Origin of the sequence: Domibacillus sp. 8LH (genome assembly GCF_038806185.1) — a bacterium.
Lineage (GTDB): Bacteria > Bacillota > Bacilli > Bacillales > Domibacillaceae > Domibacillus > Domibacillus indicus_A.
The window spans coordinates 1-57,671 of sequence record NZ_JAVJNG010000023.1 but is presented as its reverse complement, the minus strand read 5'-3'; the positions used below and the strand labels follow the sequence as shown (position 1 = coordinate 57,671).

Here is a 57,671-nt window from a genome sequence, read left to right as displayed (position 1 = left end):
CGACAAAAGGAAGTTTAAAAAGCTAAATTTATTCTGTTAGGAAGTGCAGTTTATGATAAATGAAATAGAAGACATCAGCGGGTCAAAACAGCAGCCTGCCTGGCTGCAAGGTTATATTGATTCACCAGAAAAACAAAAACAGCTCTATAAAAAAACATTAAGAATTGTCATTCTTTCACAAATCTTTGGAGGAGCAGGGCTTGCAGCTGGCATAACGGTAGGCGCCCTTCTCGCGTAAGATATGCTGAGGACAGAGAGTGCAGCAGGGATTCCGGTTGCTTTACTTACACTAGGATCTGCAGGAGCCGCACTGCTCGCAGGCCGGCTTTCACAGCGTTTAGGACGCAGAACAGGGCTTGCAGCCGGTTTTCTTGCTGGCGGACTGGGTGCGATTGGCGTTATTATCGCTGCCTTAATCAACAGTATCGTGCTTTTATTCGCTTCCCTGCTGATTTATGGAGCCGGTACCGCCGCCAATCTGCAAGCACGATACGCGGGTGCAGATCTGGCGACACCTAAACAGCGGGCAACAGCTGTAAGCATGGCCATGGTTTCCACTACCTTTGGTGCAGTTGCGGGTCCTAACTTGGTTAATGTGATGGGAGAATTTGCGAGGTCTATCGGGATTCCAACTTTGGCTGGTCCCTTCATCTTAGCGGCCGCTGCTTTTATCCTTGCCGGACTGGTTCTCTTACTTTTTCTTCGTCCAGACCCTCTAATTGTATCTACAGCGATAGCGAATGCTCAGGAGAAAGGTGGGACAGTGCAGGAAAAACCACATTCGGAAAGTGCTGTAGTAAATAAAAGAGGAATTGCTATAGGCGCTGTCGTTATGGTTTTAGCTCAATTTGTGATGACGGCCATTATGACCATGACACCGGTTCATATGGAACACCACGGCCACGGTTTGAGTGAAGTTGGGCTGGTCATAGGTTTTCATATAGGCGCTATGTACTTTCTTTCGCCTTTGACAGGCCTGCTGGTAGATAAAATCGGCCGTACGGCGATGTCTATTGCCTCTGGTGCCACACTTCTGGTCTCCGGTATGCTGGCTGCTTTTGCGCCGGCCGATTCAATGGAACTGCTTATCTGCGCACTAGTCCTGCTTGGTGTTGGCTGGAACTTTGGCTTAATAAGTGGAACGGAGCTCATTGTAGATGCAGCACACCCATCTGTTCGGGCAAAAACACAAGGATTGGTTGATGTCCTGCTTGCATTACCAGGTGCCTCCGGCGGTGTGCTATCAGGCATGGTAGCCGCTCATTCTAGTTACGCGGTACTATCCCTTTCCGGAGCTATTCTGTCACTGTTGCTTATTCCTGTAGTGATTTGGTCTCGAAAGACTCAAAGCAAAGACTCGATATAAGAATTCTCTACTCTTTTAATGAGTTAGTCTGGCGTCAGTGCAGCGTTTTATCTAGGAAGGGACGATTAGGTTCTAGTGGATAAAGGCAGCTTTCAGCAAGTAACTGAAAGCTGCCTTTTTCTTATTTCCCCGCCCCATGTTTAATCATGAGAAACAATGTTTAGTTAATTTCTTCACACATGCAGCTGGTTGCCCTAACGCTGGGCAGCATTGTCATCCCTTCTTTGATCAATATACAAAGAACCATCCTGCTGCACCTCTGCATAGAAAATATCTGAGCAGGATTGAATATTTGCTTTCTGTAACTCTTGGTGCAGCCATTGTTGATCAAGTTTTAGCTTTTCGAGGTTCCGGCTATTCACTACCCCATCTGTTATAACAGATGCTGGCATTGGAAAAGCATACTGGGCTTCCGGTATATTGAGATCTTTTTTAGTCGCAGGCTGTTTTGTTTCTTTCTTCATCACAGAAAGGCTGCCGTCTGTTTCAAAAATTGCATAGTCTACATCCGATACGGCAAAAACATCTTTTTTCCGCAGCAAAGAACTTAATGTTTCCATATCTACCCGGACTTTGCGCAGGGCACTTTCCATGATCTTTCCGTTCTTGATCAAAATAACTGGCTGCCCCGTCATGATCTTGCGAATCTTTTTAGACTTGATATCCAAATACCCAAGCAAAACGGTAAATGCACTCCAGCTCGCTAAAGCGATCAGTCCATCAATCACCCTAATTGCAGGATCTGTTGCCAGAGAAGCACCAAGCGTTCCAAGGACAATGGCTGAAATAAAGTTCACAAAGGTCATTTGGGCAATTTCTTTTCTTCCCATGATTCTTGTTAATACTAGTAAAACAATAAAGGATAATGTAAGCCTCAGCAGCAATTCTGGGATTGGCATTGTTAAAGGATACTCCTTTCTCTAAAAAAGTTTCTTATTGGGTTGTATCTATTTAGATTCATAAGTGTTATACGGGAGTTTGAAATGTACGTTATGTATCAGGCTTTTTCTCTTGGCCAATTTCTGCTTATGATTATCATCGCCATACTTTTTGATATATAAACGAAAGCCGGGATGAAGTTGTTACTCTCCATCCCGGTTTCTTTTTTTGCGCTCCCTGTTTTGCTCGTGCCGCTTATTTAACATTTACAAACTTCCAAACTAGAAAAATCTGCTAACAACAACCGTGGTTCCTAAAAAGAGACTATTCGTTAGCAGCTTTTTATAGAAAATGACTGGACTGGATACCGCACTTTTTCTTACTGTTCTCTCGGTAAACTGGGGCGCATGCTCAAATGCATCCGGCAGGATGATTCTCCCAAAACAATATCAAAAAGAGTGTTGATTCCATGCTCATATGCCAAGTCGCTTTCTAGAGATAGGTCCGGTAAACCCAATGACGTTCACCTTATATTTTTCGTCGCTTTGGCCACGCCGATTGTCTTTTTTTCACAAATTGTATGTCTATCAATTCGACTTTCATCGGGGATGACAAGGTCAGCATCTTTGACTGCTTTCTCAACATCCGCCGCTTTCCGTACACTATTAACTCTTCTTATTGTTTTCTACAAATAATAAATGCGGTTTTTATTTTGTCATCCTATTGATATTGTTCTAACTTTATCCCCGCATCCTTCCGCTTCTGTTCAATTATGCTTCCCTACCCTGAAAATCCTAACCTAATCCCTTTTCTCTTTTATTTGTTTTTAAAGTATAATAATTGATTCTTTCGTATCAATCTTCTGGGAAATAGTTTTATAAAGTAACAGGCGGGTAACATACATACTGTACACCACAAATCTTGCATTTACTGAGGAGGAATTTTTAATGGCTAACAACAACGATAAAATGAGTCGTGAAGAAGCAGGACGCAAAGGCGGAGAAGCTACTGCAAAAAACCATGATAAAGAATTCTACCAGGAAATCGGAAAAAAGGGTGGAGAAGCCACTGCTGAAAATCATGATAAAGAATTCTATCAGGAGATCGGTGAAAAAGGCGGGGAAGCTCGCGGCAAACAACGCAGTGATGATTAATTAATTGGATTAGTATGAACATATGAAGGCGGAACAAGAACCGTCGTTAATTATTTAAAAAGGGAATGCTTTAGCATTCCCTTTTTACTTTTTCATTTGGCATATTTGCAAAAACTTATTTAGGTATAAGCATCCTTTCTATTCTCCATAATAATTGAGAAAGATAAGTCATTATTGAAAATCCGGGTTTTTATTTTCAAAACCATATTTATCAGCCGCCGCAGCAATCTTCAGCTGTATTTTCTTTAGATAACTTTGGTCTCATTATTTTGTGCCTGCGCTCACGCCCTGACTTTTCTTAAACACGTTGACTAAAAAGAAAAAGGAATTTAATTCATGCATTTTCCTTGACAAGAAAACAAGTCCTATATAATAATTAATGTCGAATTAGAATTATTATAGTTACTTGCAACAGTCACGGTTTTGATTGCGCAGGCTGGCTATAATACCTACAACCACTACATAGGAGGAATTTTATTATGTCTCTAATCGGAAAAGAAGTACTACCATTCTCAGCAAAAGCATTTCACAACGGTGAGTTCATTGATGTTTCAGAACAAAACTTTAAAGGCCAATGGAGTGTTGTCTGCTTCTACCCTGCAGATTTCACATTCGTATGCCCTACTGAGTTGGAAGATCTTCAAAACGAATATGCCACACTTAAAGATCTTGGCGTAGAAGTATACTCTGTTTCAACAGATACACACTTCACACACAAAGCATGGCACGATCATTCAGAAGCGATTGGCAAAATCGAATACATTATGATCGGTGACCCTTCACAAAAAATCTCTCGCAACTTCGACGTATTAAACGAAGAAGAAGGTCTTGCTGACCGCGGTACGTTCATCATCGATCCAGATGGCGTTATCCAAACAGTTGAAATCAACGCTGGCGGTATCGGCCGTGATGCAAGCACAATTGTAAACAAAATCAAAGCAGCACAATACGTTCGCAACAATCCAGGTGAAGTTTGCCCGGCTAAATGGCAAGAAGGTGCTGCAACACTTAAGCCAAGCCTTGACCTTGTAGGCAAAATTTAAGGAGTATAACTAATGATATTAGATGCAGATATCAAAGCACAATTAGCCCAATATCTTGAAATGATGGAGGGCGATGTGCTTCTTAAAGTGAGCGCAGGATCCGATGAGGTATCAAAGGATATGCTGGCACTTGTGGATGAATTGGCTACTATGTCTTCTCGCATTAAAGTAGAGAAAACAGAATTGCCAAAAACGCCAAGTTTTAGTGTCAACCGTATCGGCGAAGATACTGGTGTCACTTTTGCTGGTATCCCGCTGGGCCACGAATTTACGTCGCTGGTACTGGCTCTCCTGCAAGTGAGCGGAAGAGCGCCAAAAGTTGACCAAAGTGTCATTGACCAAGTGAAAAACATCAAAGGTGAATATCATTTTGAATCTTACATCAGCTTAACTTGCCACAACTGCCCTGATGTTGTACAAGCCCTGAACCTGATGAGCATTTTAAACCCTGGTATTTCACATACGATGATTGACGGAGCAGCATTTAAGGATGAAGTGGAAAGCAAGGGCATCATGGCAGTACCGACTGTGTTCCTAAACGGGGAATCTTTCGGCAGCGGCCGTATGACTCTTGAAGAAATTCTTGCTAAAATGGGAAGCGCTCCGGATGCATCAGAATTTGCGGACAAAGAGCCATTCGATGTGCTTGTTGTCGGCGGCGGACCAGCTGGTGCAAGTGCAGCTGTTTACGCAGCACGTAAAGGCATTCGTACAGGTCTTGTTGCTGAACGCTTTGGCGGCCAGATTATGGACACAATGGGTATTGAAAACTTTATCAGTGTGAAATACACAGAAGGTCCTAAGCTTGCTGCAAGCCTGGAAGAACACGTAAAAGAATACGACATTGATGTCATGAACTTACAGCGTGCCAAGCGCTTGGAAAAGAAAGACCTAGTCGAGCTTGAACTCGAAAACGGTGCGATTCTAAAAAGTAAAACGGTTATCCTTTCAACGGGTGCCCGCTGGCGCAATGTTGGCGTACCAGGCGAAGCGGAGTTCAAGAACAAGGGTGTAGCATACTGCCCTCACTGTGATGGTCCATTATTTGTTGGAAAACACGTAGCTGTTATTGGCGGCGGTAACTCCGGTATTGAGGCAGCCATTGACCTGGCAGGTATTGTGAAGCATGTAACGGTTCTTGAATTTATGCCAGAGCTGAAGGCTGATACTGTACTTCAAGATCGTCTGTACAGCCTGCCTAACGTCACTGTTCTCAAGAACGTGCAAACAAAAGAAATTACCGGTACTGACAAAGTGAACGGTATTTCTTATATCGACCGTGAAACGGAAGAAGTTCACCACATTGACCTGGAAGGTGTATTCGTTCAGATTGGTCTTGTACCAAACACCGACTGGTTAGGTGATACGATTGAACGTACTCGTATGGGTGAGATCGTAGTCGATAAACACGGCGCAACAAACACCCCTGGTGTATTTGCTGCAGGCGACTGCACAGACAGCGCCTATAAGCAGATCATCATTTCAATGGGATCAGGTGCAACTGCTGCCCTGGGCGCATTCGATTATCTTATCCGAAATTAAGGAACAGAAGATTAAGCAGTATCAATTATCTTTCTTTCCCAAAACCAAAGCCGCTGTACTGCCTGATGGCCGTACAGCGGCTTTTTACTATTCTGGGAGTTTATCTTATTGCTATCTCCCATTCATGTTTAATTGATTAAAAGGCGGTTTTTAAAAAATTAGTTCATATGGTTTTTAATTGTAAATTTGGATTTCACTATATCAAACCCAGATAATAATCTGTTCATTCGCATTCACTAATAAGAAAAAATGATTTACTCCATTTATTGTTATATATCCTGCATTTGTTTAACAACCATCAACGCCGCACGCCATTCCTTCGGGAAAATCCGGTTTCTGCCTGCCGATCTCATCCTTGATCAGCTGTTCTAATGTTTCTTTTGATTGAACGCCGGCCGCTTTCGCATCACCAATCACAAAAGTCGGTACCGCTGTGATATCCGCTTCGTTATAAGCTTGCTTAAGTGCTTTCTGATGGACTGCTTTATATTTTCCTGTTTCCAATACTTCGCGGTATTCTGTTTGATCTAAACCAATCTCACCCGCTAGTTTCGTTAATACATCAATGCTGCCAATGTCCTGCTCTTCCTGGAAAAAAGCCCGCAGCATGCGGTCATTGTATTCATTGCCTTTCCCTTTTTCCTTAGCGTATTGGTAGCCCTCAAACGCCAAGTACGTATATGGCTGAGGTGACACTTTTGGCAGGACAATCTGAATGCCCATCTGTTCAGCCATCGGATACACGGACTGTTTCCACGTGTTTTGCAAATAATCGCCTTCCGGCTTTAATGTTTCATTTGGATATGGACGAAGCTCATAGGGCATCCATTCCACTTCAACATCTTTTCCTTTTATCGCTTCTTCCAGCGGTTTTTCTGCCAGGAAACAAAAAGGACAGACGTAATCTGAATACACTTTTATCTTTAAGGTCATATTGATTGCCTCCTATTTTCTTTATAGTGGTGTAGAGATATTATGGGCCTTTACCCTCTCTTTCATAAATCATTCTTCAAATGAAGATAAAAATATATTGGTGACTATTTCCATAGAGTAAGACAAACGAAAAACACCTCTAAGTGAATAATTAAAAGTGTTTTTCTATGTATATCACTTATTGCACATTCTTTTTTCCTTGTACCTTAACTCTTTAATGAAGACAATCATAGACATTTTTGCAATCAACAAAAAGGTTACGGTATAAAAAGTGAACGAACGTAGCTGCTTCTTTTTCTAATCGCAAATTTTGATCCCCAAATAGCTCCTGCAATTCCTGCCAGACCTACCGGTAAACTGTAAAGAAAATGGGCCTGCCCTAAATACATGAACATCAATAACCCTGCAACATTACTTCCAAAACTTAAAAATTTATTTTAAAACAATATTCCCTCATTTTGATTTTCCACCCTTATGTTTTTGATTTGGCAGTCAATAATTCCAATTGACTCATTCTTCTTTTAGTAAGTTCTGAAGCCTTTTTAAATGACCTGCCCGGTTATTTTACTAAGCAAATGAACATTGTCCTTTGACAGAGTGTCTCTATTAAAAACCAGCCTCGTCTCCACGGAATCGATCGGTTTAACTGTTCCTGACCATTAGATACAACAAAAAAAGAAGGAAAGCTGCAAATGTGCTTTCCTTCCTGGTAGAACTTATTGTTTTTCTCCATTTGTTGCAATTACTTCTTTATACCAATCAAAGCTCTTTTTCTTTGAACGATTGAGTGTGCCATTGCCTTCGTTGTCTTTATCCACGTAGATGTAGCCGTAACGCTTTTTCATTTCACCTGTTGATGCACTGACAATATCGATCGGTCCCCAGCTTGTATAGCCGATCATTTCAACGCCGTCTTCAATCGCTTCAGACATTTCCGCCACGTGCTTTCGTAAGTACTCGATACGATAATCATCATTCACTTCTCCATCTTCTGATGGAACATCCACGGCACCTAAACCATTTTCTACAACAAATAAAGGTTTCTGATAGCGGTCGTACAATTGGTTAGCTGTTATACGGAAACCTTTCGGGTCAATGGTCCAGCCCCACTCGGATTTTTCCAAGTAAGGATTTTCAATAGATCCAAACACATTTCCAGAGGTGGTCTTGTTGATTTCCGGGTCTGTGCTTGTTGTACGGCTGGCGTAATAGCTAAAGCCAATGTAATCTACTGTGTGATTTTTGAGCAGCTCTTCATCCTGCTCTTCCATTTCGATCTTTAAATTGTTGTCCCTAAAAAATCTCTTTGCATAGCCAGGGTATTTGCCCCGGGACTGAACATCAATAAAGAAAAAGGAATCGCGGTCTTTTTCCATCGCATCAAATACATCCTCAGGGTCACATGAATAAGGGTACGTCTGCCCGGCAGCCAGCATGCAGCCGATTTTGGCATCAGGAATCATTTCATGTCCGGCTTTCACAGCTAGTGCACTGGCAACCAATTGGTGGTGGGCCGCCTGGTACTTCACCTGCTTCTGGTCTTCACCCTCTTCAAATACAAGGCCTGCTCCGACAAACGGCAGATGCAAAAGCATATTGATTTCATTAAAGGTCATCCAGTACTTTACCTTGTCTTTATATCGCTTGAATAGCGTTGTCGCATATGTTTCAAAAAAAGTAACAAGCTTGCGGTTTCTCCAGCTGCCGTAATTCTTTACCAGGTTCACTGGCACATCAAAGTGCGCAATCGTTACGACCGGTTCGATCCCGTGCTTTAACAGTTCATCAAACACATCGTCATAAAACTGCAGCCCTGCTTCGTTCGGTTCAGCGTCATCTCCGTTTGGAAAAATTCTCGCCCATGAAATCGATAAACGCAATGCTTTAAAGCCCATTTCTGCAAACAGGGCAATATCTTCTTTGTAACGATGGTAGAAATCAATTGCTTCATGCGATGGATAGAACTCTCCTTCAAGTGGTTCATACGTAGGCAAGTTGCCAAACATGATATCGAAGCGCTTCTTCCCTGTTGGCAGCAAATCGACTGTCGTTAATCCCTTCCCATCTGCTAAATACGCACCTTCTGCCTGATTAGCGGCAATCGCGCCGCCCCATAAAAATCCTTTTGGAAAAGCCATTATATTCTTCCTTTCTTGAATACCAGTGAGAAAGGAATTCGTTTCTTTCCTTTCTCTTGGACATGTAATGGTTTAGTGTACAAGTTTAAACAATGAATCGCCTGTTTTTATTTGTTTCTGGTCAGTCAGCTCTAAACCATCTTCATTATGGTTTGTTACCACAATAGGAGTAGTGAGCGACTTACCCGCTTTTTTAATTTGCTCGATATCAAATTCGATAAGTAACTGACCTTTTTCCACGTATTCACCCGAAGCTGTATGGGCTGTGAAGTACTTCCCTTCAAGCTGAACGGTATCCATTCCGATGTGAATCAAAACGTCTGTACCTGAGTCCGTTGTAATGCCGATTGCATGATTTGTTGGAAACAATGCCGAAATGGTTCCTGATACAGGGGCACGTAACTTTCCTTCACTTGGTTCAATGGCTAGACCAAAACCTAATGCACCTGATGAAAACGCCGCATCTTTTATTTGTGATAATTTTAGTACTTCTCCGTTTAATGGACTTACCACTTCTTCCGTCTGAAGCTTTGTTGCTGCTATTTCATGAGAAGCCGCAGGGCTTCCTGCCGCCGGCGTAGTTACAGATTGCTCCTTCTTAATTCCGCCAAATAACATGGTTAAAATGAATGCTGTGACAAAACCAACGGCGATTGAGATAAGCGCACCCCATAGGTCCATCCCCAGCCCATCAGGACTAATATAAGAAGGAATTCCAAAGATACCAAGACCGCCTATAATGAAACCCTTTACATTTGTAAAGCCGGCAATAGCTCCACCAATGGCTGCACCGATACAGCTGATAATAAATGGCTTCTTTAACGGCAGGGTAATTCCGTAAATAGCCGGCTCTGTAACACCGAAGATGCCCGAGATAAAGGCTGGAATACTTAGTGATTTTAACTTTTGGTTCTTTGTTTTGATCATAATAGCGAGAACTGCCCCGATCTGTGCAAAGGATGCCGCAAACACAGGAGCTAGGATTGTATCATACCCCATTGTGGCCACGTTGTTGATCGCAATCGGCACCAATCCCCAGTGAAGACCAAAAATAACGATGACCTGCCATAGTCCGCCAAGCAAGATTCCTGCAATTACTGGACTTAAGTTATAAAGGAATAATGACCCCTGGCCTAACAAACTGCTTGCCCATGTAGCTACTGGGCCGATCACCATAAACGTAACGGGAACCACGATCAGTAAAGTGAACAACGGTACAACAAAAGCTTTTACTACATCCGGAATGAAGGTTCTCAACCATTTTTCTACTTTAGCCGCAAAAAAAGTGGCAAGGATAATCGGAATAACAGATGATGAGTAAGACATTAAAATAACTGGAATACCCAAGAAGGTTACAAAAATCGGTGACGCAAACATCGTTCCTTCAAATAGCGTATAAAGCGGCTTGCCAGCTGTTAATGTAGAAAGTGCCGGATACACTAACGCAGCCCCTATAGCCATCCCGATAAACGGTGTGCCGCCAAATTTCTTAATTGCTGTATAACCTAAGAAGATTGGCAGGAAGTAAAACAAAGCGTCTCCAGTGGCATTTAAAATTTGATATGTTCCGGAAGTATTCTCGATCCAGCCAAGTGCTACAAATAAGGCATTAAAACCTTTGATCATCCCGGAAGCTGCCAGCACTCCTAGAACAGGGGTAAAGATGCTGGAGATCATATCAATAAAGCGATTGAAAAGTGATCCTTTTGGACCTTCTTCCTCCTCGACAGGTGACTGGCCTTGGAATCCGCCTTCCGCCACTACTGCTTTATATACATCTGGTACGTGATTGCCGATCACGACTTGATACTGCCCTCCGCTTTTCATCACAGTTACAACATCATCCATGTTTTTAAGAACTTCGGTATTGGCTTTGCTTTCATCTTTTAACTTAAAACGCAGACGTGTAATACAGTGAACCACACTGGAAACGTTTTCTTTTCCGCCTACATTTGCAATAATCTCTCTTGCCAACTGCTCGTACTTCATTTTCAACCCTTCCTTCTTTATTTGATTTTTTCAAATAAAAAACCTGAACTGCCTAAAACACACATACGGATTGCATGTTTTAGTCAGTTCAGGTTATGCCCACTTAAGGTAACATTCCTTGAGGAATTTATTGAGTTTTATTTGATACATGTAATTTATCATGGGTATTCCGTTTATGTCAACGCTTTCATTTTAATTTTTCAAATAAAATATTGTATTTCCGAGAACCATCTTATGTATATTAATTGTTAAGAATAGCGTTTATAATTTCCTAATTACGGAAGGCACACCCGAGTGAAAAAAGCAGAATTAAGATCGCTTGATCCCTGCTTTTTTATGAGAACGACAGATGAGATGAGTAATGGCCAGCATGATGACTCCATGCATATTGACAACCCTCATTAAATGTGGTAAAAAAGTAGTAACCGTTTACAAAATGAACGTCAATCAGGATTGTTACTGGTAAGCAGGCAAAACCTGAATTTGTGCCGAAAAGGCTTATTGCCTATGGTCAAATTCAGGTTTTTTTGTTTCCAATAAGATAAAGGTATGGTGCAGATGGAGATTAAAAAGGTATTCAACAATAATGTAGTGCTGACGCAAAATCGCGAAGGACAGGAAATGGTAGTCATGGGACGCGGCCTTGCTTTTCAAAAAAAAGTAGGTGACACGATCGAAGAGGATAAAATAGAAAAAACCTTTGTTCTGGACAATCACGGAGTTTCTGACAAAATTGGCGAGCTGCTGCGTGAGGTACCGGAGGAATACTTAACCATCGCAGACCGGATTATCTCTCTAGCCAAAGCGCGGCTCGGTGCTGGGCTTGATGATTATGCTTATGTGGCGCTCATGGATCATATCAGCTTTGCTGTCACCCGCCACAAGCAAGGCATGGTTCTTCGTAATGCGCTTATTTGGGAAATTAAAAAGTACTATAAAGAAGAGTTTGCTATTGGCTTGCAGGGACTTGACATCATTGAGGAAGAAACAGGGATCCGTATGGAAGAAGATGAAGCAGCTTCTATTGCCCTCCACCTTGTAAACAGCCGTGTATCAGGGGAAGGTCTGGATGCCGCTGTGCAAATTGTTAAAGTCGTTAACGATACGCTGAATATCGTCAAATATCATTACAAAATGGAAATTGATGAAAGCTCTATTAATTACGAGCGCTTTTTAACGCATCTCCGCTTTTTTGCCATCCGGCTTGTCCGGCAGGAAAAAGCTGATGCGCCTCCCGGGGATGATTTTATGTTTACGCAGGTGCAAAGACGCTATCCTGAAGCGTTTGCCTGCAGCGAAAAGGTCGCCTCTTACGTAGAAAAGACGTTTAACTGGTCTATCTCAAACGATGAAAAAGTTTATTTAACGATTCATATTCATCGTGTAACGTCACGGCAGGAATTGAATCGGCAGGGATAATTCATATTTTATTAGCTGAAAAAGACAGAGCGGCCTCACACTAAGAAGGTGAAAGCCGCTCTGTTCTTATCTCTTTATTCAAAAAATAAATCTAACCGCAGACAAATAAAAATAGTTGTTATTGCCGCTTTCTGCTGTTATCAGACTTATCGAAACGTTTCCTTACACCAGCTTGCAGCGCAATAACCACTCCACCAAGAGTATCAGCAATTAAATCTTCCATCGTGTCTTTATTTCCGCCGCCCTGTAAAGTCATTCCGAAAAATTGATCCATGCTAAATTCATAAAACTCCCATACGACGCCGCCCAGTACAGCAAAGGAAAGGACAAACAGAGCAACAAACCAAGATGAGACCTCTTTACCTGCTTCTCTATGAACAAATCGCTCGTACAAAGCAATGCCCGTGAATGCAAGTAAAACACCGCTCACAGCGTGCATAAAGAAATCCCACCAGCCAAGCCCGTACCAGCCTAAAATTGACCCGAAATATTGTGAACCCAAGAGGAAAATAAAATAAAAAACGATAAGGGGCAAATTAAATTGGAGCCTGGTGAAAAGAGCCAAAATAAGAGGAATTAATCCGCATGCAACACCACCTGCTGCAACAAGCGCCTTTTTGTCATCACCTTCCGTGTAGTGAACAAAAGCCAGCACAGCCATGAAAAGAACATATGCAACACTAAGGAAACTAACTATTCGTTTTTTCATCTTTTCCTCTTCCCCTCTTGCTTCTCATGCCTTTGTTTTATTTTGTTTGTGTAAATCCCTTCCAAAAATCCCTGTTATCCCAAAAAGCAGGTTATACATAGTATGCGTATGCAGCCTTTTTGTATAGTTTGAATAGCCGTCTGGCCTCTTATAAACTCATCTATTTTTCAAAAAGCGCTCGCAAATGTTTTAACCATAAGAACAAAAAGAAAAAGGACTTAGTATAACACATCATCGATACCTTTTATGGGATAAAAGTTTATAAAGCGCAACCTAATCAATCCCGCAAAGATTCCTCAAAAGTCTCTGCCCCCTATGACAACACAACGGTCAGAGTCGATATCAAATATGAGGAGAATGATCAACGTAACGGTCATGAATTAAAACAACCACGATACTTAAAAGATGATTCGCTTACGCTTCACCTTATCGTTTGAAACCCCCTACTCATTATGTCCCTTATAAAGGAGACGCAATCATAAGAAAAGATATCAGGAGATGGTGAAACATGAAACAGGCTCTTGAGAAATAGCATGAATGCAAACAGTACATTCTTTTTGACACGCTTACAGCTAAAATAAAGAGGATTCTAAACCCTATGAACGTTAATTTTCTAGAGAAACAATCTTCTTCATTAACGTGATGTGCGCTTTTACTGTTACACCGGACAATCATTTCGTTTATTTTCAATTACTCAGCACATATGGTGGAGACATGCTTCTCTTTACCGTTCTATTTGGAGGCGGTTTATTACTTTCCTTTTGTTCCTTCTTTCACCCGGACAAATGGAACTTTTAGTAGTGATGTCATTCGAAAAAATAGGTAAAAAAAGAGCCAGGGGCAAAGTTTTTCCCCTGGCTCTTCCGCTTACTTTGAGAATCCTTTTTAACTCCCCAATACATTCATTTTAATAAGCTAATCCATTTGGGCTGTGTCCCCAATCACTGTAAGAATTTCGTTACGCGCACGATTTCGATGTGACCGCATTAAAACACTGGCGGCATGACCGTCCTTTGCTCTCATACATGAAACAATGGCTTTATGTTCCACTATAGAATGAAAAGGAAGCGGCCGCTGATTGATTGTAAATAATCGGGCTCGATATAATTGGTCTGAATGGCTGTCTATTACCGCTCTAAGACGTTTATTTTCTGCGTAATCAATAATGAGGTGGTGAAACTCGTCATCTAGAATGGCCCATTTTTTCAAATCATTTTGCTCAAGTGCTTCTTCCTGCTGCTCAATCAATGATTCAAGTTTGCTTATCTCTTCTTCCCCTACCTTTTCAGTTGCAAGGCCAACAGCAAGGCCATCGAGTGTTTCTACAATTTCATAAACTTGTTTTAGGTCTTCTCTCTCGATCGGCTCCACAATAAATCCTCGTCTCGGGATAAGACGAACCATGCCTTCTGTTTCCAAACGCACGAGCGCTTCTCTTACAGGAGTACGGCTCATTTGCAGCACTTCAGCCATTTCCCTCTCTAATATTGTTTTTCCTGGAGAAAGAATCAAGTCACGGATCGCAAGGCGGATAATGTGGTATGCCCGCTGTGGCAGACGGTATTCATCCAGACCTTCCAGGTTATCAATAAAGAACAGAATTTCCTTCTCCATGCCTGTTTCGTTTAAGGAAAAATTTTTTTCATTACCTTTTTCAACCATATCATTTTTCATTTTTGCCACCTGCTTCATTCTTTATTTCTCAAATCATTCTCTAACCAATAAGCGAGGCTTCCAGGTGCCTGACATATAGGATTTTACGTTCCGGCAGAGAAAAAAGTATACCCTTTCAGTTTGCAAACCAAATGAGGCAATGTCAACTAAACAGTCCAGATCCTATATACGCCAGCTTCCTCTTACTAAACATTTTTAAGATCATAAAAAATAAAAAGGCTGGGGAGTTTTTAGAAAACCTCCCAGCCTGCTTTTTATACTTCTGTTTTAACTTTAGACAGATTTTCGATAATAGCGTCCGTTATTTCGCTTGTGTTATATGTTCCTCCCAGGTCACGAGTAAGAATGCCCTGGCGTGTCGTTTCGGCAATAGCTTTGTTGATAAGCTCTGCTTCTTCTTTTAGTCCTAAATGATCCAGCATTAACGCGGCACTTCCAATGGCTCCAATGGGATTGGAAATTCCCTGTCCTGCAATATCAGGTGCTGATCCATGAACGGATTCAAACATACTTGGCGCAGTTCCTTCAGGATTAATATTTGCGCTGGCAGCCAGCCCTAAACTTCCTGCAAGAGCACTGCCTAGATCAGAGAGGATATCTGCAAACAAATTAGAAGCAACCACAACTTCTAGTTCCTCAGGTTTCAATACAAATTGTGCAGCCGCTGCATCAACAAGCCATTGATCCGTCTCTACATCCGGATAATCCTTGCTTACGCGGGCAAATACTTCATCCCAGAGTACCATCCCATACTGCTGGGCATTGCTTTTCGTAATACTCGTTACTTTCTTTCTTTTGCGTGTCCGTGCAAGATCAAAGGCATAACGGATAATACGTTCGCAGCCATGTTCTGTAAACAAAGCGGATTGCACAGCTACCTCTTTTCCAGGTCCACGCCCGGAGAAATTCCGGCCCCCGATTCCTGAATATTCTCCTTCAGAGTTTTCACGAATCAATACCCAATTTAGAGAATCCACGTCTGGGTGATTAAGTCGTCTTGGAACACCAGGTAGAAATTCGATAGGGCGGATATTCGCCCATTGATCAAATCCCTGGCAGATTGCCAGACGCAAGCCCCATAAGCTAACATGGTCTGGTACTCCAGGAAATCCAACCGCTCCAAAATAAATCGCATCATAATCTCTTAATTTTTCTACTCCATCTTCATCCATCATTTTTCCATGTTCTAAATAGTATTCGCAGCCCCAAGGGAAGAAATCGCTTTCAAATTCGAACTTACCGTTAGAATTTTTTGCTAAGTGGTTCATTACACGAAGACCAGCTTCAACGACTTCTGTACCAATTCCATCTCCCGGAATAACAGCTAAACGGATTTTTTTTGTTTCGCTCATTAAAATATCCTCCTCTACTAATTCTGCCAATTTAATTGGCTTAGCTTAATGTGAATCTTATAGTCATTATATTAAATAACGTATACGTTAATGTCAATGTTTTTTCTGACAATTTTGAATTACTCTTTATTGTTTCTATATACACGCAAAACAAAAATTGAAAATCCAGAAAAACCAATATATTTTCAATAAATGAAGGGATTATCTTTATTTAATTCAATTATATCTTTTGAAATAAAATAAAATATTCAGAAACTTATTGACTTAACGTATACATTAACATACAATTTGATCAGTGAAATTCTATTGGTTTGTTTCCTTGCATCATTTGATTTAGAAATAAAGGGGTGATACTATTGGATGCGCTTCCAAAAGATTAATTTTTCATTTATGATCATTCTTAAGCTGGATAACCTGGAAATTAGAGAAAAGACCCATCAGACAATACAGTGGTGCAGGTGAAGAGAAATCATTTAAGCAGCATTGCCCTTTCAGTTTATTCTCCTGCATGATACAATTTTTCTTCGTATTATCATAAGGGATGAACATTTTTGTATGCGCTACCATTTCTTTTTTTGCAGACTATTCTATATAAAGCAGCAGTTTAGAAATAAAAATGGCAGATAATTTGGTTTCATTACTTTTACAGGAGGTGGTTTGTATGTTAACAGTCTTAGCATTATTAATGATCACTGTATTCATTGTACTTCTCTCAAAAAATAAATTAACTGTATTCGGGGCATTAACCATTGTTCCATTTGTTTTTGGAGCCATCGCTACCTTTGCAACGGGTGCTTCCTTTTGGGATCTCTTCGAATGGATTAAAGAAGGTATTTTATTTAGTGTAGATGAAGAAACAGGAGAAGTTTCTACCGGGGTTATTTCACCCGCTATTGTGATCTTATTTGCGGTGTTGTATTTCGGTGTCATGCTTAATGTCGGTTTGTTTGACCCTTTATGTGAATTCTTTATTAAAAAAGCAAAAGGGGACCCATTGAAAGTGACAATAGCAACCGTTTTAACGGCGACAGTCGTCACGATGAATGGTGATACGACTACAACGATTATTATTTGTGTCGCTGCTTTCCTTCATCTTTATAAACAAATGAATATTAAGCTGATTTATTTAGCTGTCATTATTGTGACCCCTATTGGCATTTTTAATCAGCTGCCATGGGGAGGCCCGACCATTGCTGCAGCCACAGCCATGAATGTAAGTATCAGCGAATTGTTTGCAGACTTATTGCCAGGAATGCTGGTTGCTGAAGTATTCGCCATCTTTATGGCTTATTTTATCGGTATAAAAGAAAGAAAACGCTTAAACTTTGATCCTAAGACCGCTAAAGATATTTCCCCAGAGCAAATGGAAAGCATGTTAAACGCAATTCGTTTAAAAGATCCTGAACTAAAGAGACCTAAACTATATGCGTTTAATTTGATTTTAACGCTGGTTATTTTAGTGATGCTTGTGATGGATCTTGCACATGGCGGTGTTTTATTTGGTATAGGTGCCGCAATTGCCCTTACGGTAAACTATAAATCTGCAAAGCTTATTAACGAACGGCTTGATGACTTGGCAGCAGATTCTTTAGCACCCGCTTTGGCTACTTTGGCCGCCGGGGTTTTCTCTGGCGTTTTAACAGGCAGTGGAATGTCAACTGCTTTAGCAGCATCTATTACCGCTATGATCCCAGAATCATTAGGCTCAAATATGGCACCTATCTACGCGTTAATTGCAGCACCCGCCATTACATTTTTACCGCAGGATGCTTTCTACTTTGGAATTGCAGGCGTTATGGCAGATGTTATGGGGCAGTACGGAATTTCCGCTGGCGAAGCGGCTGTAGCTTCCATGGTGGGACAGGCATTCCGTTTAATTTCACCCGTTATTCCAGCTCTATATATGTTAGTTGCTTCTACGGAGACAAACTTTATAAACTTTCAAAAAACGTATATATTGTATGCCTGGCCAATTGTATTTATATACCTGGGTGTTTATACATTAACCGGGGCATTGCCGGTTTAGAAAAAAGTCTTTTTAAGCATTCTTTGTAGTTTGCTATATCATGGCTCAAATCAATACGGCAATGCACCAGGCTGGTCGAGTAAATCTTTTTGCAACATGATTCATTATCTACCTTTAGAGACATTAATTTTTGCGTCATTAACATTTTAACTACGCTCCGATTAAATTTTGTATTCTCTCATTGTACTATATTTCGATCTCTCTCTTTTCATTGTTTAGGTTATACAGGATTAAGCCAAACCGTCCCGTTCGATTAACAAGAAAGCCAAGAATATTGTATAACAAAGCTTAATAAAAAAGCCTCAACGAATATTTTCATATTCGTTGAGGCTTTTTTCCCTTGAGAGTTTTCTGTTAATAGCGCTTCTTTTCACCTCAGTAAGGAAGCAGTGCGTCGCTTACCATTTCCCATTCGTGAATGTCAAACCCTCTTGCTCCTTGAATCACATACGGGTCTTGTTTCACGATTTGTTCCACTTCTTCCAGCGAGCCGGCTCGATAAATGACCAATCCCCCGGCACCGTCAGCAAATCGGCCATTGGCAAATATTTTTCCCTCCCGACGTCTTTCTTCTAAATAGTTAAGGTGCTGCACACGATACTCCTGACTCTTTTCCTCATTCAACATAGGCAAAAAAACCGCAAAATATCTCATTTTATGATCATCCTTTCCAGAACTTTAACCGGTTACATTTTTACACCTGTTCGAACTGCTTGAAGCAGCCTGAATAATTGATTGGTCGTTGATTTTAAGTTGTTGAACGCTACTTTTGGATCCATTGCTTCCTCCAGCGTCATCGGTGCATTCACAATGGAAAAATAAGAAGTGACGCCAAGTTTATTTAATACTGCTGTTTCTTCATTTACACCGCCTGCAAGTGCAAGAACCGGGATCTTATGCTTTTGGGCAAGCTGCGCTACGCCAAGGGGAGCTTTTCCCATCGATGTTTGTCCGTCCAACTTTCCCTCACCTGTAATCACGAAATCAGCACCCTGCATGTTCTTTTCCATATTGACTATGTCTAATACTAATTGGATTCCGGATTGGAGATGTGCGTTTAAGAAGCCTGAAAATGCAGCGCCTAATCCCCCGGCAGCTCCTGCACCCGGAGTGTTATGAATGTCGGTGCCCAGCGCATGAAGAACAATTTCTGCAAAATGTTTAAGTCCTTTATCAAGCTGTTCAATCATGTCGGGTGCAGCGCCTTTTTGCGGCCCAAAAATATAGGCAGCGCCATTCGGCCCGTAAAGTGGATTATTTACATCACACGCGACTTTGAAGGTGCATTCTCTTAATTTCGCGTGTACCTGGCTCAAATCCATTTTCCAAATGTCATGCAGTGCCTGTGCACCCAATCCAACCTCTTCATTTTGTTGATTCAAGAAGCGAAAACCTAAGGCTTGAAGCATGCCAATTCCTGCATCGTTTGTAGCGCTTCCACCAAGCCCAATGACAAACTCACGACATCCTTTTTCGATGGCATCGGAAATAAGTTCCCCAACGCCATACGTTGTGGTAAGGAGTGGATTACGCTGGCTGTCAGGAACAAGAGGCAAACCGCAAGCTGCAGCCACTTCAATAATAGCTGTTTTCCCGTCACCCAAAATCCCATAGGCTGCATGTACTTTTTCTTTTAGAGGCCCTGCTACTTCTTTTTCGACTCGTTTCCCATCTGTTGCTTGCACTAACGCCTCAACGGTACCTTCTCCTCCATCCGCTAATGGAAGTGTTACAATCTCTGCTTCAGGATAGATCTCTTTTATGCCTAAAGAAATGGCTTCGCTGCCTTCAATAGAAGAAATGCTTCCTTTAAATGAATCAATGGCAATTAACACTTTCATCATTAGAACCCCCTTTACTTATCATTAAGTATAGGGAAAGAAACACAAGGATGTAATAGTCCAGATAACAAAGGATTCAGAATCATTTTGTTATCTGTAACAAAAGCTTCAACCTAAAGAGTTTGAAGCAGAAGAGCAATATACAATTTCACAGAATCATGGTAGTCTCTTGGATTTACCCCGGTTTTTTCAGCAATTTTCTCAAGACGATACTGCAGCGTGTTTTTATGGATAAATAGTTCTTCAGCTGCTCTCTTCAACGAGAGGTTATGGCGATAATAAGTATGTAAAAGGTTTATTTCCTCTTCTGAAAGGTTACCGATAAGTTTTACCGTATAGTCATTTCTTATATGGGAATCAATATTTTCCATGATCATTTCTAAATCCAGCTTTTCGTATTCGCATACCGTTTCCTTTTTTGAAAGGGCGTATTTTAAGGCAAGCTTTGCATGGGCATAGGATTCTGTGAGCTCCGCTATAACGCCAAGGCTGCCTATCCCTACCGAACAGCTTACATCCATAGAACGGAAACGGGTATGAAGAATTTGTAGCGCTGCTTTATACTGTGACTCATTCATAATCAAGACGTACTGGCTGGGGAATAAGTAAGTAAAAAGCTGAATGCCTTGTTCGATTAACATCCCCTTCATTTTAACAGAGAGTGACGAGGCGTTATTTAAACCTTGCAGGTGAATAACAGCGACAAACGCTCTCTCTTCTAATTCGTATTGCAATGGCTGCAGGTGTTCATTCATGAAAGTATCTTCTTTTTCATTTTCAAAAATAAGCATGCGAACAATGGAAGAGCGTAATTCATCTAAAGATTGAACAGCCGTTTTGATCATTTGTTCCTTGATTAACACCTCTGTGATTTTGGTCAGCAAAAATCCCAATGACCTGCATTCTTCCGGATCTCCAGATATGCCGATCACACCAAGCAATTTCTGATTGATCATGACGGGATAATTAATGCCTTTTCTTGCGCCCTTAAACATCTCGTTCTCTGAAACCTCTATCACACTTTCTGTTTCCCGCACTTGAAGGGCCGCAGCATGAAAAGAGCCGATTCGGCTTGAATCCGTACTGGCAATCACTTTTCCATCCAGATGAATAAAGTTTATATCCTTTCCAATCACTTCTTTTGCCGCATCTACAATCATTTGAGCTAAAGAAGGACTAATCTGAAAATGTTCTTTCATCTTTATCTATTCCTTCTATAATGAATTGGGTTTCTTTTTTCATTTTATCATTCGGAGAAAGAGAATGTCTCAAGTGTATTTATTTCGTGTCATGCACCTTTCTTGCTTCATCTTTTAAACCTGCTCACCGCTTTACCAAACTGCTTTAAAACTTGTTCAGAGACAGGTCTTCATTATGTACGAAAAGACGGCTTTAAAGACAGGCAGCACACTTTCTAGTTCGGTAGAAATCTATATCACCATGCCATTTTCAGCCTCTCGATTAGCCTATGCATAAAAAAGGAATGGTTTTTCCATGCTACAGGAGTACGATTATTTAATACGAGAAAGGAGGACTTGCTATGGCAGAACATACAGGAATGAGCTGGAAAAATAAAAACGTGATTACACAATTGAACAATTCTGTAGATAACGTAACGCTGGCTTTACAACAAGCTCAATCGCACCCTACTCAGCAAACGATTCAACAAGTCCAAAATGCGCTTGAACATGCAAACAATGCGCTTGACGATGCGCTTCAAAACAGTGAGCATCAGGAGCCTATTGACCGGCTTCAAGAACAGCTCAACCAAAATAAAGAGCAGCTGCAGCAGCTTCGTCCTTCAGAAGATTGATAAAAGACCTGTATTTATTGTGCTCGGTACAACGTTTAAATGCCCGAAATAAGTAACAGAGCGCTCTTTTTCTATTTCGATGCTTCATTCTGCTTCATGAAAAGAATCCACATTTGTTTTTGCTGCAAAAGAAAGAGGCAAACCTTGAAATCAAGGTTTGCCTCTTTGCGAAGCTGTTAGCTCAATCTGTATGAGACTGAAGGCAATTTTCTTCCGGAATATACTAAACACATACTCCATATCCGCATAGACCGCCTATAACAGCCGGAAGAAGCCTGCCAAGTCTTTTCTTTTTCATTAAAAAACCAATTGAACCAAAAACATGTAAACAATTGTTCCTCCCGCCATGGATAAAAGCATCTTTTTTTTCCAGAAATGAAGCAAGGCCACTACTGCCACCCCAATCAGTTCAGGAATGCCATGACTGCCGGATAGAAAACGCACATCCTTGAAACAATAAATGACCAAAAGCCCTAAAACAGCTGACGGCAGCACTTTGCCGAGGTATTGAACATACGCCGGTGTAGGTTTACCTGCTGGAAAAAGAATGAACGGAAGGAACCTTGTCAGCATGGTTCCTAATACAACCATCGCAATCATTATAATCTGCTGTGCTAAGCTCATCGTCATGCTGCTACCTCCACTTTTCCCAAAGGTTTTCTAAAAACAGTCAGTATACTTAAAATCGCAATCATAGCCGGGATAATAAAGTCGCTTCCGCCAAAAACCATGAGACTGAGAGCTGAAAGTCCAAGTCCTGCAAGGGCACTATGATGCTTTTTCTCTTTCATCCACTGTTCAATAAAGATCACAACAAAGAGAGCCGTCATGACAAATTCAAGACCTTCTGTATTGAATTGAACAAGAGAGCCAAACATACCGCCAATCGCTGCTCCCACGACCCAATATAAATGGTTCAGCATTGTGACGAAGAACATAAACCATCCCTTGTCTACTTCTTTTGGAGCATTCACTGTGTAATTGATCGAGAAAGATTCATCACACAGGCCATAAATCAAATAAAACTTCTTTTTTCCAGTTCCCTTGTACCGATCCAACATGGAAAGACCATAAAATAAATGCCGCGCGTTGACCATCAAAGTGAGAAACAGTGCATTCATCGGGTTAAACCCTGCAAGCAAAAGATTGGCTGCCACAAACTCAATGGAACCTGCAAATATAAATAGACTCATTAGGATCGGGTAAATGGCACTGAAGCCTAGTGAATTCATGTAAATGCCATAAGCAATTCCTAAAAATAAAAAGCCGGCAAAAATGGGAACTGTATAGGGAAAAGCCGCAAGAAGTGCTTTCCATATCGTTTTTTTTCTATTCATATCATTCACTTCCTAATAGCTGAATTTCTTTTAATGTAACATAGTAAATCCATACAAAAAACAAGATAATTGTATGGATTACAATTATCTTTAAACAAGTAAAAACCGTTATTTTTAGTGAAATAACGGTTTTTAGCATGGTGTTTTTCTTTTTATCGCGTGATATTTCAATAGGCTCCCTTTTTTAAATCACGCTCTTCCCTGTTAGAATTCCATACAATTCATGATATGATTGTATGGAACAAAAAGACAAGAGGTGCTGTATGCCCGTAAACTCATTTGAACATTACCCAATGTCCTGGAAACCGGATAAAAAAGCATTAAAACGTCCTTTTTATCAGTCAATCGCATCCCTGCTTGAGCAGGATATTGTAAACGGCTTTTTAGCCCCAGGTACCAAGCTGCCTCCCCAGCGGGAATTAGCCGACTTTCTGGACTTAAACTTTACCACGATTACCCGCGCTTACACATTATGTGAGCGAAAAGGATTGATTTACGCGGTCACGGGAAGCGGAACCTTTGTCGCGCCAAATGCTGCCCGTTCTATTGCCATTTCAGCGAATGAAACGACAAATTGGATAGACCTTGGCTTTGTCGCTTCTTTTGAACAGACCAATGAGATCGTAACAGAAGCCATTCAAAAAGTGACCGAGAAAAAGTATTTGAATCAGCTGCTGAATTATAACGACCCAACGGGGATTCTACATCAAAAAACGGCTGGGCTGAACTGGATGGAATCGTTCGGCATTCGTGCAGACCAGGAACATACTGCAATTGTATCAGGTGCACAGAATGCACTCGCCATCGCATTAACAGCACTATTTGAGCCGGGTAATCGTATTGCAACCGATTTATACACGTACTCCAATTTTATTGAGCTGGCCAAAATGCTTCATATTCAACTAATCCCTATTCCAGGTGATCAGTTTGGAATGCTGCCAGATGAATTGGAAAAACAGTGCCGCCAAGTTGATATACACGGTATTTTTCTTATGCCTTCCTGCAGCAATCCGACTACGGTAATGATGTCCGACTTCCGAAAGCACGAGTTGGCGGACGTGATCCGCAAGCATCGGTTAATTTTAATTGAAGACGATATTCATGCTTTTATGACAGCGGGAATTGTTTCTGATTATCAGCAGCCTTTGTTCAATTTACTCCCGGAACAAAGTGTTTATATTTGTGGAACCTCTAAAAGCATATGCTCCGGCCTACGAGTCGCCTATATAGTATTTGGTGATCCATTTCGCCAGAAAATACTGCAGGCCATTTTTAACGTTAACGTAAAAACCTCTTCCTTAGATGCAGAAGTTGTGACAGAGCTTATTTTATCCGGCAAGGCTCACGACATTATTTCTCAAAAGAAACGGCTCGCGCAGGCCGCAAATGATTTGTACTTGGAGTATTTCCCATTACAAAAGAATGTTGGACATCGACTTAGTTTTTATCGCTGGCTCCCTCTTCAAGGACATCACGATGCCCTGCAGCTGGAAACAGATTTGAAGAGGAATGGAGTACGAGCTTTTCATTCTGATCGTTTTCTTAGCGGGCAGACTACACCTGATAAGTATTTGCGTATTGCGCTTTCTTCTACGAACTCGTTAGATGAGTTAAAAACAGGATTAGACATCTTAACCCAGTATCTAAACTAAGTGATACATTCTTTAACATAAGCCCCCAAAATAAAAAGCAAAGCTTGGTACTTCAAGCTTTGCTTTTTATTTTGGAGACTGTCCTTTTTGGACACTCGTTTGATGTGGCTGGGTAAGTATTTTTTAACAGGCCTTGCCGCTATTTGATAAAATTTTTTTGATATCAGTTTGATCATCTGGATTTATAAGCCTCGCTTGCAAAGGACCGCCCTATCTTCTTAAAGTGTTAATTAAACACTTTGTAAATCACATATTAACGTTTTAATAATTTCTAAAGATTGGGTAAATTTATCAGTTTCTTCCCTTTCATACATTATGATAGACATGTCAGTTGAAAAATGAGAGGAGAATCACAAATGTCAATCGAATCCAGAAAACCAGGCATGGCACAAAAATTCATGTTTATGGGTGCTTCTGCCGCATTAGGATTATCTTTATTTGCTTCAACGTCTGTATCTGCCGAAAGAAACGAACAGACAGACAAAAAGCCTTCTTTTGAATTCGGGCTGATTGCGGACGTCCAGTATTGTGACTGTGATACAGCAGGCGTACGTTATTACCGGAATTCAATCAGCAAGCTGCAGGAAGCAACGGCTGAACTCAATCAGCATAATCTCGCGTTCACTGTCCAGACAGGTGATATCATCGACCGGAACGTGGAGAGCTTTGATACGATTCTTCCTTATTTCAACAAAATTGAAGGTCCTAAATACAGTGTGCTCGGCAACCATGACTTCGCAGTACCAACAGATGAAGTGATTGACATTTTAGGTATGGAAAATCAATATTATGACTTTGCCGAAAAAGGCTGGCGTTTTATCGTGTTAGACACCAATGACCTGAGCTTTTATGCAAATGAAGCAGGTTCCGAGAAATATCAGCAAGCCGAGCAAATGTATAATGGGCTAAAAGCGACGGGCGCAGCAAATGCCCAGACCTGGAATGGCGGCGTAGGCTCCGAACAAATGACATGGTTACATAACGTTCTTCAAAAATCCGCTCAAAAGCATGAAAAAGTCGTGGTGATCGGTCACCATCCAGTGTACCCTGCCAACGAGCATAACGCATGGAATGACGCTGAAATCATACAGGAGCTGGAGTCTGCAGGCAATGTAGTGGCTTACTTTAACGGTCACAATCATGCGGGCAACTACAGCGAGAAAAACGGAATTTCCTATGTGAACTTCCAGGGCATGCTTGACACCCCTGATACTAACGCGTACTCTGTCATCCAAGTATTCAAGGACCGCTTGGAGATTGATGGCTTTGGCCGGGAACAGGACCGCACAATCGAAGTGAATACGGGCCGCAAACAAGTTCAAGAAACAAAATAAAAACAAACACTTTTACTAAACATCATTATTTTCTACAACAAAAAGAACCTAAAGAGGCGGATGAAAAACCATTTGCCTCTTTGGGTTCTGTACTTTAGCAGCATCAAAGTATTTTTTTCTGCTTCTTTTTTGTAAAATATTGAAACGATTTTACTTCTTAAATTAATGTCTAAGAAGCCGCATCAGTAATTAGGTTCTACGTGCACATGTACTTCAATCACATCGTGTGCCTTCGTCAGTGCATCTTCTACATCCACTGAAATATCATGAGCTGCCCCGATCCCTAAAGTAGAGCTAACCAAAATCACAACATCAACTACAGAGCTGCTACCGTATTTTCTTGCTCTTATCGTTTTAATTCCTTTTACCCCAGGAATTTCAAAAATCGACTTCTTGTAGACCTCGAGCTGATTTTCGTCATAGCCGTCCGTTAAATCATGAGACGCTTCTCGAAAGGTTCCCCATCCTGTTTTGCAAATAAGCAGGCCGACAACAACGGCTGCGACAGGGTCCAGCCAGGGAAGACCAAATTGAGAACCCAAAATACCGACTGCTGTTCCGATGCTGACCCAGGCATCGGATAAATTGTCTTTCGCTGCAGCCATCACAGACTGGCTTCTGATTTTTTGTGCCAATCTCCGGTTATACTGGTATACCCCATACATGACAGCCGCACAAAAAAGGCCTGTCCAGGCCGCAATAGGATCAGGTGCTTCAGTTGTACGTTCAAAAACAGATAAAGCGGCTGTATACAAAACCTGAAGGCCTACGGCAACCATAATAAATGCAGCCACCAGTGAAGCGACAGGTTCCGCTTTCCAGTGACCGTAAGGATGGTCTTGATCTGCCGGTCTTTGAGAAATTTTCAATCCCATTAACACAGCAATAGAAGCAATAATATCAGTTGTATTGTTTAAACCATCTGCCTGTAATGCTTCGGAGTTCGCTATGTAACCAACTGTTAATTTAAAAGCAGATAAGCATATATATACAAAGATGCTGAGGATGGCTCCCCGTTCCCCCATCTTTAAATCAAGATATTTCTGATCCATACTCTTTCCTCCGGCCTTTTCTTCTTTAACATCGTACCAGAGCCAATTTGAGTGGGTCTACAGCAATCTTTTTGCCCCTTTTAACAAAAATAAGCCTGTACAAATAATGTTTCACTCAGCAAACAATCTGAAAAATGTAATAAAAAGAACACATTTACAGTTCTGTGTTTTTGTTTCTGTTCATTGTCTCTTGATTAAAACACTGACTAATCACTTCTTTTTCTTCTTAACATTAAGAAAGCAAGCCGTTTTAGCATCTCCGAAAAGCTGCTTCTCACACAAGCAGGAATGATGTATTCAGTTTATAATTAGCCAGGATAGTGGATGGCATGGGATGTTTCAGCCGCTTTAAATATTTTCCCTGCTGGCAGGCTGAATAATTCAGGCCCCAAAAAACAAATACTTTGTCGTGAGATGAATACCCTTTTTATAAGCAACCGAAGGAGAGATTCTCGTGAAAAAGCAGCTTATCTTCGCCCTTTGCGTAATGACTATTTTCCTTTTGCCGTTTTCCTTTCATGGACAAGAAAAATCAGATGAAGAACTGACTAAAAGGTCGAGAATACAAAAACTTTTAAGTTCAAAAGACGGGATTACTCTAACGATGAAAGAAGAACAATATACAACGTTCAGCAACAGTATTGTTCTTCAGATTCAAAACAGCACCAATAAGGAATTCAGCTATCGAGAACACTTTCTTCTTGAAAAAAATATTGATGGGACGTGGTATGAAGTGCCCTGTAAATCGTATTACCTGACTAAACGGAGTAAAGTGCTTCATCCACACGCATCATCGAGGATCATTCTGTTCACCGATGAATTGGAATATGATCTTACTCCTGGAAAATATCGAGCCACTGACAGCTTTAGTCCTAACGGGCATGAAAAAGAGGGTTTCACCCTTGCTGTCCCCTTTAAAGTCATAAAGCAGGAAAACTCCTAATAGTTACACGTTTTTATTCCAGTTGGCCGTAGGAGCCTGTCTTGAGGTGATGAGGTCTGCGGTTTGTTATTAGAAAGAATCATCACCCAACCCCCTTTAAGCTAAAAATAAAACAGCGTCAAGCCTTGATAAATCAAGGTTTTACGCTGTTTCCATAAGCAGATTCTTGTTTGCCAGCAACGGGCGCTCCCGGTATTGGAAAAAGAAGTTCTAAGAAGTTGCTCCCCCTCCCTTAAAGGCAGGGGAGCTTTCAAGGTGTAGATCGTTTATTTTTTTATCACCTTTAAATGAGCACTGTTTGACTTATAGATAATCTTTACCTTGTACTGGCTAGGCAGTCCCTCGGTCTCAATGGAAGAAAATACTTCGTTACGATGGCGCTTATCATAAGTGATGATCGTGGTGCCGTCGGCAGGTACATAATTCTCGGAAAAATGAAGGCGCAGTTTCCCTTTAAGGATGGCTGCTCCGTCGATGTTAAGTACATCATTTTCGCTGCGAAGGTCAAGCTCAAGTGAGCCATTGGAAGACTGTGTGTAATCTCCGCCGATAGTCAGCTCTCCAGAAACATGTTCCTTGAGGGTACCCCCGTTGTTCGTGATATCACCTGTTCCGAAAGCCGTCTTTGATTCACCTTCAAGTGTGCCTTCGTCGATCTGTGTACCGCCGGAATACGTATTGTTTCCTTGCAGCACTAAAGTACCTGTTCCCTTTTTGGTCAGCTTTCCAGTACCGGAGATATCGTTTCGCCATTGATCCAATGCATGGAACCCGCCTTTAGAAGCATCCATGGCTACTGTCACGTTATGAATAAAAGCCCCATAACCATCCGCAGCCGCAAAGAGGTTCAGACGCCCCCACCCTTCAGCATCATCCAGCACTGGGTAGCCGGAAGGAAGACCTGTAGTGGCTAAAACCCAGCGGCGCTGTTCGCTGTCAAGGTAAGGCAGGCGTGTTTCCAGCAGGACTTCAGCTCCCTTAGGAACGATCATTGGCTTAGCAGTTGAATGAATCTGATCGAATCCATATGTTAATCGCTCGGTATATTCTGCTTTGTTCTTGTCATAATTGCTGAACCGGTCTTCCGCTGTACCGGTTTGGGTTAATAGTTTAGTGTGTGCTTCCTCATAAGCAGCTTTTTTCAAACTCTCGTTGTCTGGATCGGACAGAATCGCGGCCGCCAGCGCCGTTGCCATTGTACGCCCTCCTATTACATCAAGCGGTGAGTGCATACCGGCGACAATACGGTTGTTGCCAAGTTCTGAAGCGCGCGTAAGCAGTTCCTGGTAACGCTCCGGTACGGCATAAGCCATCGCGTATGCAGTCAAATAAGCAGCATTGGTATGACCGCTAGGAAAACCGCCGTCCTTGCTCGGATCAGGATTTATGGCAGGAACAAGGGCCGGCACAACAATGGACGTGCTGCTCCAGCGAAACGGGCGGGGATAATTAAAGTGTTCCTTAGCCGGGTTCGTGGAAGAATAGCTGCCGCGTAATGTATTAACCAAACTCACCATGTTGCCTAGATTAGAACTTGTGCTGCCTGCATTGGTTCCTTCATCATTGTATTTTTTTATCACAGCATCTGCAGGGATATTGTTGATAGTAGTCGTCGCTCCTGCATTTGTTCGATAGATATCGGTAAGTGGGCCAAGGCCATCGATGACGCTATAGCTCTGCTTCCGGCGGTCATCCAAATAAGCCGCATCTGCCTCACTAGGAGTGCGCCGCGCAGCCATATCCACTACTTTTTGAATGTTGGCGTCAAGCACACTGCTGTTCAGTTTGGTGCCTGAATCCCAGGTGGCACCGGGTGTCCAGAGCTGATTATATCCAGACAGCACCCCAATAGCTGGATTTGTACTTTCCGTTTTATTGGCGGCATTATTGTTTTTGTAGTGATCAATAAAATATCCTGCAGACGGCGGTGCTGGCGGTGTTACGGTTGATGGCATGCTTGCTGGTGCTGTTTCTGCACTCGCATAATTTCCACCCAGAGAACTTTGAAGTAATGGCAGGGTTAATAAAGCAGCTGATACATGTTTCTTTAGTAATTTCATTCTCCAATCAAATCCTTTTTATCATTTTGTAATTTATGTAAAAATACTACTTAACCAATTCGTTGTTTGCATAAAAATACTATCTGAATTTTGTTAAGTTAATAACCTTGTTTCATTAAAGTTTTATGGATGTTTTATGAATGTTTACTGCCCGCAAGCCGCATAAAGAAGCCACCCGCCAGTCACAATAGTGACTGATGAGTGGCTTTTTCTTTACACTATGCTATCTATAAACAAGCCTGTTTGAAAGTAAAAAACGTTACTCTCCTCGGCTTGGAGGTTGATTTAACAAATTTTGCTGCCGTTATTTACTATAACCTTGCATGCCTTGATTTGGGAGGTTTCCGTTCATGCCATACTGTGCGTTTCTGTTACCTTGTAATCCCCCGTAAAAATTGCCTTGCTGGGAAGCCTGGTTGAAATTTTGGTTCATTCCCCCGCCTGCACCCGGCGTATGGCCGCTAAAGCCTGCCTGCCCGGAATATTGGTTTTGAAAAGCCTGTCCGGCAGGCTGATACGTATGAAGGTATGTTTTCGCCGTATGGCTGCTCATTTTAGGAACTTGATAAGTCCCCTGCTTGTTCATAAACAAAAATACTTCGTACGCCTGGTTTGCACAGTTTGTCGCACTGTTAAGGAGCATACGGCGCAGATTAGGATCTGCGGTTTCAAGGGCGGCCCACATTCCATTTTTTGCAGCATTTTTATGCGCGCAAAGCATAGCAGAAGCAATTTCTGTGTCGCCTAGTACAGCTCCGGTACGCGGCCCAACCTGCGGAGGATTATTCAACCCATATTGAATGTTTTGTGGAGATACGCCTTTCACATGTGTCATCGCAGGCACAGGCGCTGCCGCATTGTAATCATGTGTATAAGCTACGATTTCATCATAAGACCGGATTTCCTCCTGCCGGTGGCGCATAATAAGATCCCTTAATTCAGGATCCTGTGCTTCCTGCAGGTACAGGTTAAAATGGGTAATCATATTGACTTTTTCCAATAGGATTTCATGTACTTCCAATGTTTCGTGAGCACCGAATGGCATATTTACATCCCCTTTATTGTGTGTAATGTCAAAGCTCTCGATACATCATTATTTCTTTTGTTTTTTTTCTTCTTTCACGATGTTTTCCGTAGAAAACTCCGTGTCCGATTTACCCATTTTACCAGTATGGCCGCCGCCAATGCCGCCTGTATTGCCTCCAGTCGGCACGCCGCCTTTTCCACTTCTGTTCTTTAGCATTCAACTCACCTCCGCTTATTAGACTGCATCAATCAATAAAATCCATCCATGAAAGGATTTCAAAATATGGATTGACCGTACTCATGTGGAAAGCATGCCGGCCGCCAATAAACGGAGCAAACCTGCAGGAATACTTCGAGAATCACCAAGAAATGAACGCTTACTGATCAGTGGCAAGAATGAGAAAAACGACAATAAAAGCTGTTTCCTTCACACCGATAAGATCAGATGCTGGAGGAAAATATATGTTTGGACAAGCTATGTATGGGTTATCCATTTCTGATAGGAGATGAACGTATTAAACAGCGCACTTAGGGGAAAAAGTATGATGCAGGAGTACACAGATGTCACTGGGAAAATGAACAAAGAATGCCTCTGAAAAAGCAGGAAATTCTTTTTGAAGCACTCTGGGGCTTGGAGAGATCGCAAAAAATATACGCGAAACAAAAAAAGCGTTTATATTAAAATGTTGGATATTCAGGCACTGGTTAAACGTTGACATTTTTCAAAAGAAAAAGCTGCCTTTAATGAAAGCAGCTTTTCACGTTTTATTATAATTCTACACTTTCCCCAAGCTGAAGCACTTTTCCTTTTAGGCCGCGCTCTTCCAAAGCCCTCACAAACGCATCTCCGTCCTGTTCAATAACAGGGAAAGTATTGTAGTGTATGGGAATAATCAATTTAGCTTTATACCATTCAGCAGCCTGTACGGCATCCTCCGGTCCCATTGTATAATGATCGCCGATTGGGAGAAAGGCAATATCGATATCATGTCTGTCCCCAATCATTTTCATGTCGCCAAAGAGCCCAGTATCTCCAGCGTGAAGGATTGTTTTTCCTTCCGCTTCAATAATGAATCCGCTCGGCATACCGCCATAAAGAATGTTTTTGTTCTCTTCATCAATGATGCCTGAGCTATGGAAAGCATGGGTCATTTTTGCTTTTGCAAAGTCAAGATCCAGAGTACCGCCAATATTCATTCCAATTGTTTCGACACCCTGCCAGGACATGTATGCAGCCAATTCAGGATTAGAAACGACCGGTGCATTATTAGCCTTGGAAATAGGCGCTGCATCTAAAATATGGTCAGCGTGAGCATGTGTCAAAAGAACAGCCTCTACTTTAATATCTTCGACTTTCACCTTTGCTGCAGCATTTCCGCTAATAAACGGATCAATAACAAGAGATTTTCCGTTTGTTTCAATTAAGATTGTTGACTGGCCATGGTATGTAATTTTCATCCTACTGCCTCCTTTATTTAACTTTCTCAGTTTGAAGCTGGATACTTCTTCTTACAGAGTAGATTGTTTAGATAAATCTGCCAAGCAATATGCTTGTTCAGGGTTTAGCCATAGCACAGTTCAAGCCAAGCTGCGATTTATCCTATTCCGTCCATCCGCTTGTAACGAAGATGAATATCACTTTTAGTTCGGAAAACAGCCACGCAGCACAAGAATTTATTCATCTTACAGAAGAATGCTTAAAGGGACATTGGGTACAGGGAACTTCCCCCATGTCAGATAGAGCAGAAAAAACACAAAAGAAACGGTACCCAAAGATCTGTTGGTGAACCAGAAGATTTTTTTGATAACCATTGGGTAAAATAACGGAAACAATAAGGATAAAAGGATATCAAGGGGGAACAGAAATGGAAAAAATTGAAGCCGGCGATATCATTACATTTGTAGATGAAAATGATCAGGAGCGGGAAATTGAAGTGTTCGAAACGTTAAGTCTTGAGGGAACAGACTACGCAGCCGCCGGGTTTGTCGAAGACATTCAAGAAAACACGACAGAAAAAATCAACGTCTTTTTTCTTAAAATAGAGGACGACGAGCAATTTTCCGTCATTGAAGATGAAGAAGAATTTCGCAAAATATCCGCCGCCTTTGAAGAGTCCTGAGCACATAACCTAAAAGTTGGCGATTCCGCCCATCGCAAAGCTTGACTCGGGGCTTCTTGAAAAAACAGGAGATATCCTCCGAAGTCGTGACCGTCTGCTATTCGATAGCAGGCGGTTTTTTACTTCTAATGCCGATAAACCTTTTTATTTCAAGCCTATAAGTTTTTAAAGCAAATATTGGCCTCAGACTAAAACTGACCTTACATCCTCTTTTTCGGCTCAGGATTTAATAATCAGAAGACATCTGCCGTAAGCAAATGAAGACACCCTCCCAGTCTGCCGCTGCATGGCTGGGATGCATTTCGAATCGACCATATTATTTGTCCTCTTTTACCTTAGAATAAACCAGTAAGACGCAACGATTCCGAGGTCTCCCAATACGTGGCTGATCACGGCTGCGATAATGGATCCTGTTTTTTCTCTTGTATATCCCCAGAAAAGTCCGGCAATTAAAACAGGTAGAATTGCTGTAACGCTGGATACCCCCTGAAACATCGGGATTACCGAAAGGAGATGATAAAGTGTATAGAAAGAGGCGGTCATCAAAATTGTGTATACTGCTTTCCCGTTTGCTCTCAGCTTTTCATACATATACCCTCTCCAATACAATTCTTCCAAGATCGGATTGGCAAGGAGAAGTACCAAGACCAGCCCGATCTCTCCAGGGCCAGAGAACCCCCATTTCATAAGCAGTGTACGGAGCTCACCGATATCCAGAAGATAGGTATGCAGCCATTTCAGGCCTCCGAAAACGAACAGGAAAAACAGGAGCCCGCTTCCAAGTCCTAAAATAACCGCTTGTTTTGTTACTTGTACTCTTTCTTTCGGGAAAGCTTTGTCGATAAGCGGCACAGCCAGCAGCCAGCTGTAAAACAGCACAAATGTGGCAACGACACTTTCCAGCAGCTGCAGCCCAATCAAAATCATTAAAGACGGTCCTATTAAGCGCACGAAATTCTTCATCGCAACCCCCAAGGCTGTTTTGTATTTGCTTCACTGGCATTCTTATTTCACCAAAAGTCCTGCTGTCTGATGGATAAAAAAACAGATCTTTTTTAATGCTTTTGAAGCTGCGTCTATCTTCCTTCCTTTTAGGAAGACTCCGTTTCTTTCTTTTTCTGCTCCTGCATGCATCTTTCTTTGATTGGCTGCAAAAAGCGGTCCACAACTGCATTGAACTCCGAAAAAGATCTCGGTGGAATCTGATGAGTTCCGTTTTGTATATATACCACTTCTGTTTGAGGCGCCGCCTGCTGAAAAGGAATCCGGTAATGATGCATGGGTTTTTCCAGCGATCCGTATACGAGCAGGATCGGCATGTTCAATCGGTGAAGGACGTTAGTGGATTTGTAATGCAGTCCTGCTTTACAAAATTCATATGAACGTGCAGCATCTGATTTTCGGGCGTACTCATAAATCTCTTTCTCATCTTCTGGAAAGCATTTATTCAGCTTTGCCTGGAGTTTTGCAGCAAGGCCGATTTGCCGGATTTTTGCCAGTGCCATCACCGATTTAATGAAAACTTTCGGCGTGAGATTATTTATTTCGGAAAAACCACCAGACAAGATTATTGCCAGTGTCCGTTCGGGATATGTTAAAGCGAACTCCTGGGCAACCAGGCCGCCGTACGAATATCCACAGACCACCGCTTTTTCAATGCCAATTTGATCGAGTAGTTTCTTCAAGTCCTCCGCAAAAAGCTCGATGGATAAAGGACTTGTTCCTTTCGAGCTCTGGCCATGGCCTGCGAGGTCATAAAAGATAGTTTTATATCTGTCAGCAAGGGGTTCCTGATGTTTAAAAACATTGTGGCCCATCACAAACGGATGGATAAAGACAATTGGCAGTCCTTCCCCTTTTACATGATAGTACAGTGAAAGATCTTCACGGATAGCAGCATATGGCATAAGCGGATTTCCCTCCTCACACAGAAAAATGAAGAACAGATAACAAAAAAGTGCATACTAAATTCTATTTCAGTTCATAGTCTTTTTCGAATACCCTAATTTTCAGTGTGTCAAAACGCAGTGTCGAAAAAAGCATGTTACAGTAATGCGCCTAAATATTCCTGCTCTTATACTGTGATCGAGCGTGTTTTTTTCATTACCTAGCCAGCGTTCCTGTGCGGCACATGCTAAGTAAAAATGTATCGTTTTAGGTTCCCCCCCCCCAAAAACTGTTTCAAAAACAAAGAAGATCCCTCTAAGCAAGTGCTGCTATAAGGGATCATTTCACTATATTTAATTAAATGGTTGGCTTTTGTTTGAGACTTCCCATCCACACTCCCCAAAAACAATCTGCTTTAAGGCAAAGAAGCTGTTGATTGCCTGACAATTAATTCTGGGGAAAGAAGCAGTCGCTCCTTATAAGGCCGGGATGCCTCCATTTCCTGCATTAATAGCTCCACTACTTTTGCTCCCATCTCCTTTATCGGCTGGGAAACGGTTGTCAGCATGGGAGAGGTTGTAGTGGATAATACCGTATTATCAAATCCGACAACCGATAAATCATGTGGGATGCTCAAATCTATTTCTTTAGCAGCCTGTATAACTCCAGCTGCCAGCAAGTCATTGCAGGCAAAAATAGCCGTAGGCCTTTCCTTCAATGAAAGGAGCTGTTTGGCACTTTCGTATCCTTTTTGGATTAAAGCTTCCGTTTTTACTATGTACTCATCTGGTACAGGCAGCTCAGCTTCCTGCATCGCATCTTTAAAGGCAGCCAGACGCGGCTCATTGCTTCGAACATTTTCAGCGATAATGGCGATTCTTTTGTGGTCTAAGGACAGCAAGTGTGAAGTTGCTAAATATCCTCCTTTATAGTCATCAACCGTTACCGTATTGATGGACAGCTTCGGAATTTCAGAAGCGATTAACACAATGGGAATTCCTTGTTTTTCCATCATCTCTTCGAGCAAGTCTGTGCTTCGAAAAGCGGAAGAGACTACAAGGCCATCGATTCTCTGACTCGTTAGGAGCGATAAATAGGTTTTTTCCTTATCTGCGTCATTATCTGTGTTGCACATCATCACACTAAATCCTAACTCACGACTGCGGTCTTCAATACTTCTCGCAATATCCGCATAAAAGGGATTGGAGATATCCGGAACAAGCAGCCCAATGGCGTTTGTCCGCTTTCCTCTTAAAGAAGCCGCTGCTACGTCGCGGTGATAATTAAGTTTATTCATTGCCTCCAGCACTTTTTTTCTCGTCTGCTCACTAATACTTCCAGTGTGATTGATCACTTTTGAAACAGTGGCAATCGAAACACCTGCTTCTCGAGCGACGCTATGTATGTTTACTTTCATAATATCCCTCCTTTCTTCCCTGCTTTTTATGTACATATCATTTATGTAAAATACTGATGTTATTATACCACGCAGACTGTCATCCCATATATTAAAGCCATTGCCCTCTTGTATCCATCGCAAACAATAAATGGTATAAAACGGCTCTCGTGCTGCACAAATAGGCAGTATCGCTAACGGCGAACTGCCTGTAATAAATGTGCATCCGTAAAAATCCGAAAATTAATTAGCCATGATTAACTCGTTATCATAAAAGTGAAAGAAATTAAGGTTTATTATAAGCCTGCCGCTAATCCTATAGGAGAGAACAAAGTATATACGCCAATCATAAGAATTACAATAACGACAGCCACAAGCTTCCCGTACTTCCAAGGCATTAAATCCACCTTGTTGGAAGTTACCAGTTCGAAAGCCGCTTCTCTCGGCGCAAGCTTTCCAACGATCAGCATCACCAAGACCGATACAGGGAACAGGACAGCAAGTATGTACAAGAAATTGATTTCCCCAAAGAACACTTTAGAGAGTGCATACAAAATGATGTGCGTAATCAGGGCGATTTTAGGGGCAAGCGCTGGTACCCTTTTACTGAAAAACCCAACCATGACAGCCGCGATAATAGGCACATTGTAAAATCCGAACATTTCCTGAAGATACGTATAAAGCCCGGATGGCGCAAACATCACCAACGGCGCGATCACAACAGAAACACCCGCTAAAATAAGCGTAAATATTTTTCCAACTTTGACAAGCTCTTGTTCTTTCGCCTGAGGCTTGAAAATAGGCTTATAGATATCCAGCGTAAACAATGTAATACAGCTATTTAATGCACCGTTAAAAGAACTTAAAATGGCTCCGAACAGCACGGCTGCAAAAAAACCGGAGAACGCCACCGGGACGATATCAACAATGAGCTGCGGATACGCCATATCTGCTGTTTTCAAAGAGTTTCCGTACATGTGAAAAGCGATGATTCCTGGAACAACCAAGTAAAAGGCGCCAAATATTTTAAAGAAGCCGGCATATAAAACCCCTTTTTGTCCTTCCGCTAAATTTTTCGCACCAAATGTTCGCTGTACAATGGCTTGATTTGTACACCAGTAAAACAAATTATTGACTAATAACCCCGTAAAAAGAGTTGGCCAGGGAATACTGGATGAATGATCGCCAATGGCATTTAATTTATCGGGATTGGAATGCAGTAATTTATCCACACCAGAACCGATGTCTCCTTGTCCAAGTGCAAGCAAACCGAGAATCGGAATCATGAACCCGCCAATGATAAGGCATATACCGTATAATGTATCTGATACCGCAATCGCTTTCATTCCGCCGAATACAACGTAGAAGCATCCAATGACACCTGTTGCAAGTGCAATGAGAAAAACGGTCATAAACGTTCCTGTATTCAATGCATCCGAAATGCTAAAAATACTATCTAAAACGATTGCACCGGAGTACAAAACGGTAGGAAGATAAGAAGATGCATAACCAAGTAAAAACAATACAGAAATAATTTGTCTCGTCCGTACATCATAGCGCTGCTCCAAAAAGTCTGGAATTGTACTGATCCCGCTTTTCAGATATCTTGGCAAAAACACAAACGCCATAAAAATTAAAGCAAGCGGCGCTGTTACTTCCCATGCCATTACGACCATTGAAGTAGAATAACTCTGTCCATTTAAACCCACCATTTGTTCCGTGGATAAATTGGTTAAAATTAAGGAAAACGCTATGTAAATACCTGTTAAGCTCCGCCCGCCTAAAAAATAGCCATCTGAACTTTCCAAATTCACATCTTTCGTTTTATACCATGAATACCATGCGATAAATCCTGTAAATAGAAGAAAGGTGATAACGGTTACATAAAACATAATGCTGTCCTCCTTGAAATTCTGTCATGCAGAGTTTTACCTCGTTTTTATACAATCAAATGAAAACCAAAAGGGCATACTTACTTTTAACGGATAACAGTATGCCCCTCCTTTATTAAATAGATGACGGAAGCGCTTTATATGGAGACTGAACTGTAACTAGTTCTCCTGTTTCAAACGAGTCCTTGCACGCATAGCCAAGAGCTGTTGATAACACACCATCCTCAACTGTCACGCTTGGCTGTCTGTTTTCCCGGATGCAAGAAATAAATTCTTCTGCTTCACTTAAATAGGCCTGTTCAAAGCGCTCTAAAAACCCTTCCGCACATTCGTTTACAGCTCCCGTATCATCAAATACCGTAACCATATTTTTTTCAGGAGTAGTGCCAATTCTCAACGTACCATTTGTACCGATAATTTCGGTTTCAATATGATACCCATGTGCACAATTGCGGCCCGCTACAAAAATGCCCATTTTATTGTTTTCGAATTTTACCAGTGCGGTGCCCGTTTCTGCATCGTTTAACTGCTCAAATTCAGGATGAGCATAGGCGCCGCCAATGGCCCATACTTGTTTGGCTTCCGAGCTTAAGTACCATCTAGCCAGGTCTAAATCATGGATGGCCATGTCCAAAAATAAACCGCCGCTGTAATTGTTTTTCGCAAACTGCATAAAGCCATTGATCGCTTTTGACGGATCAAGTCCATAGCAGCGAATTAAAACTGGTTCGCCAATTTTTCCTTCCTCAATTTTCTTTTTTGCATACGCATATGACTTGTCATATCTGCGCATGAAACCGATCATGAACACCTGGTCTCTATGGTTATTTACGACCTCTTGGACACGCAATGCTTCCTCCAGGTATAATCCAAGCGGCTTTTCGCTGAATACATGGAAGCCAGCATTCAAGGCTTTCTCAATCTGTTCACAATGAAATCCGGATGGCGAAGCAATAAAGATCGCATCGAGCTCTTTATTTTGGAGCATTTCATCATAATTGGTGTAGGCGTATTTAATACCCCATTCTTTTTGAGCTTGTTCAGCTTCTTCTTGAATTACACTGCAAACAGCCAGTAATTCGCAATTGGGGATGCGAAATGCCAAATTCTCTGCATGCTGTCTTCCTAGTCTGCCTAATCCTACGATACCAACTTTCACTTTTGCCATCATGTCTCCCAACCTTCCTATATCTCATAATTTTTCTCGAAGATGCGTCTATAAACTTTCTTATCCAGCCTTTAAGCCCCTAATACGATAAAGCGCTTACTTAAACATCCCAACAAATGAAATGTTCTGAATAATTCTCTTCTCTGTACCTCAGCTGCTAGCAAATAAAAAATATACGTTAATTTAAAATAGAGTAAAACATAAATTTTTCAAAAAAGGTAAACGTTTTCCTAATGGGTTCATTATAATAACACGATTATGTAAAAGTCAATGTTTTAATTAGTGAAAAAATGACAGTCAACAGAAGTATTTTTTAAAAATCCTTATTTACCAAGGGGATTATATACCTTAAACTTGTTTAGGTTAGGCTTAAAAAACATCTCCCATCCCCTTTTTAAGGTAAACGTTTTCCTTATTTGCAAAAAAGCAAGCTGAAATTTCTTTCAGCTTGCTGTAAGTGTTCAAATCTTAGGACAAAACAACGTTCACCTTGCCAGGCTTCGTAAAGCTGTAGAAAACTAAGCTATTTAGGCAAGGAGGTATCCATCATATCTTCTTTGCCGGGAAAAGTCTCACTTACTTTTTCATTTTTAGAAGGGGGACTTGGCAATATAGTTATTCCTATTAGACCAAGAACACAGGTTATGGCGGGTACAAGAGCTATAACAGGATCTACTTGCTGTATAATCCAAAACACAACGAGTGATATAATATACATACTCCAACAAGCTTTCTCTACTTTTTGAATGGTTCTCATCCCCTTCACCTTACTGTTATTGTGATCATTAAAGAAAAAACGCTCCCTCTTTTCCCCTCACTAATACTTCCTTCATCAGATACTTGGCCCCTTCTTTTTATTACCCTTTTTTTATGCATTTTATTTATCTTAAAAACAGCAGTGTTGCCCCCTATGCCATGACTTTACAAGGCAACTGTTTAAAGCTTGTTAGAAAAAAAACCTGTTTTTTCGTAGTATCTCTATTTTGCTCCTAACACTCTCTTTCACACTTTAGACCAACTTTATTGTTTATTTCTTCTCTTTTCATTTTAAAATGCTGCTTTTTTTGCAGCTCCTTTACCTCTATTTTTGAATCATCTCTGAATTATTCGCTAAATAAGCGGGCAGTTCATTCAGATGGTTAGTAAACGACTTATAAATAACAAATATCCTCGGACCATTTTCCATACAGCAGCTGTGACTTCACTGATTACAGATCACGTATACTTCTTTCATAATAGGAAACCCTAATATAATCGAAATACCGTATGGAGGATTTTCTATGACTGACAACGATCAGGAAAGCGGAACATTACCGCAGGTTCCTGAGCCAAACTGGAGAGGTTTTATTGATTTGCCGGATTTTCCTTCTTTAGATAAGAATATTCATGTAGACGTGGTTATTGTAGGTGGCGGTATCACCGGAATCACATCTGCTTACCTTTTAGCAAAGGAAGGCCTGAAGGTTGCCGTTTTAGAGGCGGGGAAATTGCTGAACGGCCCAAGGGGAACCATTACCGCTAAAATTACTGCCCAGCATGAGCTACTATACGATGAACTCATTCGCCATTTCGGAAAGAGCAAGGCGCGTTTATACTACGAAGCCAATATAGAAGCCCTAAACTTTATCAAAAAAACCGTAGAACAACATCAAATCTATTGTGATTTCAGCCTGCAGGACGCTTGTATATACGCTGCTACGGATCAATACGCTCGCAGGATTGAAAAAGAAGCAAAAGCTTATGAAAATATCGGTATAGACGGTACGCTGATTAACACGGTTCCTTTCGAGATAGATATGCAAAATGGGCTGATTATGAAAAACCAGGCTCAATTTCATCCAATTAAATACCTGGCCCACCTTATCCAAATTATCATGGAAAAAGGCGGGCTTTTCTTTGAAAACACCACGGCTGTTAATATTGAAACTGGAAAGCAGCCAACCGTTCTTACCCGTGAGGGGCGACGTGCCACGGGCAGCCACGTTCTGGCCTGTTCGCATTTTCCATTTTATGAAGGCCTGGGGTTTTATTCTACAAGAATGTATGCGGTTCGCTCCTATGTTCTGGCGGCCAAGACAAAGAAAGCGTATCCTGGCGGAATGTATATCAGTGCCGACCAGCCGACACGTTCACTCTGTTCTGCAACGATTAATGGAGAAGAAATCGTGCTTATTGGCGGTCAGAGTCATAAGGTTGGCCAAGGAAGGAACACGCTGGAACATTATAAGGCCTTAGAGATCTTTGGCCAGCAGGTTTTTGGTCTTGATAAAATGGTATACCGCTGGTCAGCTCAGGACTTGACCACCCTTGATAAAATTCCTTATATCGGTGAGATAACCTCAGGCCAGCCAAATATCTTGATTGCTACCGGTTACCGGAACTGGGGAATGTCTAATGGGACTGCCGCCGCTCTGCTCTTTCGAGATATCATTTTGGACAAAAAAAATGTTTATCAAGATTTATATACACCTTCGCGATTCTATGCACATCCAAGCCTGAAAAATTTTCTAGTAGAGAATGCTAGTGTGGCCGCCCATTTAATTAAAGGAAAACTTGATTTGCCTGCTAAGAGTGCTGAAGACTTATCCAACGGTGAAGGTGCCGTAATTACTGTCAAAGGACATAGAAAAGGTGCTTATAAAGATGAGGAAGGAAAACTGTATATTGTAGATACAACCTGTACCCATATAGGGTGTGAAGTCGAATGGAACAACGGCGACCGTACCTGGGATTGCCCATGTCACGGCTCCAGGTTTTCGTATACAGGAGAAGTAATTGAAGGTCCAGCTGAAAAACCATTGCAGCAATACAACCATCGTATGCTGGACAATCTTACCTCAGAAGATTCCGGCTATTAACGGTTGATGTTACCGCAGCGGAAGCACTTCGCTGTGGTTTGCTTTTTTCAGATACCGGTGGCAGACAAGTGCCTGCCCACCATTATTTTCTATATGGAACTTCTGCTAATAAAACAGTGGCAACAGGGAACTCTAACAAAGATATTGGGTGTAACGTACTGAGAAGACAGCCGCTTTTCGGTATTTTTTACTATGTTCTGATCACATTTCTAAAACAAAAATTTTACTGTATTACACTGATATCGAAATGTAAAAACAGGAGCGTGGAATGATGAAAGTAGTGGTAACAGGTGCAGCAGGAAAAGTTGGCCGTTGGACTGTAAGAACTCTATTAGAAGCTGGTCATGACGTTATTGCTACAGATAGAAAATTAAGGGAAGAATCTGAATCAAAAAAATTTATCCAGGCCGAATTACGTGATTATGGCCAGGTCTGCCAGCTTTTAGCAGGGTGTGATGCAGTCGTGCACCTAGGGAATATTCCTACCGATGTGCGGAATACATCCCAGGCCATATTTGAAAATAATATGCTCGTTAATTTTAATATCCTTGAAGCTTGTAAAGACCTTAAAATACCTAAGGTTGTGTGGGCATCCAGTGAGACTGTTCTGGGATACCCTTTTGTTGCGGAAGATCTAAGTTACCTGCCTGTGGACGAAGAACATCCATCCATCGTGAAGTCCTCATACGCAATGGCAAAACGGCTGACTGAAATCCTTTCCGAAATGTTCCACAAGCTTGCGAACACACAAATTGTGGCGCTTCGCTTTGCCAATATGTATGAACCGGATGAATACGAGAAAATCCCTATCATGCATTGGAGTGAAGAAGGACAAAGGGATGTCCAAAAGAAAAATGCGTGGGCCTATTGTGATGTCAGGGACGCTGCAAGAGCCTGCCTGCTTGCAATCGAAAAGGATAATTTAGGATTTGACATATTTCATATAACGGCACCGGATACCATTTTCCCAGAAACTAGTCAGGAATTGGTGGATAAATTTTTCCCGGATGTCTCTTTAAAGAGGCCTGTAGAAGGACATGAGACTCTTATGGCCATCGATAAAGCCCGGAAGGTCCTCGGCTATGAACCACGTTACACATGGCGCAATGTTCTTAATAGTGATGGTAAAACCAAGGCACTGCCGGAGGACCAGCTTGCTTTATTAAATACAGATATATAAAAAGGATCACAGTAACAAACCAGCTCCAGTTTTGCGCTGGATGAAACAAACTGAATATGAAAACTTGGATAAAAGAAAGCTCCCTCTCCTAAATAAGGAAAGAGTGTTTTTGAAATGACAAAAAGCAATGGAGGATCCACTATCCCCATTGCTTTTTAAATATCATAATAATTTATATTTATGCTTAAAGCCATTTCGAGTGTCGTCCTTGCCAGCTGGTTCCCAAGATATGGCCCCAACCTTAAACCGGACGCCCCAAGCCTATTTGCCAAGATAAATGACTTTACCGTACCTGCTTGTTATCCGTTGAAGCTTCTTGTCTTACCCACGTAGAATCGGCAATGTACAACAGCGAAAAGAGCCTCCGGATTTAATAATCTCTGTGATATCAACCTCAATTACATGATACCCCCGCTCCCTGAGGCGATTGTTTACATCATGATTTCCCATCAGACTAAATACCTTTTTTCGTCCAATTGAAAGTACATTTGTTCCAAGTGTAAATTGCTCCTTTTCAGTTACTTCAATTAAATCGAATCTTGATGAAAGCATATTTACTGTAATTTGGTCAATGGCTTCTGGGAAAATTAATGCTTCTTCTGGCGAAATAATATTAAAAACACAGTCTAAATGCAAATATCTTTGATTTAAAGAAATAGGGAGGATCTCGTATCCCGGTAATAAACGTGTAAGTTCTTGAATGGATGCTTTATTTGTTCGACTGCTGATCCCGACATAGAGATTGTGTCCATCAACGATGACATCCCCGCCTTCAATCGAATCTTCGCTTAGGGCGTGATAAGAAATTTGCTCTGACTCAAGCCATTTTTTCAGCTCATGTTCCTCTCCCTGCCGGATGTCCGCGGCCATTTCAGCAGTAAAAATATTTTGGCCGATTGTAAACCCGATGTCTCTAGTAAAGACTTGCTCCGGATACTGTTTAGAAGGTGAAAGCTTAATCACCTCTATTCCGTGTTCATTAAGAAGTTGACAAAACTGATTATGCTGCTGTATTGCACGGTCAATATTAATATTTTCATGCTTATAATACTCTTGCGTTTCATTAATCACATCCCGTATAGTCATAAATTGAGGCTCGCATAAAATCACTCGGTGCAGTTCCTCATATTCACTGTTACATTGTATATTCCCGAATTTTTTTGACAATATTTCCATGATTAACTCCTCTTAAAATGTACTGTTTTATGTAGTCTTCCCTTTTGTTAGGTATTCATAAATAAATGAAATAAAATTAGAAAACCATCCACTTTGAGAAGAAGTAGATGGTTTTCACTAAAATACCATATAAATTTCCATGTTGTATTAAACCCTCCAACCGCTGTCCTTGCAAACCCCAGCACAAAAAGGCTTATTCTGGCTGAACATATGTCAATACCGATCAGCTTACACGTTCACTCTGTGAGGTATCTCTCTTGAAAGACAAAAAGCAATGGAAGATCAATTATCCCCCATTGCTTTTTGAACATCATAATAACTAATATTGATATCTATATCCATGTCGAGCGCCATCTTTGCCAGCTGATTCCCGAGATATGGCCCTGTCGTTAAACCAGACGCCCCAAGCCCATTCGCTACGATAAGACCCTCCCAGCCAGGGATAGGACCTATCACCGGAAGGAAATCGGCGGTGTAGGGACGAAAGCCAACCCTTATCTCCTGAAACGTACTATTCGATAAACCAGGCGCTGCTTCTAAGCCTTTGTCCAAGAGTTCCTGCATGCCGCCTGCCGTAATGCGTGTATCATAACCGTCCACAGGATCTTCATGAGTCGCCCCTATGACAACCCTCTGGTGATCAAAAGCTAAAATATATTTATTAGAAGGCGGCATTACAACAGGCCATGTGCTTGTGCCCGACGCGTCTAGAACCTCCACATGCAAAATTTGTGCTTTTTGAAAGCTTACTTTGAAATCGATGCCTAAAGGCGCTAACAGCTGATTTGCCCAGGCACCTGCACAAACAATCACCTCGTCAGCCGAATAGCTTTCATCGCCAACCGTGACTCCTGTTACCCGGTTCGCCTCGTATTGAAGTACAGCATTCCCTGTTACAAGGATGGCGCCGTTTCTTTGTGCGGACCGCAACAGCGCATCGCGCAGTGCACGGCCGTCCACACGGGCGCCTCCGCTGACATAAACAGACTGGTATTGTTCAGAAAGATGTGGAAATCGATCCCGGGTTTCTTTTTCATCAAGCAAAACAACCTCACCGATTTCCGGTGCATCTGCTTTTCGTATTTCGGCACGCTCTGCCATTTTCTTTATTTTCTCTATGTCGTGATGGACATTGAGAGCACCTACTTGAGCATAGCCCGTTTCTGTCTCGCCTTCATCTTTAAGTTCTTCGATCAACCCGGGGTAAAAACGTGCCCCTTCCTTTGCGAGCTGGTACCAGGCCTTGTTGCGCCGCTGTGACAGCCAAGGGCAGATAATGCCTGCAGCTGCATCGGTCGCCTGTCCTTTATCTTTGCGGTCTATAATCAGGACCTCAGCACCCAGTTTCGCTAATTGATAAGCTGCTGATGCCCCGAGAATCCCTGCTCCTACTACTATAACCTTTTTCATATTCACAGACCTTTCCATTACCATTAACGTTTCATTCCTGTTATGTATTATAACTTACCGCAAAGGATTGTATAAAGAAAGCGGCATGTGCTTGGCTGCGAAATGAAATGATCCTGCTGGTGTTCTGTTTACTATTTGCTTTATTGATCCCAGCGGCGCTAATCCCTGACGCTCATTCCTAATTATGGTAACATAGAAATATACTTAAAGGAGGGATGGATCATGCATAAAGTTCCAGAGATTACACTCAATGACGGGCTAACATTGCCGGTTATAGGCTTGGGTACATATGCGCTTAACGGGAATGCAGGTGCCAGCGCGATCCAAAATGCCATTCATGCAGGTTACCGGCTTATTGATTCTGCGTATAATTATGAAAACGAAGGAACCGTGGGCGAAGCTGTCAAGCGCAGCTCTGTTCCAAGGGAGGAATTGCGAATTACCTCTAAACTGCCGGGCCGTTATCAAAACTATGATAAAGCCGTCACAACCATTCAAGAATCCTTGTACCGCGCCAGCCTCGATTATTATGATTTATATCTAATTCATTGGCCTAATCCGAAGCAGGACTTGTATGTAGAAGCGTGGCAGGCCTTAATTGACGCCCAAAAATGGGGTCTTATTCGCTCCATTGGTGTCTGCAATTTCCTGCCTGAGCATATTGAGCGTTTGGAAAAAGAAACGGGCTTTAAGCCAAGCGTCAACCAAATTGAGCTGCATCCCTTTTTCAATCAGGAGCAGCAAAGAAAATGGCATCAAGAACATAACATTGTGACAGAATCCTGGAGTCCATTAGCCCGGGCAAATCATCTGTTAGAAAATGAGACCATTCAGCAAATGGCCCAGTACCATAACAAGTCCGTTTCACAGATTGTTCTACGCTGGCATTATCAGCTGGGAGCCGTTTCTATTCCGAAATCCGCTTCTTCTGTACGGCAAATTGAAAACATCTCTATTTTTGAATTCTCTCTCGATGAAACAGAAATAAGCCTGATTTCAGAATTAACCCGCCCTGACGGTAGAATTAACGATCAGGATCCCGCTGTATATGAAGAATTTTAAAGAAAATGAAAAACAGGAGAACTGATCAGTTCTCCTGTTTCTCTGTAGATCCCATTACGCGCAAAAGTTCTTATTCTTCAAGCAGGCCCTTTATCCGCTCGACTTTATCTTCCATTTTACGTTTCTTATCACGGCGGTCATCGATTCGAATATTTGTACACACTCGGGCAAGTCCTTTTTCAAAAGGGACTTCGTGCATCGCTTGAATCACCTCAAACAATTTAGGCAGATCGCCTTCGATGATCGTATTCATGGGTGTCAATTGAAAACGTATCTCCCCTTTTTCCTCATATTCCTTTAATACTCTTTGGATATCTGCCACATAGCTGCTGACACTTGGTGTTTGTGTGCCAACAGGAATAACCGTTACATCAACGATTGCCATTTTGTTCACCAATCCTTTTATGTATTTCAATGAAGAAGCTAACTGACATCTATCCAATCTAGACAGACGCTTTTACCATTATAACGTACAGCACTAGAATGGTTAAATAAAGCGAAGTGCGCTTAGCAGCAATCCGTCTCTGCGCCAAATCGTATAACCCCTATCACGCTGGAGTACCTTAGCCTTGCAACACATTTTCTGGCTGCCAGGGTATATGGACAAAATACCGGGAACAGTAACAGAGAATACAACAAGGAAACGTACTAATTACAGTGCAAAAAGTCAATGCTTACTGAAAACAGCTAAGAGTGTTGTTTCACGGTCTCCCTGACTCAAAGCAGAGGGCTTATTTATTTAACATTGAGATGCAGCAAGAGTTCCTGTCAGTCAGTATGAAAGGAGTACGATACATGGACTTCATCAGCTTCTATGATTTTCTATCTTTTTCGGTCCCTTTTTATGTTCTTCTGTTTTATGCGATTTACAACCATTCTGAAAAAAAGTGACTTGATAGCTAATCACCATTTTTAAGTAGGCAGTTTCTACATGACTGTTCTTACACAAGGTAAAGGAATAAGAAGATGATCCATATTAGTCAAACTAATATGGATCATCCTTTATTGGTTATAGGACCTTTTATAAGAATGTCATAAAGGAAAATGACCGACATAGAATCAATATTGTTTAAAATTCACTTTCTAAGGAGCGGGTAGAATGAGCGTATTATCAACATCCTCAATAAGAGCAGCAGTAGACCAGTGCATTAAAGCATGCTTAAAATGTGCCAGAGCTTGCGAAGAGTGTACAACTAACTGCTTAAAGGAATTGGATATCCAAACGAGAATCAAATGTATCCAAACCTTACAAGATTGCGCTCAAGTTTGTTTGCAGGCAGCATCTATTGCGGGCCGCAACAGCCCATTCTCTCAACAATACTGCCAGCTTTGCGCTGCTATTTGTGAAGCATGTGCAGAAGAATGCGCAGCGTTCAAAGATACTTACTGCCAGGAATGCGCTCAAATTTGCCGTGAATGTGCAAAAGCTTGCAGAAATATAGCTTCTTAACGACTGAAAACCCTCTTTTTAAGAATTGCTTCATAATGACGGGAAAAATGAGCCTTAACTATCAAAAAGCTTACTTGTATGGCAAATAAATAGGCAGAAGCTATAGTGGCCAATTTAGTCATCGTTATAAAATAATCATGAAGTGATCTTTCATTTAGTGAAAGGTCACTTTTTCTACCTCTATGTCTTTATACATGAAGCAGCCCCTGACAGCGTATGTAAACTTAAACAGCAAGGACTGTCCTCAAAATCAGTAAAAACTAGCTTTTTGAACAGCCCTTCTTTTACAAAACACATTAACCTTTATGCTCCGCTCAATTTATGGATTTAGACTCAGATGTATGTGTACATATTAAAGACTATATATCTTTCCAAAATTTCTGGGCCAGTCATGTTTTGGTTGTGTGTTTTTGATCGCTATCCTTACGTTTGATTTCATTCAACGATGGTTTAACGGGTTCTAGCTCTTTTATATCAGCGGATATAAACTGGTCACTTGGCTCGTCTTTTTTCGGCTCTAAATAGTTCTCCTGTGGATCTGCATTAGGGTTACGTACTTCTTCATTTGTCTCAATCGATCCAGTTAAAGACTTATCTTTGTTTGCCATTATCTTTTAACTCCTTCCACACATCAAACTAGCTCCATACCATTGCATTTTTATCCTAAACTGTCGAAGATGTAATACTTCATCAACATAACTGCTGCTAAATTGAACACACATGTAGTTTTACCAACGCGGGCTGTATTCATGCTCACTGAATAAGTCACCGAGAATGCCGCTGTACTTCTTTTTCGTTTTTTAGCTTTCTGCTCGATAACATGCTCCTCTTCAATCGCCTGGGCCTATCCAGTTCTCTTTGAAATAAACAAACAGCATTACCTCGGTTCTGACCTGGCACAGCGATCTGCACTCCGGTGCTTGTCCGCTTCGTAAAAAGCCGGGAAAATAAAGCGAGCCGACTTTTCACTTAAAGAAGCAGCCGGCTCCGCACCTCATTTTTGATAAATCATTTGCAAAACGTTAAAATAGCGGTCATAATCACGCTCTCTTAAAAGCGCTAAATATGTCAATGCCTCGTCAAACGTAACGTGCCAATTTAATTTGTAACGATCATAAAATGTCAGCGGATCAACATGCACAGCATCTATAAACAATTCTAACGGTTCTTTTCCGGATAGTCTTACCACTGCCGACTCCGTCCAGTTTTTTAATGATTCACTCCGTCTCTCATCCACGAGTGTATTCAGAACGAGCCATTCAAGTCCATTAATACCCGCCTTCAGCTTGTCCTCTATAATTTCATTTTCAGCCTTGTAAGCTGCTTCAGACCGATTTACGTACTCTCGAAAGCTTTCAATCATTTTATCTCCTCCTACACTCGAATTTCATTTGTTACATTGCAACCGCATAACATTAGACCCGTCACGTAATCAGCGATAAGGCGGTTCGTTGATCAACCACTCTCACCTACTCAGAATACTGGACAATGTCTGCGTTCACACGAACTTATCCGCTATAAAAGAGATACGGTACTCGCTTTTCCTTCATGAGCGGACCAATTCTTCTCTTTTACCTTTACCAACGTAACCTGCATTTGTAAACACCCGCATACTATTCAAAAAGAGAGCAATTAATCCGTTTTGCTATTTTTCCTTTAGAAAGGATACACTAACCGATGCCGCTTTTGTCGTAATTTGACGCATAAAAAATGTAGGGATATCACTTACTTTGTAGGATAATAAAAAAAGAAAGGTTCATAGATTATTGCATGTCTTGACGGTCTGATTAAGCAGTCATTTTTCATTGTATACATAAATTGATGAGCAACAGTAGGAAGGAGTAAAAGAAGTGATTAACGTATTTTCTGATCTTCAAATCTTATTGTTAAATCTATTTTTTATTTTTCTTTTTTTCTTTGTATACCTTAAGTTTATTGAAAAGAAGATTCATCAATTAACAAACAAGCTGTTAATTTTTCTGGCCTCTGGAAGTGCTATTGTCTTATGTATGACGTTCTCTATCTCAATTGGTCCTGACCAGTTGATCGATATGCGTTACGTCCCCTTTATAGTCGGTGCTTTTTATGGTGGCCGCAGAATTGCCTTTCTTTTGTTTTTCATTTTAATTACTTATCGTTTAGGCTTTGGTAGTTCCGGCTTCTATATCAATTTAGCAGGCAGCACAATCTTGTTTATTTCTCTTTGGTTTACGATTCCTTTTTTTGAAAGAGCGGTTAACTTAACAAAAAAAATGCGCTGCGTTATGGAAGTTGCTTTTCTTTCAGCGCTCTTTACAGGGACAACACTCAGTTTATTTGTTTCAAATATCATGAATACAAAAGATCTTCTGTCTTTTATCGTATTCCTATACCTTCAAATAGCTGGCGTTCTGTTATTTGTTAAATTTATCGAGAAAGCAAAAAATGATATAGCCCTCGCCGAAGAAATCAGAAAATTTGAAAAGTTAAAATCAGTGAGTGAAGTGGCTGCAAGCATTTCCCATGAAGTAAGAAACCCGCTTACAGCTACTAGAGGGTTTATTCAATTACTGAGTGATCAGAGTCTTACCGCAGAAGAAAAAAATCTTTATATCTCCATCTCTCTTGAAGAATTAGACAAAGCAGCGTCCGTTATTACCGATTACCTTACATTTGCTACACCTTCATTAGAAAAAATAGAGATGTTGGAATTGAATAAAGAACTGGATACGGTCCTAAAAAACGTAACGCCTCTTGCTTTGGCAAACACCGTAGAGATTGATATCCAAAAAACAGAAGCGATCCATGTTGCCGGTGAACGTGAAAAATTCCATCAATGCCTGATCAACCTTATAAAAAACAGCATTGAGGCCATGCCTCATGGAGGAAAATTAATCATTAAGCTTCAGGAGCTGAATGGAAAAATAGTCATGACAGTGGAAGATACAGGAGTTGGCATGACAAATGAACAAATTGAGCGGCTGGGAACCCCTTACTTTTCCACAAAAGTAGACGGTACCGGGCTTGGCACAATGGTGGTTTTCAGTATTGTAAAAGCGATGATGGGTGAAATTAAAGTGGACAGTAAAATAGGCAAAGGCACTTGTTTTACGATCCTCTTTCCGGCAGTTGACCCTTCCCATTCTTCTACTGAGCAGCCTGCAGAGCAAGTCATCAGCCTGCCTGCCAGTAAAAAAGAAAATACAGCTCCTCTCCCTGCTTTTAAAGCAGGTAAGTAAAGGAGCGAACAATTGCTTTCTTGTATAAAAATAATTTAAGAGCGTTTACCTTGAGTAAACACAAACATACACTTTTACGAAATATTAAAAACACCTATAAGTTTTTATTGTTATATTGCTCTATAAGAACGTAAAAAGCTCATGATTATCAACCGGATAATCATGAGCTTTTTCATACTTATTTAGCAGTTTGGACAAACTGTTGAATCACAATTTAAGTTGTGCTGGTCTTATCGCCTAGACTCTGCTGACTAATGGGGCCGGCATCAGGGGACGGAATGTACATCACCTGTTTGATGCGCCTGGATAAATGAAAACGAATAAAGGGTAATCAATGCCCGCTTCCTTCGGTGTACTGACCGGATCAATGTTCTTTCCAGCTGCCGCTCCCTTACTCTTCCGTTAAGCAGCCTGCCTCTTTTAAAAAAGGAAATGCCGCTTGTCTTCCTGCCGTCAAAGAGAGTGTATAACCTTTTCCATCGACAAAACGAACTTAAAGAGTGCACATACGTAACATACACTTTTGCAAAAATAAATGGTATACATTATTTTTGATTATTTTCGTTATGTTATAGGAGCAGCCACTTTGCTACAGGAATATATTCTTCTTTTATTAACCATCCTGACTATCCGGTATACAAAAAACCCTTTCGAAAACCGACTTGACAAGTAGGTATAATATGAATTAAAATGTTTATATAACTTAGAAAAACCGACTGGATCACCAGAGGCTCTTGTTTATAACAAGAGCCTTTTTATTTTCTGTAAAACGAATAAAAGGCAAGGAGGAATTGAGATGATTCTTCGGGAAGCAGTAGAAAATAGACGTACGGAATTAATTAACAAACTCATTGCTTTTGGCGTGTTTAAGATTAATGAAAAGCATCTTTTTGAAAACTCTTTAGGTGAATTAGAAGGTGAATATAATAAATTTGAGGGAGCTCAGCATCCACATAGCCAACTTGGATCTATCCGCTGGTTCAATAAAAAAGCGAACAAAATGAATTGAATTTTTTGTTCAGTGAATGGCTGAGCTTTCAGGATGATGAAAAGTCGCGGCCTTTACAACAGATTCTTTTTGTTCATTTTTGTACTCGGCGATTGCTATATGAATCAAAATAGGATGGCTATGCGCCATCCTACTTCTTTTTTTAAATGAACATATATGAATAACAACCATGCATCTTGTTATGCTTTTACTGTTAATCCCCTCAGTCAACGTTCTTTTCTGCTTAACTGTTATTATTTTTAACCTGCCACAATGGTGCCTGCAGGCAGAACATGTCTAAACTTCCTCTTATTAAAAACAAAGCTTTCTGAACTTCCCAGGGGTAATGCCTCCTGTTGATTGAGAAAATGCTTTAATAAAATGACCTATCCCATTAAACCCACATTCAATACTGATCTGCTCGACGGTCAGGCTGGTTTCCACCAATAAATTTTTAGCCTGAATCAGCCTGTAATTTAAGAGATATTGATGAGGGCTGGTTCCTATATATTTTTTAAACGTACGACAAAAATGATACGTGCTTAAATTAGATATTTCACTCAACTGCTCGACCGTAATTTTTGATGAGAAATGTTCGCTAATATACGCCAGTACAGCTTGAATTTCCGTTGGTATGTTTACAGCTTTCACTTCTCTTTTTTCAAACGTACTGCGGGTGCTTTCTAATAAATTGCCGAGCAGCTCATAAATTTGAAGAGAGATTTCAAAGTCTATTTCCTGGTTTGACGCCATAAGAGATAAAATATGAGGGATATTATTTTTTTCAGTGGGCAGTTTGAACACACATCCCTTTCTTTTATATAACTCGTTATACATATCCTGCGTATGCTTTCCGGTAAAGTGAATAAATTGGAAGGTTGTTTCTTCCGCTGAGTGATAGTGATTTTTTTCTTTACAGTCCAAAAGAACAATCTCACCTTTGGAGGCTGTAAATGATTGGCCTAAATAGTGAAAATGCATGGATCCCTTTTTGATATAAAAAAGGATAAAAGACTTCATGTAGTCGCGTGTGATGCTGTATGGAACATCTACTATATATTCACCGCCCCATAGAACATAATGATAGAGTTCTTTCGTTAAAGCGGAAGGTTCATAAAAATATAATCCCTTTTTTGTCTTGATGCCTGGTTCTACTTTTGGAATATAGAAATTCATTTTTTCACCTCTCACACATTGTCACCCTGATTGGACATCATTGTTTTTTCAGACGGGCTTAAAAGATAATGATACGGGAACCAGGTGAATAGTTTTATTTTAACACGGTACATTCACCTTAGGTACTTTTTAAAACGTTCTCACCCTTAGCTAAAAGGGATCCAGCGAATAAAAAACAGCACCAAACCGCAATTTTTAAGCAAGATTTTGCAGAGTCGAAAAGGAACAGATGTATTAAACTAAAAGCGCATACAAAAATCAAAACACGTGAAGTGTTAATAAAAGAATAGATGAAATCTATTTCTTATCAGGAGGAATACCCATGAAATTAGCATTCAACGAAGGAACAACATTTGAAAGCGCTTCTCTACAACAAAACCTAGATTACTGTGAAAAACACGGTTACGATTTTATTGAAATTCGCTCAATCGACCAGCTGAAAGATTATTTAAAAGAAAATACATTAGACGATTTAAAAGCATATTTTGACACCCATCACATTAAACCGCTTTCTCTAAATGCACTGTGCTTTTTCAATAACCGCACAAAAGAAGATGAAGAAGCCGTTATCGAAGAATTCAAAGAGTACTTAGAGATCTGTAAAAAAATCGATTGCTCATATATTTGTGTTGTGCCTTCTAATATTGATGTAACAGAAAAAGGAAAAACATTAACGGAAGAAGTAAATGAAAGCTGTATCCGTGTTTTAAGCCTTCTATCTGATTTAGCAGAGCCTTATGGAGTAAAGATTGCCCTTGAATTTATCGGAATTCCGGAAAATACAGTGAATACGTTCGCGCAAGCATACCAGATTGTAAAAGCGGTTGATAGAAACAATGTGGGTCTTGTATATGATACTTTCCAATTCACTGGAATGGGGTCAAGACTAGAAGATGTAACAGATGAAACAGCAGAAAAATTATTTATTTTCCATATTAACGATGTAGACGGTTTTCCAGTTGGCCAAATGCGCGATACAGACAGAGTATGGCCTGGACACGGTGTCATTGATTTAGAAGCACATTTGAAAAGATTAAAAGAATTAAATTATGATTTCGCAGTATCCATTGAGCTGTTTAGACCAGAATATTATCAAATGGATCCGGAAGAAGTCATCAAAAAAGCAAAAGAAACCACTTTGGAAGTGTTGGAAAAGTACTATTCTTATTCACGTTCTTAAAGATATATAATATAGCGAATACGCAGCACGGCAGTATGATGTCTCTTACATCATACTGCCTTTTTATCAGCATTTTCTATTATAAATTTCTTATTTTAACATTTACGCTTACTGCTGACAGTGAACAAATTTACATGCCGTCATGTACAGCACTATTTAAACCCACTTGCTTTACCCAACCATAATTAAGGGACAGAGTTATGTCCTCCAGAAGGTCATGAAATAAAAAACTCTAGTAATACGGAACGCCATTAAGTACATTTATGATATGGATTCCGATCATTTATTCAAGAAATTTTACAGGCTATTAAGATTCCTTTCCCACTTTACCCAGGATTACATCCGCTGCTTTTGATGCTCCTCCTGCATGCTGAAAACTTACTGACAGTTTCTGTGCATTTTTGTAATAATTCAGATCCCTTAGTAGTTCAGCTGCCGCTTTAGCAATATTTTTTGGCTTGTTTCCCTGCAGTTTGATTCCTGCTCCAAGCTCGGCTACCCGGTCAGCCACTAGCCCTTGTTCGCTATGTAATGGATATAACACCATCGGAACTCCATAATATAAGCTTTCATTCACACTATTCATTCCGCAATGGGTAATAAATACATCTGCCTTCTGTAAAACAGCGACCTGATCCAAACGGTTTTTTATCATAAAATTGCTTGGTATGTGACCAAGAGAAGCTCTCTCTGTTTTCTCACCAATGGACATTACGATTTCATAATCGCTGTCTGTAAATGCTTGTATGCAACTTTGGTAAAAGCCTTTATTTTGATTAAGTACTGTACCTAGTGAAATGTAGATGACTTTTCTTTGTTTTTTAACAACCGGTGTCTTAGAAGACTGTCGGATAGAAGGGCCGACAAAGGTATATCTGTCAGAAAAAGTGTCTGCCAAGGGCTGGAACTCTTTTGTCGTATACACAATGGTATCTGTTTCATTGTCATTTTGGATAATGGATATAAAACGATCCACTTGATATCCATTAGCCGTTAACAATTGTATTTTTTTGTTGATACGCCGCATGCCAGTAATCATTCGAAACAGCTCTTTTATGCCTCGTTTCATTAGTTTGGCCGTATGCTGATTAAATGCAAAGGATGTTGTCGAGCAGACATATGGGATTCTTAACTTTTTGGCGAATAATTTGCCCCAAAAGCATACGGAGTCCGATACAATGCAATCCGGCTGAAATTCTTTTAATTCCGCGCATACCTTTTCATCCAATGCAATTGTCGTATCCACCACCATTTCAATCAAAGCCGCAAAATCTTTTCCAGCCTTACGGTTCAATTCCTCTTCTGATACAGTAGGCAAAAATTTATCACAAGAAATAAATTTAGCCCCGGTTTGTTCTATTTTTCCCCGAAATTCTACAAACGAATAGTACCAAACTTCATGTCCTCTTTTTACCAACTCGGTGACAACCGGAAGTGTTGGATTGGTATGGCCATGTGCGGGAATTGAAAAGAATATAATTTTACTCATTCTGATTCCTCTCCGGCTGATTCGGCTTTACGGATCATATCTGCAAATTCTAAAAAATAATTACTTTTTAAGACAGCAAGCCCTTTTGTGGCATCATCTCCCAACACTATAAGCTTTTCACCTGCATGAATTTGATACATTTCCCGTGCCTGTTTCGGAATAACAATCTGTCCCCGCTCGCCCACCTTCACAACACCAAAGAACTGTTTACCTTTAGGACCAAGCTGTTCTATCTCTTCTACATCCATATTGCTGGATAATTGATCCAATGTGATCTCAAAAATCTCAGCTAGTATTTTACACTTATGTATATCAGGTAATCCTTCCTTATTTTCCCATTTAGCCACAGTTTGACGAGATACATTGACCCTCTCAGCCAATATTTCCTGACTCATTTTGTGCTTTTTGCGCAGCACACGAATATTCATACCAATCATACCTTCATCTCCTTATAGAATAAACTATATAGAAGATTGCCAATAAATTCTATAAACCGTTATTAACATCTTATGTTAAAATTTGTAGCGAAAATATAAGACCTAAAAATAAGGTAGCGGTTTTAGTCATGCAAAAAGCCCGCTCAAATGATTAGAGCAGGCTTACTATATAAAGGTAATCCGAAAAATAAAAAGGACAGCTTTCGCTGTCCTCATTGTTTGCCTGGCGGCGTCCTGCTCTCACAGGGGGAAACCCCCAACTACCATCGGCGCTGAAGAGCTTAACGGCCGTGTTCGGGATG

Annotated in this window: 48 protein-coding genes, 1 rRNA gene and 3 pseudogenes; 18 read left to right on the top strand and 34 right to left on the bottom strand. The window is 41.0% G+C overall.

From position 1 onward, the window contains the following. Nucleotides 1-52: 52 nt before the first annotated feature. Nucleotides 53-1,366, top strand: a pseudogene (locus RG959_RS19370) (MFS transporter). A gap of 194 nt (nt 1,367-1,560) precedes the next feature. On the opposite strand, the gene RG959_RS19365 reads toward RG959_RS19370, so the two are convergent. Both RG959_RS19365 and RG959_RS25215 read right to left on the bottom strand, forming a co-directional pair. Next, nucleotides 1,561-2,265, bottom strand: a complete 705-nt coding sequence (locus tag RG959_RS19365; RefSeq protein WP_342798539.1) for a DUF421 domain-containing protein — start codon at nt 2,263-2,265, stop codon at nt 1,561-1,563. Between the two features lie 503 nt (nt 2,266-2,768). Next, complete coding sequence (locus RG959_RS25215) at nt 2,769-2,924, bottom strand: glycerate kinase (protein WP_369335191.1); 156 nt, start codon at nt 2,922-2,924, stop codon at nt 2,769-2,771. A 268-nt stretch (nt 2,925-3,192) separates the two neighbouring features. Between RG959_RS25215 and RG959_RS19360 the strand changes: the two are divergent. The 3 genes and pseudogenes from RG959_RS19360 to ahpF form a co-directional block, all read left to right on the top strand. Further along, a pseudogene (locus tag RG959_RS19360) lies at nt 3,193-3,396 on the top strand (KGG domain-containing protein); the annotation flags it as partial. 482 nt (nt 3,397-3,878) lie between these two features. Next, entirely contained in the window at nt 3,879-4,442 is a 564-nt protein-coding gene (gene ahpC, locus RG959_RS19355; protein ID WP_242236552.1) for an alkyl hydroperoxide reductase subunit C, read from the top strand. Nucleotides 4,443-4,454: 12 nt separating this feature from the next. Then, a complete protein-coding gene (gene ahpF / locus RG959_RS19350; RefSeq protein ID WP_342798538.1) occupies nt 4,455-5,984 on the top strand; it encodes an alkyl hydroperoxide reductase subunit F in 1,530 nt (509 codons plus the stop codon). A gap of 288 nt (nt 5,985-6,272) precedes the next feature. On the opposite strand, the gene RG959_RS19345 is transcribed toward ahpF, so the two are convergent. The 4 genes and pseudogenes from RG959_RS19345 to RG959_RS19335 all read right to left on the bottom strand — a co-directional run bounded on the left by RG959_RS19345 (nt 6,273) and on the right by RG959_RS19335 (nt 11,044). After that, nucleotides 6,273-6,917 carry a DsbA family oxidoreductase gene (locus tag RG959_RS19345; protein ID WP_342798537.1) on the bottom strand — a complete coding sequence of 215 codons (645 nt, stop codon included), beginning with the start codon at nt 6,915-6,917 and terminating at the stop codon, nt 6,273-6,275. 174 nt (nt 6,918-7,091) lie between these two features. Further along, a pseudogene (locus tag RG959_RS25640) lies at nt 7,092-7,351 on the bottom strand (hypothetical protein); the annotation flags it as partial. A gap of 282 nt (nt 7,352-7,633) precedes the next feature. Further along, nucleotides 7,634-9,055: a 6-phospho-beta-glucosidase gene (locus tag RG959_RS19340; protein ID WP_342798536.1), complete on the bottom strand. Its 1,422-nt coding sequence runs from the start codon at nt 9,053-9,055 to the stop codon at nt 7,634-7,636. 72 nt (nt 9,056-9,127) lie between these two features. Continuing rightward, nucleotides 9,128-11,044: a beta-glucoside-specific PTS transporter subunit IIABC gene (locus tag RG959_RS19335; RefSeq protein WP_342798535.1), complete on the bottom strand. Its 1,917-nt coding sequence runs from the start codon at nt 11,042-11,044 to the stop codon at nt 9,128-9,130. Between the two features lie 558 nt (nt 11,045-11,602). Between RG959_RS19335 and licT the strand changes: the two genes are divergently transcribed. Beyond that, complete coding sequence (licT, locus tag RG959_RS19330) at nt 11,603-12,463, top strand: BglG family transcription antiterminator LicT (protein WP_342798534.1); 861 nt, start codon at nt 11,603-11,605, stop codon at nt 12,461-12,463. A gap of 118 nt (nt 12,464-12,581) precedes the next feature. On the opposite strand, the gene RG959_RS19325 is transcribed toward licT, so the two are convergent. The 3 genes from RG959_RS19325 to RG959_RS19315 form a co-directional block, all read right to left on the bottom strand. After that, a complete protein-coding gene (locus RG959_RS19325) occupies nt 12,582-13,172 on the bottom strand; it encodes a DUF2238 domain-containing protein (protein ID WP_342798533.1) in 591 nt (196 codons plus the stop codon). Between the two features lie 915 nt (nt 13,173-14,087). Then, a complete protein-coding gene (locus tag RG959_RS19320; RefSeq protein WP_342798532.1) occupies nt 14,088-14,846 on the bottom strand; it encodes a GntR family transcriptional regulator in 759 nt (252 codons plus the stop codon). Nucleotides 14,847-15,100: 254 nt separating this feature from the next. Next, nucleotides 15,101-16,198, bottom strand: a complete 1,098-nt coding sequence (locus RG959_RS19315) for a tartrate dehydrogenase (RefSeq protein ID WP_315690747.1) — start codon at nt 16,196-16,198, stop codon at nt 15,101-15,103. Between the two features lie 661 nt (nt 16,199-16,859). On the opposite strand from RG959_RS19315, the gene RG959_RS19310 reads away from it, so the two are divergent. Then, nucleotides 16,860-18,224, top strand: a complete 1,365-nt coding sequence (locus RG959_RS19310; protein WP_342798531.1) for a citrate:proton symporter — start codon at nt 16,860-16,862, stop codon at nt 18,222-18,224. 375 nt (nt 18,225-18,599) lie between these two features. On the opposite strand, the gene RG959_RS19305 is transcribed toward RG959_RS19310, so the two are convergent. The 3 genes from RG959_RS19305 to RG959_RS19295 all read right to left on the bottom strand — a co-directional run bounded on the left by RG959_RS19305 (nt 18,600) and on the right by RG959_RS19295 (nt 21,264). Then, nucleotides 18,600-18,878 carry a YciI family protein gene (locus RG959_RS19305; RefSeq protein ID WP_342798530.1) on the bottom strand — a complete coding sequence of 93 codons (279 nt, stop codon included), beginning with the start codon at nt 18,876-18,878 and terminating at the stop codon, nt 18,600-18,602. A 32-nt stretch (nt 18,879-18,910) separates the two neighbouring features. Next, nucleotides 18,911-20,068, bottom strand: coding sequence for a glycerate kinase (locus tag RG959_RS19300; RefSeq protein ID WP_342798529.1), 1,158 nt, complete (start codon nt 20,066-20,068; stop codon nt 18,911-18,913). Nucleotides 20,069-20,178: 110 nt separating this feature from the next. Then, nucleotides 20,179-21,264: a CdaR family transcriptional regulator gene (locus tag RG959_RS19295; protein ID WP_342798528.1), complete on the bottom strand. Its 1,086-nt coding sequence runs from the start codon at nt 21,262-21,264 to the stop codon at nt 20,179-20,181. A 341-nt stretch (nt 21,265-21,605) separates the two neighbouring features. Here RG959_RS19295 and RG959_RS19290 point away from each other — a divergent pair, with 341 nt between their 5' ends. Beyond that, nucleotides 21,606-21,878 carry a hypothetical protein gene (locus tag RG959_RS19290; RefSeq protein WP_342798527.1) on the top strand — a complete coding sequence of 91 codons (273 nt, stop codon included), beginning with the start codon at nt 21,606-21,608 and terminating at the stop codon, nt 21,876-21,878. Between the two features lie 297 nt (nt 21,879-22,175). On the opposite strand, the gene RG959_RS19285 is transcribed toward RG959_RS19290, so the two are convergent. Continuing rightward, the gene (locus RG959_RS19285) at nt 22,176-22,508 is read right to left on the bottom strand and encodes a branched-chain amino acid transporter permease (protein ID WP_342798526.1); all 333 of its coding nucleotides are present in this window, start codon (nt 22,506-22,508) and stop codon (nt 22,176-22,178) included. Continuing rightward, nucleotides 22,505-23,215, bottom strand: coding sequence for an azaleucine resistance protein AzlC (gene azlC, locus RG959_RS19280; RefSeq protein ID WP_342798525.1), 711 nt, complete (start codon nt 23,213-23,215; stop codon nt 22,505-22,507). The genes RG959_RS19285 and azlC overlap by 4 nt, the downstream gene beginning before the upstream one ends. A 263-nt stretch (nt 23,216-23,478) precedes the next feature. Here azlC and RG959_RS19275 point away from each other — a divergent pair, with 263 nt between their 5' ends. After that, nucleotides 23,479-24,867 carry an aminotransferase-like domain-containing protein gene (locus tag RG959_RS19275; protein WP_342798524.1) on the top strand — a complete coding sequence of 463 codons (1,389 nt, stop codon included), beginning with the start codon at nt 23,479-23,481 and terminating at the stop codon, nt 24,865-24,867. Between the two features lie 356 nt (nt 24,868-25,223). Further along, the gene (locus RG959_RS19270; protein ID WP_342798523.1) at nt 25,224-26,201 is read left to right on the top strand and encodes a metallophosphoesterase; all 978 of its coding nucleotides are present in this window, start codon (nt 25,224-25,226) and stop codon (nt 26,199-26,201) included. A gap of 182 nt (nt 26,202-26,383) precedes the next feature. On the opposite strand, the gene RG959_RS19265 is transcribed toward RG959_RS19270, so the two are convergent. After that, nucleotides 26,384-27,253: a cation diffusion facilitator family transporter gene (locus tag RG959_RS19265; RefSeq protein WP_342798522.1), complete on the bottom strand. Its 870-nt coding sequence runs from the start codon at nt 27,251-27,253 to the stop codon at nt 26,384-26,386. Between the two features lie 454 nt (nt 27,254-27,707). On the opposite strand from RG959_RS19265, the gene RG959_RS19260 reads away from it, so the two are divergent. Next, complete coding sequence (locus tag RG959_RS19260; protein ID WP_342798521.1) at nt 27,708-28,196, top strand: immunoglobulin-like domain-containing protein; 489 nt, start codon at nt 27,708-27,710, stop codon at nt 28,194-28,196. Between the two features lie 266 nt (nt 28,197-28,462). Here RG959_RS19260 and RG959_RS19255 read toward each other — a convergent pair whose 3' ends face one another. The 4 genes from RG959_RS19255 to RG959_RS19240 form a co-directional block, all read right to left on the bottom strand. Beyond that, on the bottom strand, nt 28,463-30,256 hold the full coding sequence (locus RG959_RS19255; RefSeq protein ID WP_342798520.1) for an acid phosphatase: 1,794 nt from the start codon (nt 30,254-30,256) through the stop codon (nt 28,463-28,465). Nucleotides 30,257-30,560: 304 nt separating this feature from the next. After that, nucleotides 30,561-31,301 (bottom strand): spore coat protein, encoded by a 741-nt coding sequence (locus RG959_RS19250; protein ID WP_342798519.1) that lies wholly within the window; start codon nt 31,299-31,301, stop codon nt 30,561-30,563. Between the two features lie 48 nt (nt 31,302-31,349). Continuing rightward, on the bottom strand, nt 31,350-31,499 hold the full coding sequence (locus RG959_RS19245) for a hypothetical protein (protein WP_342798518.1): 150 nt from the start codon (nt 31,497-31,499) through the stop codon (nt 31,350-31,352). Nucleotides 31,500-32,050: 551 nt separating this feature from the next. After that, nucleotides 32,051-32,740, bottom strand: coding sequence for a metal-dependent hydrolase (locus RG959_RS19240; protein ID WP_342798517.1), 690 nt, complete (start codon nt 32,738-32,740; stop codon nt 32,051-32,053). A 407-nt stretch (nt 32,741-33,147) separates the two neighbouring features. On the opposite strand from RG959_RS19240, the gene RG959_RS19235 reads away from it, so the two are divergent. Next, complete coding sequence (locus tag RG959_RS19235) at nt 33,148-33,402, top strand: DUF1292 domain-containing protein (RefSeq protein WP_342798516.1); 255 nt, start codon at nt 33,148-33,150, stop codon at nt 33,400-33,402. 330 nt (nt 33,403-33,732) lie between these two features. Here RG959_RS19235 and RG959_RS19230 read toward each other — a convergent pair whose 3' ends face one another. From RG959_RS19230 to RG959_RS19205, 6 genes are all read right to left on the bottom strand, one after another. Continuing rightward, entirely contained in the window at nt 33,733-34,365 is a 633-nt protein-coding gene (locus RG959_RS19230) for a CPBP family intramembrane glutamic endopeptidase (RefSeq protein WP_342798515.1), read from the bottom strand. 128 nt (nt 34,366-34,493) lie between these two features. Then, a complete protein-coding gene (locus RG959_RS19225; protein ID WP_342798514.1) occupies nt 34,494-35,309 on the bottom strand; it encodes an alpha/beta fold hydrolase in 816 nt (271 codons plus the stop codon). Between the two features lie 395 nt (nt 35,310-35,704). Next, nucleotides 35,705-36,706, bottom strand: a complete 1,002-nt coding sequence (locus tag RG959_RS19220; protein WP_342798513.1) for a LacI family DNA-binding transcriptional regulator — start codon at nt 36,704-36,706, stop codon at nt 35,705-35,707. Between the two features lie 275 nt (nt 36,707-36,981). Beyond that, nucleotides 36,982-38,577: a solute:sodium symporter family transporter gene (locus tag RG959_RS19215; RefSeq protein ID WP_342798512.1), complete on the bottom strand. Its 1,596-nt coding sequence runs from the start codon at nt 38,575-38,577 to the stop codon at nt 36,982-36,984. Between the two features lie 115 nt (nt 38,578-38,692). Further along, the gene (locus RG959_RS19210) at nt 38,693-39,745 is read right to left on the bottom strand and encodes a Gfo/Idh/MocA family oxidoreductase (RefSeq protein ID WP_342798511.1); all 1,053 of its coding nucleotides are present in this window, start codon (nt 39,743-39,745) and stop codon (nt 38,693-38,695) included. A 523-nt stretch (nt 39,746-40,268) separates the two neighbouring features. After that, on the bottom strand, nt 40,269-40,502 hold the full coding sequence (locus RG959_RS19205) for a hypothetical protein (RefSeq protein WP_342798510.1): 234 nt from the start codon (nt 40,500-40,502) through the stop codon (nt 40,269-40,271). A 523-nt stretch (nt 40,503-41,025) separates the two neighbouring features. On the opposite strand from RG959_RS19205, the gene RG959_RS19200 reads away from it, so the two are divergent. Both RG959_RS19200 and RG959_RS19195 read left to right on the top strand, forming a co-directional pair. Next, nucleotides 41,026-42,603 (top strand): FAD-dependent oxidoreductase, encoded by a 1,578-nt coding sequence (locus RG959_RS19200; protein WP_342798509.1) that lies wholly within the window; start codon nt 41,026-41,028, stop codon nt 42,601-42,603. A gap of 268 nt (nt 42,604-42,871) precedes the next feature. Then, nucleotides 42,872-43,783 carry an NAD-dependent epimerase/dehydratase family protein gene (locus RG959_RS19195; RefSeq protein ID WP_251274756.1) on the top strand — a complete coding sequence of 304 codons (912 nt, stop codon included), beginning with the start codon at nt 42,872-42,874 and terminating at the stop codon, nt 43,781-43,783. Nucleotides 43,784-44,104: 321 nt separating this feature from the next. Here the strand turns inward: RG959_RS19195 and RG959_RS19190 are convergent, their stop codons facing one another. Beyond that, complete coding sequence (locus RG959_RS19190) at nt 44,105-44,959, bottom strand: dimethylarginine dimethylaminohydrolase family protein (protein ID WP_342798508.1); 855 nt, start codon at nt 44,957-44,959, stop codon at nt 44,105-44,107. Between the two features lie 282 nt (nt 44,960-45,241). Beyond that, nucleotides 45,242-46,369, bottom strand: a complete 1,128-nt coding sequence (locus RG959_RS19185; protein ID WP_342798507.1) for an NAD(P)/FAD-dependent oxidoreductase — start codon at nt 46,367-46,369, stop codon at nt 45,242-45,244. A 222-nt stretch (nt 46,370-46,591) separates the two neighbouring features. On the opposite strand from RG959_RS19185, the gene RG959_RS19180 reads away from it, so the two are divergent. Beyond that, entirely contained in the window at nt 46,592-47,431 is an 840-nt protein-coding gene (locus RG959_RS19180) for an aldo/keto reductase (protein WP_342798506.1), read from the top strand. Nucleotides 47,432-47,501: 70 nt separating this feature from the next. Here the strand turns inward: RG959_RS19180 and RG959_RS19175 are convergent, their stop codons facing one another. Continuing rightward, nucleotides 47,502-47,816 carry an MTH1187 family thiamine-binding protein gene (locus RG959_RS19175; protein ID WP_242236590.1) on the bottom strand — a complete coding sequence of 105 codons (315 nt, stop codon included), beginning with the start codon at nt 47,814-47,816 and terminating at the stop codon, nt 47,502-47,504. Between the two features lie 714 nt (nt 47,817-48,530). On the opposite strand from RG959_RS19175, the gene RG959_RS19170 reads away from it, so the two are divergent. After that, entirely contained in the window at nt 48,531-48,881 is a 351-nt protein-coding gene (locus tag RG959_RS19170; protein ID WP_342798505.1) for a four-helix bundle copper-binding protein, read from the top strand. Nucleotides 48,882-49,270: 389 nt separating this feature from the next. On the opposite strand, the gene RG959_RS19165 is transcribed toward RG959_RS19170, so the two are convergent. Further along, on the bottom strand, nt 49,271-49,489 hold the full coding sequence (locus RG959_RS19165; protein ID WP_342798504.1) for a hypothetical protein: 219 nt from the start codon (nt 49,487-49,489) through the stop codon (nt 49,271-49,273). A gap of 386 nt (nt 49,490-49,875) precedes the next feature. Continuing rightward, the gene (locus tag RG959_RS19160) at nt 49,876-50,244 is read right to left on the bottom strand and encodes a hypothetical protein (protein WP_342798503.1); all 369 of its coding nucleotides are present in this window, start codon (nt 50,242-50,244) and stop codon (nt 49,876-49,878) included. 487 nt (nt 50,245-50,731) lie between these two features. Here RG959_RS19160 and RG959_RS19155 point away from each other — a divergent pair, with 487 nt between their 5' ends. Next, nucleotides 50,732-52,099 carry an ATP-binding protein gene (locus RG959_RS19155; protein ID WP_342798502.1) on the top strand — a complete coding sequence of 456 codons (1,368 nt, stop codon included), beginning with the start codon at nt 50,732-50,734 and terminating at the stop codon, nt 52,097-52,099. Between the two features lie 796 nt (nt 52,100-52,895). Beyond that, a complete protein-coding gene (locus tag RG959_RS19150) occupies nt 52,896-53,108 on the top strand; it encodes a Fur-regulated basic protein FbpA (RefSeq protein ID WP_342798501.1) in 213 nt (70 codons plus the stop codon). A gap of 291 nt (nt 53,109-53,399) precedes the next feature. Here the strand turns inward: RG959_RS19150 and RG959_RS19145 are convergent, their stop codons facing one another. After that, a complete protein-coding gene (locus RG959_RS19145; protein WP_342798500.1) occupies nt 53,400-54,263 on the bottom strand; it encodes a helix-turn-helix domain-containing protein in 864 nt (287 codons plus the stop codon). A gap of 322 nt (nt 54,264-54,585) precedes the next feature. Here RG959_RS19145 and RG959_RS19140 point away from each other — a divergent pair, with 322 nt between their 5' ends. Continuing rightward, on the top strand, nt 54,586-55,443 hold the full coding sequence (locus RG959_RS19140) for a sugar phosphate isomerase/epimerase family protein (protein ID WP_342798499.1): 858 nt from the start codon (nt 54,586-54,588) through the stop codon (nt 55,441-55,443). Between the two features lie 307 nt (nt 55,444-55,750). Here RG959_RS19140 and RG959_RS19135 read toward each other — a convergent pair whose 3' ends face one another. The 3 genes from RG959_RS19135 to rrf all read right to left on the bottom strand — a co-directional run. Further along, on the bottom strand, nt 55,751-56,932 hold the full coding sequence (locus tag RG959_RS19135) for a macrolide family glycosyltransferase (RefSeq protein WP_342798498.1): 1,182 nt from the start codon (nt 56,930-56,932) through the stop codon (nt 55,751-55,753). Further along, nucleotides 56,929-57,369, bottom strand: coding sequence for a helix-turn-helix domain-containing protein (locus RG959_RS19130; protein WP_342798497.1), 441 nt, complete (start codon nt 57,367-57,369; stop codon nt 56,929-56,931). The genes RG959_RS19135 and RG959_RS19130 overlap by 4 nt, the downstream gene beginning before the upstream one ends. Before the next feature lie 221 nt (nt 57,370-57,590). Then, nucleotides 57,591-57,671, bottom strand: a 5S ribosomal RNA gene (gene rrf, locus RG959_RS25635); the annotation flags it as partial.

What these genes read in the sequence shown, in the direction of transcription:
- RG959_RS19365 (WP_342798539.1), bottom strand. Translation starts at nt 2,265, where the DNA reads ATGCCAATCCCAGAATTGCTGCTGAGGCTTACATTATCCTTTATTGTT.
- ahpC (WP_242236552.1), top strand. Translation starts at nt 3,879, where the DNA reads ATGTCTCTAATCGGAAAAGAAGTACTACCATTCTCAGCAAAAGCATTT.
- ahpF (WP_342798538.1), top strand. Translation starts at nt 4,455, where the DNA reads ATGATATTAGATGCAGATATCAAAGCACAATTAGCCCAATATCTTGAA.
- RG959_RS19345 (WP_342798537.1), bottom strand. Translation starts at nt 6,917, where the DNA reads ATGACCTTAAAGATAAAAGTGTATTCAGATTACGTCTGTCCTTTTTGT.
- RG959_RS19340 (WP_342798536.1), bottom strand. Translation starts at nt 9,055, where the DNA reads ATGGCTTTTCCAAAAGGATTTTTATGGGGCGGCGCGATTGCCGCTAAT.
- RG959_RS19335 (WP_342798535.1), bottom strand. Translation starts at nt 11,044, where the DNA reads ATGAAGTACGAGCAGTTGGCAAGAGAGATTATTGCAAATGTAGGCGGA.
- licT (WP_342798534.1), top strand. Translation starts at nt 11,603, where the DNA reads ATGGAGATTAAAAAGGTATTCAACAATAATGTAGTGCTGACGCAAAAT.
- RG959_RS19325 (WP_342798533.1), bottom strand. Translation starts at nt 13,172, where the DNA reads ATGAAAAAACGAATAGTTAGTTTCCTTAGTGTTGCATATGTTCTTTTC.
- RG959_RS19320 (WP_342798532.1), bottom strand. Translation starts at nt 14,846, where the DNA reads ATGAAAAATGATATGGTTGAAAAAGGTAATGAAAAAAATTTTTCCTTA.
- RG959_RS19315 (WP_315690747.1), bottom strand. Translation starts at nt 16,198, where the DNA reads ATGAGCGAAACAAAAAAAATCCGTTTAGCTGTTATTCCGGGAGATGGA.
- RG959_RS19310 (WP_342798531.1), top strand. Translation starts at nt 16,860, where the DNA reads ATGTTAACAGTCTTAGCATTATTAATGATCACTGTATTCATTGTACTT.
- RG959_RS19305 (WP_342798530.1), bottom strand. Translation starts at nt 18,878, where the DNA reads ATGAGATATTTTGCGGTTTTTTTGCCTATGTTGAATGAGGAAAAGAGT.
- RG959_RS19300 (WP_342798529.1), bottom strand. Translation starts at nt 20,068, where the DNA reads ATGATGAAAGTGTTAATTGCCATTGATTCATTTAAAGGAAGCATTTCT.
- RG959_RS19295 (WP_342798528.1), bottom strand. Translation starts at nt 21,264, where the DNA reads ATGAAAGAACATTTTCAGATTAGTCCTTCTTTAGCTCAAATGATTGTA.
- RG959_RS19290 (WP_342798527.1), top strand. Translation starts at nt 21,606, where the DNA reads ATGGCAGAACATACAGGAATGAGCTGGAAAAATAAAAACGTGATTACA.
- RG959_RS19285 (WP_342798526.1), bottom strand. Translation starts at nt 22,508, where the DNA reads ATGACGATGAGCTTAGCACAGCAGATTATAATGATTGCGATGGTTGTA.
- azlC (WP_342798525.1), bottom strand. Translation starts at nt 23,215, where the DNA reads ATGAATAGAAAAAAAACGATATGGAAAGCACTTCTTGCGGCTTTTCCC.
- RG959_RS19275 (WP_342798524.1), top strand. Translation starts at nt 23,479, where the DNA reads ATGCCCGTAAACTCATTTGAACATTACCCAATGTCCTGGAAACCGGAT.
- RG959_RS19270 (WP_342798523.1), top strand. Translation starts at nt 25,224, where the DNA reads ATGTCAATCGAATCCAGAAAACCAGGCATGGCACAAAAATTCATGTTT.
- RG959_RS19265 (WP_342798522.1), bottom strand. Translation starts at nt 27,253, where the DNA reads ATGGATCAGAAATATCTTGATTTAAAGATGGGGGAACGGGGAGCCATC.
- RG959_RS19255 (WP_342798520.1), bottom strand. Translation starts at nt 30,256, where the DNA reads ATGAAATTACTAAAGAAACATGTATCAGCTGCTTTATTAACCCTGCCA.
- RG959_RS19250 (WP_342798519.1), bottom strand. Translation starts at nt 31,301, where the DNA reads ATGCCATTCGGTGCTCACGAAACATTGGAAGTACATGAAATCCTATTG.
- RG959_RS19245 (WP_342798518.1), bottom strand. Translation starts at nt 31,499, where the DNA reads ATGCTAAAGAACAGAAGTGGAAAAGGCGGCGTGCCGACTGGAGGCAAT.
- RG959_RS19240 (WP_342798517.1), bottom strand. Translation starts at nt 32,740, where the DNA reads ATGAAAATTACATACCATGGCCAGTCAACAATCTTAATTGAAACAAAC.
- RG959_RS19235 (WP_342798516.1), top strand. Translation starts at nt 33,148, where the DNA reads ATGGAAAAAATTGAAGCCGGCGATATCATTACATTTGTAGATGAAAAT.
- RG959_RS19230 (WP_342798515.1), bottom strand. Translation starts at nt 34,365, where the DNA reads ATGAAGAATTTCGTGCGCTTAATAGGACCGTCTTTAATGATTTTGATT.
- RG959_RS19225 (WP_342798514.1), bottom strand. Translation starts at nt 35,309, where the DNA reads ATGCCATATGCTGCTATCCGTGAAGATCTTTCACTGTACTATCATGTA.
- RG959_RS19220 (WP_342798513.1), bottom strand. Translation starts at nt 36,706, where the DNA reads ATGAAAGTAAACATACATAGCGTCGCTCGAGAAGCAGGTGTTTCGATT.
- RG959_RS19215 (WP_342798512.1), bottom strand. Translation starts at nt 38,577, where the DNA reads ATGTTTTATGTAACCGTTATCACCTTTCTTCTATTTACAGGATTTATC.
- RG959_RS19210 (WP_342798511.1), bottom strand. Translation starts at nt 39,745, where the DNA reads ATGGCAAAAGTGAAAGTTGGTATCGTAGGATTAGGCAGACTAGGAAGA.
- RG959_RS19205 (WP_342798510.1), bottom strand. Translation starts at nt 40,502, where the DNA reads ATGAGAACCATTCAAAAAGTAGAGAAAGCTTGTTGGAGTATGTATATT.
- RG959_RS19200 (WP_342798509.1), top strand. Translation starts at nt 41,026, where the DNA reads ATGACTGACAACGATCAGGAAAGCGGAACATTACCGCAGGTTCCTGAG.
- RG959_RS19195 (WP_251274756.1), top strand. Translation starts at nt 42,872, where the DNA reads ATGATGAAAGTAGTGGTAACAGGTGCAGCAGGAAAAGTTGGCCGTTGG.
- RG959_RS19190 (WP_342798508.1), bottom strand. Translation starts at nt 44,959, where the DNA reads ATGGAAATATTGTCAAAAAAATTCGGGAATATACAATGTAACAGTGAA.
- RG959_RS19185 (WP_342798507.1), bottom strand. Translation starts at nt 46,369, where the DNA reads ATGAAAAAGGTTATAGTAGTAGGAGCAGGGATTCTCGGGGCATCAGCA.
- RG959_RS19180 (WP_342798506.1), top strand. Translation starts at nt 46,592, where the DNA reads ATGCATAAAGTTCCAGAGATTACACTCAATGACGGGCTAACATTGCCG.
- RG959_RS19175 (WP_242236590.1), bottom strand. Translation starts at nt 47,816, where the DNA reads ATGGCAATCGTTGATGTAACGGTTATTCCTGTTGGCACACAAACACCA.
- RG959_RS19170 (WP_342798505.1), top strand. Translation starts at nt 48,531, where the DNA reads ATGAGCGTATTATCAACATCCTCAATAAGAGCAGCAGTAGACCAGTGC.
- RG959_RS19165 (WP_342798504.1), bottom strand. Translation starts at nt 49,489, where the DNA reads ATGGCAAACAAAGATAAGTCTTTAACTGGATCGATTGAGACAAATGAA.
- RG959_RS19160 (WP_342798503.1), bottom strand. Translation starts at nt 50,244, where the DNA reads ATGATTGAAAGCTTTCGAGAGTACGTAAATCGGTCTGAAGCAGCTTAC.
- RG959_RS19150 (WP_342798501.1), top strand. Translation starts at nt 52,896, where the DNA reads ATGATTCTTCGGGAAGCAGTAGAAAATAGACGTACGGAATTAATTAAC.
- RG959_RS19145 (WP_342798500.1), bottom strand. Translation starts at nt 54,263, where the DNA reads ATGAATTTCTATATTCCAAAAGTAGAACCAGGCATCAAGACAAAAAAG.
- RG959_RS19140 (WP_342798499.1), top strand. Translation starts at nt 54,586, where the DNA reads ATGAAATTAGCATTCAACGAAGGAACAACATTTGAAAGCGCTTCTCTA.
- RG959_RS19135 (WP_342798498.1), bottom strand. Translation starts at nt 56,932, where the DNA reads ATGAGTAAAATTATATTCTTTTCAATTCCCGCACATGGCCATACCAAT.
- RG959_RS19130 (WP_342798497.1), bottom strand. Translation starts at nt 57,369, where the DNA reads ATGATTGGTATGAATATTCGTGTGCTGCGCAAAAAGCACAAAATGAGT.